Source organism: Aerococcus urinaeequi, from assembly GCF_001543205.1.
Taxonomy (GTDB): domain Bacteria; phylum Bacillota; class Bacilli; order Lactobacillales; family Aerococcaceae; genus Aerococcus; species Aerococcus urinaeequi.
On the sequence record NZ_CP014162.1, the window covers coordinates 749,728 to 807,398 of the forward strand.

Below are 57,671 nucleotides of genomic sequence, written 5' to 3' on the forward strand. Positions count from 1 at the left end.
CCATACAGCTGCGTCTAAAATAAATTCTTCATCCCAACCCTTACGACGAAAATCTCTTGAAGCAAATGTAAGGGCTAATAAAATAGCAGCCCCGATAAAAATCCCGTACCAACGGATTGGCCAGCCGAATATATCAAAAGCGACTGGATCTATTGCAGCTATATTCATCATTTTGTTCTTTCTCTCCTATGTGTTAATTCCTTTAGTTAAATCCTTATTTAATACCATCTATAATTTGTTGTTGTCGATAAGTGTCGTTAAACGGTCGTTAAACATTTGTGCAGCGTCAAAGCCCATTGATTTGGCTCTAAAGTTGATAGCTGCTACCTCGATAATACTTGAAATGTTCCGCCCAGTTTGGACAGGAATGGTAATTTTGGGAATCGCGACCTCTAAAATTTGTTCACGCTCTTCCGCAGTACCCAGGCGGTCAAAATTGCCCCCCCTTTTCAAGTCTTTCAAGTCAATAATCAAGTTTAGCTGTTGTTCTTTACGAACTGCACCTGCCCCGTAAAGAGTCATCACGTCAATAATCCCAAGACCACGAATTTCCATGACATTACGTAGAATTTCAGGCGCTTCACCCATAATTGTCGTGTCATCACGTTGATAAAAATCTACGCGGTCATCAGCCACTAAACGGTGTCCACCTTTTACAAGTTCTAAAGCGGTTTCTGATTTACCTACACCAGAATGGCCAGTAATCATAATACCCAGCCCGTATACATCCACAAATACCCCATGTTTTGAGATTTGCTCTGCTAAGTGAGCATGCAACATTTCCGCTAAGTTACTAGACAGACGGGTCGTCGTTGTTGTTGAACTTAATACAGGAATATGATTTTCTTCAGCAGCTTGAATCACTTCATATTCCGGTTGTAATCCTCTAGAGAAAATAAAGAATGGTGTATCTTCTTTTGAGAGACGGCGCATAATTAATAAACGCTCATCCGAAGTCATTCTAGACAAATATGTATGCTCTGCACGTCCAAACAATTGGACACGCTCAGATGGATAATAGTTAAAATAGCCGGTAATTTCCAAACCAGGTCTCGAAATATCACTGGTAATGATCTCGCGGTCTAAATAATCTGCACCACAAATAACCTCAAAATCAAATTTTTCGACTAAATCTTTCACGGTTACCTTTGTCATATACGGTTTCCTTTCTTAACAAGTCACTTTGCCCCTATTTTACCATACTAGACCCATATGGACAGTTGGATAAGCTGTAATTTGTGAAAAAGAAAAATCCGCCCGTCAATCTGGCATTCAGATCAACAAGCGGATTAGGATTTAAAATAAATTCGACTAGGTCGGCTCTCGCACCCTAGTCGGGTTCGAGCCTCCAGACAGGGCTGCGTTTCAGCTTAAGCTGTAGCTGACTTCGCCAACTACTGCCTTAAACTTCCAACGTTCCTGTCTGAGCGTCGGCTCTCGCACCCTTCTTAGTCGAGCTCAAAATGTCAGGATCGTGCCGCTTCAGACATGAAGTGTGTGATGTACCATCACACTTATGTCTTCCACCGTTACGAGTCTAAGCGACATTTCTCACATCCTTCATTATTTCCCGGCTTCGATAAATTTCTCAAAGAACCAATGGTACATCGAGAACAAGAAGGCTGCGGCGATTGCGTAAAAGAAGTTTGCGAATACAAAGGATGTTGGGAAGAACAAGCCTACGATAATAAACATAAAGCCATTGACGACTAATCTAAACAAACCGAATGTTAGGATATTTAATGGTAATGCCAACAAGTTTACGATAGGACGAATAATTGAGTTCACAATACTCAATACGATAGCTACTAAGATTGCTGACCAAAAATCTGCCACATATACATTAGGGGCAAGAATCCACGAAATAGCCATCAAGCCTAATGCATCAATAAGTGTTGCTAATAAAAACCGTCTCATAATTAAAAATCACGCCAACTTTCTTCCTCATCAGGATTGTCTTTTGAATCTTTACTATAGCTAGATTCATTATAGTCGTCCTGATCTTCAGCATCAAATGATTTAGTCTGACGGTATTCGTCACGGTCATGTCTATCTACACGTGTACGACCTTCATCCCTTGGTAAAATCAATGCTAACAATAGATAAATCAGTATCCCAGCTCCGCCAGAAAGTGTGACGAAGACAAAAATTACACGGACAATCGTTGGGTCAATTTCAAAGTACTCAGCAATCCCGGCACATACACCATCTAATTTTACGTCATTACGTGATTTTGTTAATTTCTTAGCCATTCTATTCACTCCTACCTTCTTAGTGGCTTCTGTTGGGCATTACAAAAATTAAAATAATGTAGATTAGCCAAACTGGAAACTGTGTCAAACTTAATAATACTGCGATGATACGGACTAAATTACCAGAAATACCAAAGTATTCACCAATACCACCACATACCCCAAATAAGTAACTATCTTTTCTTGACTTCATTAATCTCCCTGACATATTAAATCTCTCCTCTACGCATATCAGCATCATCTTTCACGCGAATATTACCACGCATTGTCTTCAAGTTCACTCGATAAGCCTTTTCTTCAGCTACATCATGGTAAAATGCTTTTTGTTTGTTAAATTGATCGTTGACTTGTGATTGACTCTTAATTAAGTCTGAACGGAACATGATTTCACCTTGGTTGGTGTGGGCTAACCCATCAACCGCTGTACCTGCTGGCATATTCAATTTAATATCGCCATTTTTTGTTTCTACTTGGGCACGAACTAAAGGTTTTGCGTCCATTGTAATCACGATGTCCCCATTTAAGGTTTCCATCAATACATTTTCTACGTGACCTTTCAATCGTTGGCTACCATTCAATGATTTCACCACTAAATCTAAGGCTTCCACATCGTTTAAGGTTAATTGACCATTTTTCGTATCCACTTCAATCATTGAAGCTGTAAAGTTTTCGATATTAATCGCGCCATCAACTGTTTGAATATAGATATCATTCGTATCCATATCTTCAACCGTTACAGGGCCAGAAATTGTTCTCGCTTTAATAAAGTCTAAGCGGTCTTTTGGCACTTGTACCACAATATCTGTCTTGATAAAACGAGAAATCATGTTCAAGTTTAAGGCCCCGTCAACAAATTCTAAGTTTGCTCTTTTTTCAAAGGTAGTTTGCGCATCTTCTTCATCGAAATCGCCGTATAACTTACCAACGACTGTTAATTTCGTAGTTGGTTGGTCCCAAGATGTTAACTCAATTTGACCAGCCGCTATTTGAATATCCACCATCGATAATGGTTCAGTGTATTCATAGGTCGCTTCAAAATCATGGGTAATCAATTTAGGAATTGGAATTGATCCGCTACCTTTTTCAAATTTCACTGTTTTTGATACCTTATCTTGCACTTGGTCTAAAACTGACCGTGTTTTAGTGAAGAAGTCGCCAACGATATTTTTGTAGTCGTAAGCATTTTCTTCAGTTTCTTCTTCAATCGGTTGGCTTTCGTCAACTTTTGAATCTGCTTGTGCCGTCTCTTTTGATGGTCTTGGATTTTCCGCATCGATTTGAATAATATCTTCTTTCAATTGGTGGATTTGTTCCGTCAATTGGTTGATTTCTTCAGTCAAACGATCAATTTCAATATGAGTTACTTCAGATTTCCCTTCTTGGTTAACCAAATTTTGACGCTCAGTTAACTTGGTTGCGAGTGACGCTTCCAAGTCTTTTTGAATAGCCACTTTTTGCGTACGGCCAGTAATATCATCTTGATTTACCGCCTGGTCATTTTCCCAATCAGCATAAAAGTCATCTAAGATATCTTTTTCTTCCTCAACTTGCGTTTGTGTTGTAGGGTTTGATTCAGCTTGCTTCGCTCTGTTTTCTAATAAGATAATCGCTTCTTCGTTTGTTAAAATGCCTTCTTTAACTAAGTTTAAAATACGTTCTTTATGATTCGTCATTGTGACAACCTCCTAGTTGTTTAGCTTTCCTTTGTTATCTATATTTTGCCAACTTTGGAGGTAAATGTCATAGGTCTATGGACCTAATTTCACAATTGTTTGATTTTAGCCCTATTGAACCCCTGTAAAAAAGGCTTTGGACCCGTCGTTGCTGGCAGACACTTGTAAGTGGACTGGAATTTGTTGTTTCAATTCAGCCACGTGAGAAATAATCCCAACAATACGGCCGCTCGCTTGTTGCAAATCAGTCAAGGTTTCAATCGCTTGTTGCAAGGATTCCTGGTCTAAGGTACCAAAACCTTCGTCAATAAAGAGCGTGCCAATTTCAATACCACCGGCATCATTTTGAATCACGTCAGACAGACCAAGGGCCAAGGCTAAGGAAGCTTTAAAGCCTTCTCCACCAGATAGGGATTGGACCGACCGCTTCCCACCAGCTTGGTAGTCAAAGACAGCTAGGTCAAGTCCTTTAGCCCCTGCACCAGACTGTCCTTCGACAATCCGTCTAAATTCATACCGCATTTGAGTCATGGCCATCAATCGTTCATTAGCATATTGGAGAATTTCATCAAAATACAAACCTAAAATATAGCGTTCAAAGGAAATATAGCCATAAGCCTTCTCTTTCCCATTGGCTACCTTGTTTAGGAGCGATAGTTCCCCGAAATGACGCCCTTTTTCTTGGTAGGATGCGAAACTATCCTTAAATAGGTAAATAGCATGGTCTAATTGGGCTTTTATTGAAATCACCTGATCTTTTCTAGCTTTAAATTCAGCTAATTTAATCCGTTCTTGGGCAATTTCCGCTTGGTAAGTCTCGGCATTTTTATCTAAGTCAGCTGTTTCAATTTCTTTTTGATTTGTTGCTTTGTTTTCATTAAAGGCATAAACCTCATTATCAAAACGTTGAATTTCACTTTCAATAGCTGCCCAATTCTTTTGACTTTGATGGATTTGACAGATGTCTTCCTGACTTTCTTGACGGTCGGCCATCGCGTTATCCAAAGCAGTTTGATCAGCTTGTAATTCCACTAGCCCTTGCTTGATTTGACCTTTATATCCTGCAATCTGTGTGGTTAGCTGAGCAACTTCTTGCTGGTGCTTATCTAATTGAGTCTTCAACTCTTGGTCTTTAGTTGTAATTTCCGCTAAGGTCTTGTTTTTTGCCTCGTATTCAGCTGTGACAACAGCTTTTGAATTGCCAACTAATTGACCTTTTAATTGGTCGATTTCTTTCCGCAATTCTTCAACAGCGCTTTGGTTAGACGCTGTTTGCCCTTTAAGAGTTGACGCCTCGATTTGCATATTATTCAAAGTCGCCTTCGCTTCATCCACTTGCTTAGTCGAGTCATTTAATTGTTTGTCCAAATCTTGCTTGGTCTGGCATAACTTATCTAAATGAGACTTGCTTTGTTGAATATCTTCAGCTTCCTTATCTAGATGAGCCCGCCATACTTCAAGTTTTTCATGATTACTTGTCGCATCCGTCGCTATGCCTTCAATACCTTGGTTAGCAATTATTCGGTCAAACGTCCCCTGAATGGCAGATAGACGCTCTATTTTACTTGAATAAGATTGGAAAGCTGTTTGCGCAGCCTCCACCCCTGCCTCAACCATTTCTTTTGTCACTGCATCCTCTTGCACAGCAGCTGGGGCTGGATGATGAATAGATCCACAAACTAAACAAGGTTGACCTTCAACCAATTGACTGGCTAATTCTCCTGCCAGATTTTGGCTATAAGCCAATTCCAAACGATTTCGCCTGTCTACTTTTGCTTGATAGACTCTCTGGTCAACTTCTACTTGAACAGTAAGGTCTGCAATCTGTTGGTTGGTTTTCACCATGTCCTCATAATTTTTTACCAACAAATTATATTGATAGATTTTTTGATCAACTAGGACTTGTTGTTGGTTGAGATCCCCTACTTGTTCTAACTCTGCTTGCAGTTTTTTCAGAGATGCTTGCCCAGCTTCGACCGCTTTTTCCTGGTCTTGAATCTGACTGGTTAATTTTGTCGCTTGTTCAGCCAAACTTTGGCCGTAAGCCACTTGCTTGTTGAGACTACCTTCTTGTATTAAATAGTTATCCCATTTATTTTCTTGTATGGCCAAGTCTTGCAATTCTGCTCGCAAGCTATCTACTTGTTGAATCTGGTCTTGCCATTCAGCTTGCTCTGCTTTGACAGTTTGTAAACGACCCTTCGCTTCCTGTAATAAGCCCGTTTTCTCCTTCACCAGTTTTTGTAATTGCCCCTGTTTATGCGCTTGTTTTTGAATTTGTTGGATCAACTGGTAAGCATTTTGTGTTTCACGGTACTGTTGCAAAGACTTTCGTTCACTAGTAATGGTCGCTTCACGTTCTTTGATGGAAGCTTCTTGGTGATGTAATTTATCCTGTCTGGCTAAAAGCTTAATAAAGCCTTCTAGCTGTTGAATAGTAGTCTCAAAACCAGTGATTTGTTGACTTAAATCAGCATTCTTTTTGTCCAAGTCAGCTACTTTAGTTCCAGCCCATTCAGAAAGATTTTGATAGTCCTCTTGATCTACCCAATTTTGAACCCGGTCTTTTTCTGTCAAGCTCTTGTCAGCCGTATCGACCTCTTCATCAACATTTTCCGCGATTGCTATCGCTTCATTATCTACAAACGTCACAAATGATTGGCTATGTTGGTCTACCTGTTTCTTCAAGGCGCCCACTTCCTGGTTAGCTTGCTTAAACCGTTCAGCAATGGCTTGTTGGAACCGGTCTAAATAATCAGTATGGAATATGGTCCGTAAAATGGCTTCCTTTTCGCCCGAGCTAGCTTCCAAGAGTTTTTTAAACTCTCCTTGTGGCAACATGACAATTTGTCTAAATTGATCTGCTGACAAACCAAGAACTTCAACTAACTTACTATCCACTTCTTGCGTTTTACTTAGTGAAAAATCTTCCCCTTCTAAGGTTACTTCCGCATTCTGCTCTCGAATTAAGCCCCTTTTAGTCGGCCGTTTTTGCTTGGGAATCCGTTCCACCGTATAGGTTTTCCCGTGAATCATAAAGGTTAACCGTACATATGCAACACTTTCATCTTCAGCTAACTGCGACTTCAATTCATTAATATCACGAGATGAACCAGAAGTCTTTCCGTATAAGGCGTAAACAATGGCATCAAAAATGGTCGTTTTACCAGCACCAGTGGATCCTGAAATCAAGAATAAGTTCTGATCGCCTAAGTCTGTAAAGTCTAGGCTCGTTTTTTCTTTATAAGGTCCAAAAGCCTGCAATTCAAGTTTAATAGGTCTCACTATGCCTTATCCTCCTTTAAGGTTGATTGGAAAATATCACGGACAATTTCCGCTTGGAATGCTGATAATTCTTGGTCCGTATTATTTTGATAAAACTGAGCAAACTGGTCCCATACAGGTGTTGCTTGCACTTCATGACGTTTGGTTTTCAAGTCTTGTCGCTGTCTATTTTCTAAAGCTACATATTCTAAGCTCATAGCATTTGGGTACCGTTTCTTCAAGCGATTCATAGCTTCATGCTGAGCATAGGCATCCGTTAGTTCAAAGAAGATATAGTCATCTGATTGCCCTTGTAACAAATCTTCAAATTGACCGCGCATAACCCGCATATCCTTATCAGGCTTTAATTCGTGCTTCACAACTTCAATAGTGTCTGCCTTTTTATCCAAGTCAATCTCTAAAAAGACCTTATGATGATGAACTTCTGACTTAGAAAACTTCAAGGGTGAACCTGAATAGCGAATTCGCGGACTACCTACTTGTTGCGGCCCGTGTAAATGACCAAGCGCCACATAATCAAAACCATCAAAGACAGTATGGGGTACATATTCACTGGTACCAATGGACAAGGGACGTTCTGAATCGGATTTTTCTAAGTCTTCCCCTGCCCCTTCAATGGCCCCAGCAGTTACATAACCATGGTAAAGGATGATATTGACCCGACTAGGATCCCATTTGTCTTTAATTCGCGCTACCTGTACCTTAGTGGCATCCTCAATACTATGGATAGTTTCTTCAGGATATAGACGTTTAATTGTTAGATGATCGCTAAACGGTAATAGATACACATCTGCGTCACCAACTTCAACCTTTCGAATCTCGGTGCTAGGGACACCAGCCATGTGTAAGCCTTGTCCTGACAGTAAACCTGCAGCATAACCTACTCGTTCACCTGAATCATGGTTTCCAGCGATAATACAAATGGGACAAGCTAGTTCTTGTGACATTTTCGTTAGCATTTCATTGACTAACTGAACCGTTTCACCACTAGGTAAAGTCCGGTCATATAAATCGCCTACCATAATCACCAAATCAGGCTTTAAAGCGACAGTTTGTGCTAGCCAGTCATTTAATATGGCACGTTGGTCTTCTATTAGAGAGTGGTTATTGACCACTTTTCCAATATGCCAATCCGCTGTATGTACAATTTTCACTACTATCCCACTTCCTTCTCATAATCTTTCATTTTAAAGAAAAAACACTATGTTTCAAGATGAATGTAATATTTATCGTCAACATAGTGTTTTTCTATTTTATTCTATTTTTTCAACAATGGTTTTAAGTATTTACCTGTGTATGAGCCTTTCACTTTAGCAACCTCTTCAGGTGTACCAGAAGCAACGATTTTACCACCTTGAGCACCACCTTCCGGGCCAATATCCACGATATAGTCTGCAGTTTTAATCACATCTAAATTGTGCTCAATCACGACAATGGTGTTACCAGCATCTACTAAACGTTGTAAAACACCAATTAATCGCTTGATATCTTCTGTATGTAGACCAGTAGTTGGTTCATCTAAAACATATAAGGTGTTCCCAGTTGCTACACGTTGTAACTCAGAGGCCAATTTCATCCGTTGCGCTTCCCCTCCTGATAGGGTTGGCGCTGGTTGACCTAATGTCACATAACCGAGACCTACATCGACGATCGCTTGTAATTTACGGCGAATTTTTGGCACTGCCGTAAAGAATTCTAAAGCTTCTTCAACGCGCATGTCTAAAACTTCTGCAATATTTTTACCTTTATATTTTACCTGTAAGGTTTCTGAATTATAACGGGTTCCATGACACACTTCACAAGGTACATATACATCAGGTAGGAAATGCATTTCAACTTTTAAAATACCATCACCTTTACATGCTTCACAACGGCCACCTTTAACATTAAATGAGAAACGCCCTTTTCCATAACCACGTAGTTTAGCCTCATTGGTTTGTGCAAAAAGATCACGAATATCATCAAACACAGATGTGTATGTTGCCGGGTTAGAGCGTGGCGTACGCCCGATTGGACTTTGGTCAATATCAATAACCTTATCTAATGATTCATAGCCAGAAATTTCATCTACTTTACCATGAGGCATCTTTGCTCTATTTAGTTCACGTATCAGATACTTTTTCATGACCTCATTAACTAATGAGGATTTACCTGATCCAGAAACACCTGAAATCACATTTAGACGGCCAATTGGAATATCCACATCAACATTTTTCAAATTGTTTTCACTAGCGCCCTTAATATGAATAGTCCCTCTATCCTCTTTACGTCTTTTTTCTGGCAAATCAATTTTACGGGCACCTTTTAGGTATTGCCCTGTGATAGAGTCTTTATTATTTGCCACTTCATCTGGTGTACCTGCAGCCACAATTTCGCCACCATATTCACCAGCACCAGGTCCCATGTCAATTAGATAATCTGCTTCACGCATGGTTTCTTCATCATGTTCAACGACAATCAAGGTGTTACCTAAATCACGCATACGTTTCAATGATTTAATCAGACGGTCATTGTCTCTTTGGTGTAATCCAATTGAAGGTTCATCCAAGACATACATGATTCCAGAAAGGTTTGATCCAATTTGAGTAGCTAGACGAATACGTTGCGCTTCCCCACCTGATAAGGTACCTGCAGATCGGTCTAAAGTTAGGTAGTTTAAGCCAACTTCTTCTAGGAAGTTTAACCGTGAGGCAATTTCACGCATGATTGGTTGAGCAATCGTCGTATTTTGTTCAGATAAATCTAACCCCTCAAAAAATTCAATGGTATCCACAATCGCTTTATGGGTTACTTCAGCAATATCTTGACCACCAATTTTTACTGACAAGGCTTGACGGTTTAAACGTTTACCATGACATACAGGACATTCTAATTCGGTCATATATTGACCCATAGCTTCTCGCATAGCCTTAGATTGACTAGATTGGTAACGACGACGGACATTTGGAATAACCCCTTCAAATACCCGCATTTTATCTTGAACAGATCCGAATTCATTTTGATAATAGAAATGGAATTCTTCTTCGCCAGACCCATATAAAATCAGGTCTTGTTGTTCTTGTGTAAGTTCTTTAAAAGGTACATCCATTGGCACCTCAAAGGCAGTAGCTGCTTGTTCCAACATGGTTGGGTAGAAAGCAGAACCTTTTGAATCCCAAGGTACGATAGCCCCTTCTTTTAATGTTTTATTTTTATCTGGCACAATTAAATTAGGATCAGCTTCAATTTTTGAACCTAAACCAGTACACTCCTCACATGCTCCATAAGGCGCATTAAATGAGAATAGACGGGGTTCTAATTCACCTACTGTAAATCCACAGTGGGGGCATGAATAATGCTCTGAAAAGAGAATTTCGTCACCATCAATCAAATCACAGACTGCATAGCCATCAGCTAATCTAAGAGCCGCTTCTAAAGAGTCAGCTAAACGCCCTCTAATATCTTCTTTAATCACTAAACGGTCTATCACAATATCAATTTGATGTTTTTTATTCTTATCTAATTCAGGTACATCATCGATGTCATAGATTTCGCCATCAATACGCACACGGACATATCCCTGTTTACGGATACCGTCGATGATCTTTTTATGTTGACCTTTTTTACCATAAACAACTGGAGATAGAATTTGCACTTTAGTCCGTTCAGGCAAACTTAAAATCCGGTCTAACATTTGGTCTAAAGATTCACTCGTAATTTCGGTACCATCATTTGGGCAGATTGGTTGGCCAACCCGAGCATATAATAAACGAAGATAATCGTTCACCTCAGTAATCGTTCCTACTGTTGAACGTGGGTTTCTTGAGGTAGTCTTCTGGTCGATTGAGATAGCTGGACTTAACCCTTCAATAGAATCTACATCTGGTTTCTCTGTATTACCCAAGAATTGACGTGCAAAGGCCGATAAACTTTCTACATAACGTCTTTGTCCTTCTGCATATAAGGTATCGAAGGCTAAAGTACTTTTCCCAGATCCTGATAAACCAGTTACAACGACCATTTGATCGCGGGGAATATCAATATCAATATTTTTTAGATTATGGGAACGAGCGCCCCTTACTTTAATTAAATCTCTCAATCATGCCACTCCTTATTGTTATACCTCATTACTAAACCTCGTTTAAAGTTCAGCAATCAATGATTATACCTTATCACTTATATCTATTTATCTATTATGACATAGTTCGCATTTGTTGCGAATAATTTGTCTCAAATACTCTTCTATTTTAACACAAACGTATGTTCGTTGCATAATATTCAACTTAGTATATCAGCAAAAATATTCAGTTTGTAGCTAACCAAGCCTCACCGAAAAGCCCCTACCCTCCACTAGCTACCTGATTTGCGCATAAAGAAAAACCACCGACAAATGCCAGTGGCTTGAAAAGGTTATTGGTTTGGAATATGGATTAACCAAAACGTCCAGCAACATAATCTGCTGTTTGTGTATTGGTTGGGTTGTTAAAGATTTGGTCTGTTTCACCAAATTCAATAATGTGAGATTTACCTGGACCAGTTTCTGGGTCTGCATAGAAGAATCCAGTGTAGTCAGACACACGCGCAGCTTGTTGCATATTGTGGGTAACAATTGCGATTGTATAGTCGTCACGTAATTGCTGTACTAACTCTTCAACTTTTAGCGTTGAAATTGGGTCTAAAGCTGAAGTTGGCTCATCCATTAACAATACGTCAGGTTTAACTGCTAAGGCACGCGCGATACAAACACGTTGTTGTTGTCCCCCAGAAATAGCCATACCGTTTTTGTTTAAGTCATCTTTTACTTCATCCCAGATTGCAGCACCGCGTAATGAAGTTTCAACAATTTCATCTAATTCATTCTTATCACGGATACCGTGAGTACGTGGTCCATAAGCAACGTTGTCATAGATTGACATTGGGAATGGGTTTGGTTGTTGGAAAACCATACCAACATTTTTACGTAACATATTTAAGTTCATGTCACGGTCAAAGATACTTTTACCATCTAATGTAATTTTACCTTCAATACGACAACCTTCAACAAGGTCATTCATACGGTTTAATGTTTTTAAGAAAGTAGATTTACCTGATCCAGAAGGACCGATTAATGCTGTTACTTGTTTTTCGTAAATCGGCATGTTGATACCTTCTAAGGCTTTAAAGTTACCATAGTAAAGGTCCATGTTTTCTGCCTGCATTTTAATTTTAAGATTGTTGTTTTCAACCATGATTAATTTTGTCCTCCTTTTGTAAATCGTTGTGATAACCATGTAGATAGGCCGTTGATCACTAATACAACTAATAATAGTATTACACCAGTAGCATTCGCTTGGTCACGGTGTAAACCTTCACTTGATAGTACATACATATGTAGTGACAATGTACGACCAGAAGAGAAGATTGAGTTAGGTAGTGATGTTGATGTACCTAGTGTATACATCAAGGCTGCTGTTTCACCAACGATACGTCCGACAGCAAGGATAATCCCTGATAGGATACCAGGCATTGCAATTGGTAAAACAATTCTAAAAATTGTACGTAATTTACCAGCACCTAAACCAAAACTTGCTTGACGTAAATTGTCTTTAACTGACATTAATGCTTCTTCAGTATTACGGATGATTAATGGTAATACCATAATTGCTGAAGTAAGAATACCTGAAATTAATGAATATTGGAATCCTGCTGCGGATACAAAGGCTAGCATACCGAATAAACCAAATACAATAGATGGCACACCAGTTAATGTATCAGTTGCAATACGGATACCCTCAACCCATTTGTTATTTTTACCAGCATATTCAACTAGATAGAAACCAGCGAATACACCTAATGGAATTGCTAATAATAGCGATCCACCGATAACATAAAGGGTTGTAATAATAGACGGCATCATTGAAACGTTATCTGTAGTGTACTTCCATGAGAAAAGATCGGTACTTAAATGTGGTACACCAGACACTAATACGTAACCAACAATCCAAATTAGAGAAGCGAAAGTAACTGCTGCAAAGAAATATGTGAGTCCACGTAATACTTTAGACATTAGCTATTTACCCCCGTTCTCTTAACATATGCGAAGATACCATTGATAATCAAGATAATAACAAATAATACTGCACCTGTTGCAATTAAGGCGTTTTGGTGAGTACCAGTTGCATAAGCCATCTCTAAGATGATATTAGCAGTCATTGTACGTGCACCTTGGAATAAGCCACGTGGGAAAATTGCTTGGTTCCCCGCAACCATGATAACAGCCATTGTTTCACCAACAGCACGACCAATACCTAAAATGATAGAAGAGAAAATCCCCGATCTAGCAGCCGGCATCATGATCACATAAGATGTTCTATCATGGTCAGCTCCTAAACCAACTGATGCATTATAGTAAGTTTTTGGTACTGCACGCAACGAAGACTCAGACATGGTAATAATAGTAGGTAAAATCATAATTGCTAAAACAATACCCGCTGTCATGATACTCATACCATTTGATGCAATTCCTAAAGATCTTGAAAAAGTTCGAATACCTGGAACCAATACTTGTAAACCGAAATAACCAAATACAATAGAAGGAATACCAGACATCAAGTTCATTGCTGGTTTCAAAACTTTATGTAATTTGGGAGGGCAATAAAAAGCCATAAACATTGCAGTAAATACACCTGTTGGTACTCCTAGTACAAATGCTATCAAGGTCACATATAGTGAACCTACTAACATTGGTGCTAACCCAAAAATTTCTTGAGATGGTTGCCATTTGTCTCCAAACAAGAATTGACCAAAGCCATAATCAGCCATAAAAGGAATCCCTCTTGCAAAGATAAAGTAACAAATTGCTAACAAGGCAAGAATTGAAGTGAAAGCAGCTAACATGAAGACATACTTCATTACTGTTTCCAACATATTATTTTGTTTCATATGTTCTCCTTATTAAATTCAAATTCACGATTAAAAATGTGTTCAAGGGAAATTATAACTTATCTGGACGGTTTTAAAAACCCCATAAATTCACAATTGGTTATTCGACCTCTGAATAATCCAAAATACCCTTAAAACATAAAAGGAGTTGCTACTATATAGGAGTAGCAACTCTAACAAGATAAACCATTAGTTGTTACTTAACTAGTCGGAATTATTGAGCAGTATCTTCCCAGTCAGTAGTTTCGCCAGTAAAGATACCAGCAATTGTATCTAAGCTTAAGTCAGAAACGCCATTCTCAGGGTTAACGATTACCGCAACACCATCAGTAGCAATTGCTTCTGCTGTTACATCCGTTTCATCGTCAGCTAATGCACGAGAAGCCATACCTAAGTCTGCAGTTCCATCAGTAGCAGCTTTAACACCTGCAGATGAACCGTTAGAAGTAACATTTACTTGAACACCAGAGTTTAATTCTTGGTAAGCTTCAGCTAATTTTTCCATTACTGGAGAAACTGAAGTAGAACCAACAACGGTGATAGAACCTGATTGAGAGCCATCGCCTGCATAAGCTTCCGCATCAGCTTTAGCTTGTACATAACCTTCCTCTAGAACAATTGCTTGACCTTCTTCAGAGAAGATGAAATCGTGGAAGTCAGCTACTACACCTTCTAATTCGCCTTGATATACAATGTTAAATGGACGAGAAATTGCGTAGTCACCTGATGCAACGTTTTCTTCTGTAGCTTCAACACCATCAACAGAAACAGCAGTTACTGTATCGTTTAATGAACCTAAAGAAATATAACCAATTGCATTTGGATCATCAGCAACAGCGGTCATTACTTGGTCAGTACCATTCATGATTGTAGCTGCAGCAGTAGTATTATCAACATCATCAGCCATAACGCCTGTAGCCTCTACGAAGGCATCACGAGTACCAGAACCTTCTTCACGAGAGATTACTGAAATAGGGCCAGTAATTGCTGCCGCTTCTGTTGTTGAATCAGAACTAGTATCCGTTGAGTCATTACTAGAGTCACTGTTTCCACATGCAGCTAAAGCAGCTGAAGCACCTAACGCTAAAACCAATTTTGAAAGCTTACTAAAAGTCATTTATACTTTCCACCTTTTCTTTTTCTTAATCCATATAACCATATTCCAAACGATTACAAGATTATTATATAAGATGATTGTAAATATCTAAGTGGATAAAATGTAAATTACCGCCAGTTATGTAAATATATTGTAAAGTTTGTGTAAATTTCATTGGTAAATTCTCATTTATCTTCCCTCATCGGCTAAATTTACTATTCGTTTATTCTTCTTCAATTTCATCTTCTTCATCTAATTCTAGCGGTTCTAGCTTAGGAATATAGACCGTAAAACTTGTTCCCCTTCCAAATACACTATCTACTTCAATCCTACCACCCATATGTTCTAGTATATTACGAACGATGGATAAACCTAGCCCTGTACCACCAGATGCAGTTGACCGGTCTTTACTTACCCGGTAGAATCGTTCAAATATTCGTGGAAGGTCCTCTTGTGGTATGCCGATACCATTATCTGAAATTTTAAATTGAATCATATTTTCCTCTTCAGAAATGAATACCTTAACAAACCCATAAGGATTATTATAAATAATGGCATTATGAATTAGGTTGGTAAGTACCTGTAAAATCCTACCCCGATCTCCTCTAAAAGAAACATCTGGTTGGGAGTTATCATCTTTAACTAAATCAATATGCTTATCTTGTGCCCGCCCACTTAGGTGTTGAAATACGTCTTCTAAAAGCTCGTCCGCCTCTAACAATTCACTAGTTTGTTGTACTTGATCCTGTTCAATTTTAGCCAGATCTAAAATATCCTTAATTAAAGAACCGAGGCGATTACTCTCTTTTTGCATAATTTTAATAAATTCTACTGCTGTATCATGCTCTTCAATGGCCCCATCTAATAATGTCTCAGTAAATCCCTGCAAGGCAGTGACTGGTGTTTTAAGCTCATGAGACGCGTTAGAAATAAAATCGCTACGAACTTTTTCCAAATGGCGAATACTAGTAATATCATAAATTAAAAGGATAATTTGCTCTGAATCATTTGAATTCGTTAATTCTTCATTAGATTCAGCATCGAAATAAGCATCCATCTCGTCATAGCTTAAATGAATAATATTTACATCTAAGATCACTTCTCTTGGATAATATAAATAGATTTCTTCATTAATCTTCTCTTTAGTTTTAGAAGCTTGGTTTAGCATTTGAATCAAACGATAACTTTGTAATACTTCTTCGAAACGACGACCTTCTATCTGTTCCTCTAGCCCTAAAATTTCATAGATAGCTGGGTTAGCTAAACGTACAATATGGTCTTTATCTACCATCACAACGCCTAACATCATGGCATCTACCAATTTGTTCATTCGTTGTGTTTGATTTGTAATTTGAAATTCTTGAAGTGCCAGCTCATTGGATAGATCATTAATATTTTCACCAATTTCATCAAATTCTTCAATGTCTATGGGTGTATATTTCGTCGCATAATCATTATTTGCTATATGATTTAATTGGCGATTGATTGCCAAAATAGGCAAGTGTATTCTGCGGTTAAAGTGTACAAAAAAGCCCACCAGTAAAATAACCGCACCAAGAGCCATTACCACGGCAATAAAGATAATATTTTCTTCAACTGGACGATTAAGAGGAAAATTTCTCAATACTTGAATATACCCAAGTACATCTCCTTTTGAGTTCGAAATTCGTTCAGAGTAAGAGTAAATAATCGTATTCTTTTCTGTTTCTTCCTGTCTAAATCTATTATCCATATTATCTTCATAGTCTCTAAATGCTAAATCATTTGATAATTGCTCATTTCCAACTGTGTAAACACGGTTTCCGTTTGCATCATAAATTAAGATTCGATCATTTAAATTAATCATGGGTTGGATAGTCCGTTTAACAGATCGGAATTCAAGCGTATTGTCTGTTATATCAGTCACTTCTAAAGATCTGAAACTTGGTCGAATAGTTGAAACTACATTTACCAACGTATTTTGCACTTCTTCGTTAACAGTATCAGAAACAAAGCGGTTTACCGTGAAAGCAAATATCACACTATATAAAATAAACAACAGCGCAAACACTGTTGTTATACTTCGAATCAATTTTTGCATTAGTGAGGCACCTCAAATTTATATCCAAAGCCACGTATTGTAATAATATACTCAGGATTTTTGGTATCTAATTCGATTTTTTCACGTAAGTGGCTCACATGAACATCAACTATACGCGTTTCTCCGGCATAATCAAACCGCCATAACTTTTGTAATAATTGTTCACGTGATAATGTACGATTCACACGACGAGCCATATAAGTTAATAACTCGAACTCTTTAGGCGTCATTTCAATCGATTCCCCGCGCACGTATACAACATAATCATTTACATGGATTTCAATATCACCTGCTTTAATGATTTCGACATCTTCATCTTTAAAATTACCCACCGAATCTTTCGTTAAGGTAATTTTGTGTTTAGCTTCAATGCCATTTTCTTCATCAACCGTAACTATAGGTGCTGCATACGACGCACGACGTAAGATTGCCTTCATTCGTGCTAATACTTCACGTGGGCTAAATGGTTTTGTCATATAATCATCCGCACCCAACTCTAACCCGATAATTTTTTCTAATTCATCATCTTTTGCAGTTAACATTAGAATAGGTGTGTTTATCTTATTTTGGCGTAAGTTTTTACAAACGTCCATCCCATCCATTTTGGGTAGCATTAAGTCAAGAATAATAAAGTCTAATTGATGATTCATCGCCAATTCTAATCCTGCTTGGCCATCTTCTGCTTGGATAACTTCATAGCCTTCTTTTTCTAAACTATATTTTAATAATGTTAATATCGATTGCTCATCATCCACTATCAATACTTTTTTCATATATTTCCTCCACACACAACTTTGGGAACGTGATTACACCCAACATCAACCAAGTACCCTAGGTCTCAGATACAAGCTATATTTCATTTATTATTATATACCGTTTAATTTGTCATTTAAATCCGCCGAGACACAATCGATTACTACTATGCCTCTTCATCACTCAATTGCGCTTTTAAATATGCGTCAATAAACCCATCTAAATCGCCATCCATCACCGCTTGCACATTAGCAGTTTCATGGTCAGTTCGGTGGTCCTTTACCATATTATATGGATGGAATACGTAAGAACGGATTTGTGAACCCCAGGCAATTTCTGATTTTTCACCACGAATTTCATCTAATTCTTTGGCATTTTTTTCAGCTAGTAAATGCGCTAATTTAGCTTGTAACATCTTCATAGCCGTATCCCTATTTTGGAATTGAGACCTTTGACCTTGTGAGGCCACGACAATACCAGTTGGCACGTGGGTTAACCGAACTGCTGAAGATGTTTTATTGATATGTTGCCCTCCAGCACCTGATGCGCGGAATACGTCCATTTCAATATCTGATTCATCAATTTCAATTTCCGTATTTTGGTCTAATACTGGCATAATCTCCACTGAAGCAAAGGATGTATGCCGACGCTTATTAGAGTCAAATGGTGATATACGCACCAAACGGTGAATACCATCTTCTGATTTTAAAAATCCATAAGCATTTAACCCTTTGATTTCTAGTGTAACAGACTTAATCCCCGCTTCATCCCCATTTTGGAAGTCTAGTGTGGTTACTTGATAGTCGTGTTGGTCTGCCCACCGTTGGTACATGCGAAGGAGCATAGAAGCCCAGTCTTGGGACTCAGTACCACCCGCACCTGGATGAATCTCTAATAAGGCATCGTTATGGTCATACTCGCCACTTAGTAAAATATTGCGCTCATAGGCGCTAATTTTAGCTTGAAAAGCTTGTATTCGATTAACTAATTCCTTAGATAAATCGGGATCTGGTTCTTCTTTAACCATTTCGTTTAAAAGTGTCAATTCTTCATATTCATCTGCTAGATTATTGAATTCATCATAGACCTTTTTCAAGGCGTTATTCGCATCAATTACTGATTGTGCTTTTTCTGAATCATCCCAGAAACCTGGTTGAACCATATCAGCTTCATACTCAGCTAAATCTGCTTCTATTTTCTCTAAGTCAAAGAGACCCCCTGAAGCTGTCAATTTGGGTTTTATTTTGCTCTAGTAAGTTATTAATTTCATATTGTTCCATCTTATATCGCTCCTAATAAAAACACGGGACCAACATGCATGATGATGTTACTCGGTCAATGCCTTGTTCGTCCCGATGTTCATAATATGCTCTTATTTAGCTTGTTTACGTTCTAAGTTTTGACGAATTTCTGATTGCATGAACATGCGTGTTGCATCATATTCAATACCGGCAATCATTTCGTTGAAACGGTCAAATCCTTCAGATTGGTATTCTACCAATGGGTTATTTTGCGCGTAAGCACGTAGTCCAACCCCTTGACGTAATTGGTCCATAGCGTCAATATGGTTAGTCCAACGAGAGTCAACTGCACGCAGGATAACCACTTTTTCAAATTCTAGGGCCATATCTTTGTTATTGATTGAATCAATTTTTTGGTTGAAACGGTCAGCTGCTTTATCTGTAATAAAGGCAATAATTTCTTTTTGGCTTTTACCCTCTAAATTATCGATATCCACCTGTGTATTACGGTATAAAGCTGTTTCCGCGAAGTCAGCTAAGGCTTCTAAATTCCAATCAGCACGGTCACCAGCAGTGTATAATTCCACTTGGCGTTTAATGGTCCGCTCAATCATTGGCCACATCACGTCATCCAATGACTCTTCAGCTGAAATCACTTCGAAACGTTGTGCGTAGATGACATCACGTTGTTGACGCATCACTTCATCGTATTCCAGGACGTTTTTACGGGTATCGTAGTTATTCCCTTCAACACGAATTTGTGCACCTTCAACCTGTTTAGTAATCATACGAGACTCAATCACCATATCTGGATCATCTTGATCAAGATTTAAGCTTTCCCATAGTTGTTGGATACGCTCTGACCCAAAACGACGCATTACATCATCTTCAAGAGACAAGTAGAAACGTGAATATCCAGGATCCCCTTGGCGTCCAGCACGTCCACGTAACTGGTTATCAATACGACGTGATTCGTGACGTTCAGTACCAATTACAGCTAAGCCACCAAGTTCTTTTACTTCGGGGCTCAATTTAATATCTGTACCACGCCCCGCCATGTTCGTCGCAATCGTCACGGCGCCCTTTTGACCTGCATCAGCAACAATTTGTGCTTCACGTTCATGGTTTTTAGCGTTCAACACATTATGGCGAATACCTAATTGCGTTAAGGCATCTGATAACATTTCAGAAGTTTCAACTGCTACCGTACCTACTAAAACTGGTTGTCCAGCTTGGTGGCGAGTAGCGATATCCTTTACAACCGCGTTAAATTTAGATTTTAAATTAGGGTATAAGATATCTGATTTATCTTCACGAATAACTGGTTTATTGGTTGGAATTTGAATAACGTTCATATTATAAATTTCACGGAATTCTTCTTCTTCAGTTTTAGCTGTACCTGTCATACCAGATAATTTTTCATACATTCTAAAGTAATTTTGGAAGGTAATTGTCGCCATTGTTTTTGATTCATTTTGAATTTCAACATTTTCTTTGGCTTCAATACCTTGGTGTAACCCGTCAGAGAAACGACGCCCTTCCATGATACGACCTGTGAAACCATCAACAATTTTAACTTGACCATCAACTACAACGTAGTCAATATTTAAAATCATGATGTAGTTAGCACGCAAAGCTGTATCAATATGGTGGATTAAACGGCCATTTTCCATGTCGTATAAGTTTTTTACATGGAAGACATCTTCGGCTTTTTCAATACCTGCTTCAGTAAGGGCTATTGTTTTAGAGGAAACATCAATAACATAGTCTTCCTCTTCTTTTAAACTTTTAGCAAAATAATCTGCGCGTTGATAAAGTGCTGTTGATTGCTCTGCTTGGTTGGAAATAATCAACGGCGTACGCGCCTCATCGATTAAGATTGAATCCACTTCATCGACAACCGCAAAGTATAAAGGACGTTGCACCATTTGGCGTTTGTACACAACCATGTTGTCACGCAAGTAGTCAAATCCAAGCTCGTTATTTGTTGAATAAGTAATATCCGCTGCATATGCTTCACGCTTTTCGTCGTTGTTCATACCAGCTTTATTCAAGCCCACTGTTAAGCCTAAGAAAGTATATAACTCACCCATTTGCGCTGAGTCACGGCTTGCCAAGTAGTCATTGACTGTCACGACGTGAACGCCTTTACCAGCTAAGGCATTCAGGTACACTGGCATTGTTGCTGTTAAAGTTTTACCTTCACCAGTTTTCATCTCTGCTATGTTTCCGTAGTGTAAAGCCAAACCACCCATAATTTGTACGTGGTAAGGGAATAATCCAAGGACACGGCGTGCACCTTCTCTTACTGTAGCAAAAGCTTCCACTAAAATATCTTCCAAGTCTTCACCTAATTGTAGCCGTTCTTGGAATGACTTAGTCATATCTTTTAATTGGTCATCTGTGTAATTTGCAAAACGATCCTCTAATGCTTCAACTTGTTTTGCAGTTTTATCAAATTTTTTCAAATCTTTTCTTTGGTTATCAAAAACCTTTTTTAAAACATTTGCCATTATTTTCTCCTTTGGTTCAGAAACTTGTATAAATCTTGGGCTAATGTGTCCAGCGGTATCGCGCTACCCACTATCCCCAATATATTTATCGTCCATTATATGATAGCATTAAAAATTTGTCATTAAAACAAGAAACGGATAGCCTTAGCAGAAATTACAAGATTTTTATAATCTTTTTCCTGGAAAATGACTAAACACATGAAAAAAGCCCCGGCAACTACCGGAGCTTGTCATTTTATCAGTATGTTTTCTTGATTATGCTTCTTCTAAGTCATCTTCAATGGCAATTAAACCATAAGATCCTTTACGACGAGCATACACCAATGCGCCTTTACCAGTTTCAGCATCTTCAAAGATGAAGAAGTTGTGACCTAGCATTTCCATTTGCAATACCGCTTCTTCTGCAGTCATCGGCTTCACAGATAAGGTTTTACGACGCACAATCTTAATTGGGTCATGCCCTTCTTCAGCCTCTTGCTCAACGCGGTCAGCTTGCACTTGTGTTTCCACAGCGCCTGGTAAACCAGCACTTACACGAGGTTTACGATTCATTTTTGTTTTGTATTTACGTACTTGACGTTCTAATTTATCTACCACAAGGTCAATAGAACCGTACAAATCTTGAGATGTTTCTTCAGCACGTAAAGTCAAACCACCTGATAAGGGAATTGTAACCTCTGCCTTAGCATCCTTATTCGGATAAACTTTCGCATTTACATATGCAGTTGCATCAGGTGAATCAGTGAAATACCGTTCAATCTTAGAGATTTTCTTTTCAGCATACTCTCTGATTGCTGGAGTGATTTCAATATTCTCACCGCGGACGTTGTATGTAAACATAATCTTTCATCCTTTCTACCAGTAATAAATTACTGGTGAAGCTCCTATAGCTTCTTTATTAGTACCTTAATTATAATAGAAAACGCTTACCGATACAAATAATCCACACTGAAAAAATACATTATCTTGCAAGGGTCAGTCCGCTAACTTGACTAAAGCCCGCTAATTCAAGTGCCTTGTAGGCTGAAAACATAGTGGTACCAGTAGTATAGACGTCATCGAATAGGATAATCGGACGGTTTTTATCTATATTTTCTAGGTCATTTTTCACCTTAATTTTACTTCTATCTTGCAAACGGTCTTGGCGGTTTTTATAGGCTTGCTTCCCCTGACTCCCCTCATTCATCAATAGGTCTTGAAAGGGAATGTCCGCTGCCTCAAGTATTAAACGCGTCTGGTTAAAGCCTCGATTCGCTACCTTCTCACTGGAAGAAGGCATAGGCACCCAAATAGCCTCCATATGCTTTCGGTAGACAGCTTTTAATTCCTTGGCAAAAAGATGACGCCCACGAATATCGCCCTGCCCTTTTAAGACTACCAGCCAATCTTTAAAGACACGATTATATTGATAGAAAGCCTGGTTGGTAAACTGCCAATCATGGTAAGTATGCCAACTTTGACAGTCCCCACAAAAACCTTCTTCATCCACTTGACCAGCCGATTCAATAGTCATATCTCGTCCGCATTGTTTACAGGCCGTTTTTAGATCAATGGCGATTAGGCTATTCAAACATTCTTGGCAAAAAAGTAGTGGTTTTATTGGGCTCAGAGACAAGATATCTGCCAAAGTTAGTGGGTTATCCAAAGTGTTTTGACAAATCACACAAGTAGGTGGGCTAACCGCCTCAGCTAGTCCCCCTTCCATCACGCCCTTAAATAAACTAATCATCAATTAAACCTCGTTTCCTTGCTTGATCATTCATGGATTGAATTTGCCGAATAGCTGCAATAGAGGCTTTAGTTTTACCGTAATGGAGAAAATAAACTGACCCTGATGGCCATTTGGGTTTTCGGCCCACTCGGCCTGAAATCTGGACTAGAGCTGCTGTAGTAAAGGTCTGGTCCTCACTACCCAATACGATGACATCAATATTAGCAAAGGTAACGCCACGCTCTAAGATAGTCGTTGAAAATAAAAAATCATAATGACCATCTCGCATATTTTGTACCTTGATAATACGGTCTGGGTCTTTTGAAGACACGGATTCAAAACGGTAATCAGCAAATACTTGTCGGCATAATCTTACGAAAGTTAGCATTAAATCAATGTTGGGCATAAAGACCAAAACTCGTCTCCCTTTGACCAGTAGCCGTCCTAATAGTCGTTTAAAAACACTTGGTACTTTACCTGCTTGAATAATACTATGCCAGTCGCCTACCCATTGGTGTACGGGGACTGGTAGGTGGTGGCGGTGGTAGCGGGCTGGCAGAATGGACACGGGTAGCTTGCCATCTTTGATTAATTTCTCATGACTTGGGTTTGGGGTTGCCGTCAGCAAAATCTGGGCCCCTGTCTTTTTAATGGCACGCTCTGAAGCGAAATAGAGCATAAGGTCACCGTCATAAGGGAAAGCGTCAATTTCATCAATAATCAGCAAATCAAAAGCTGCTTTAAACCGAATTAACTGGTGGGTAGACCCAATTGTAAAAGCCGCACCACTATATGATTCTTCAGATTGGCCGTGAAGTAATTGAATAGTTACTTCAGGAAAAGCTGCTTTAAACCTAGGTGCCAATTCATTAGCAACATCAATCCGTGGTGTTACTAGTGCAACTTTTCCTCCAGCCATCAGCGCTTGATTAACCGCTTCAAAGACCATTTCGGTTTTGCCCGCGCCAGTAACTGCCCAAACTAAACGTTGACCACCAGTTTGGTAGCTTTGACAAATCTCTTCAGAAGCTTGAGCCTGTTGTTCAGATAAGGTCCCATTCCACGCCAGATAAGATTGGTTTCTTTTCCAGTAATGTGCTGTTGCTGTTTCTTCTAGGTGATAGAGCTTGTCGCAGGTCCGTAATTTACCAAAGTTAAGACACTGCAAACAGTAAAGACATTCTATTAAGTCACATTGACAGATATTTTGATGAAAGTTTGTATGGTTACCGCAACGAAGACAAGTTAACCGTGAACCGCTTTTCTCTATGGCAGGGAAAATCTGTAGTCCGGGAATTTCTAGTGAGGCCATGGACTCATCGGTCTGGTTAATTTCCTTGGCTGTAACGAGTCGACCGGTTAATAAATTGATTATTTCGTCCATGATTCTCACCCCTCATCCAGTTTATACGGCAAATTTTAGGGATTACGCCAAAAAAGACCAGGAAATTTCCTGATCTCAATTAAATATAAAAAAATAAGTGCAATTTCAATAAATATAAAAACTTCGTCTTACCCTAGTCAATATCAGTGTTTTGCCACCAAACTAAAGCATAGGCAGCTGGACCAAGATGTGTCCCAATAACCGGACCTACTGGCGTTCGTTGCATATCTAAATCTGGGTGGTTTTCAGTCATATAAGCCACCAAACTTTGAACTTGCGGGGTATCGTCTTCCCCTACAATAGCGATTCTTAGTCGCGGATTTGCTTGATAAGCCTGTTCAAATAAATCAAGCATACGTTTCACTGTCTTTTTATGGGTACGAACTTTTTCAAAAACCTCAATTTTCCCCTGTTCAAAATGCAAGATTGGTTTTACTTGTAATAGGTTGCCAATTCCAGCTGCACTAGCAGAGATACGGCCACCTTTAGCTAAGTGTCCTAAATCTTCCACTGAGAAATATGCGTCAGCAGTTAGCTTCAAGGCGTCTAGTTTAGGTAGAATGTCCATCAATCCTAGACCTTGTTCCCGCAACTTAACGGCTTCTTGAACGAATAACCCTTGACCAATCAAAGAAATATCGGAATTATAAACCTCAATTCGAACATTTTTTTCTTCAGCAACTTCGCTTGCAATCATACTAAAGGTTTGGAAGGTACCAGAAATACCTTTTGATAGGGTCACAACCAAAATTTCATCATGTGTCTCAGCAAGTCCATCAAAGGCTTCTGTGACAAGACCTGGCGCTGGTTGCGAACTTGTTGGGATCTCATCTAAGGCCGCCATTTTGGCATAAAATTCATCAATCGTGGTGTCGATATTGTCACGGTAAGATCCGTCTGAAAATGTGATTGTTAATGGTAGAACTGTAATATCGTGACGACTAACAAATTCGTCTGAAAGATAGGCAGTACTATCCGTTACAATGGCAAGTGACATATAATTTTCTCCTCTAATCCCTGTACTTTACAGATTGCCACTTGAAAAATGATCAACTGACAATAACATCAGTGCCATTTTATCAAACATCTGGATAAAATTCGACAAGTTTATCTAGTAAAGCGCTTCAACTTTGTGAAATATACACAAAAGACAGGCAAATAGCTAAAAATAATAAAATATGCTACTCTCAAAGGAAAGAAATGATTAACAAGGAGGTAAGTCAAATGATTGAATACCGGACTGTAGTTGAAGGCGGCGGTAGCCACGAAATTGAAGTGAAAGGGTCACGGTTTATTTGCCATGCAAAACGGGTCTTCAATGAAGATGAAGCCAATGCATTTATCCAAAAAATTCGTAAAGAACACTACAAAGCAACTCACAATTGTGTAGTCTTCCAGATTGGTGACAAGAACGAGATTCAACGCGCACTAGATGATGGCGAACCATCCGGAACCGCAGGCGTTCCTATGCTTGAGGTCCTAAAACAGCGAGAATTACAAAATATTATCGTTATTGTCACTCGTTATTTTGGTGGTACTAAACTAGGTGCTGGTGGCCTCGTTCGTGCATACTCATCCGCAGTATCTGAAGGATTAGATGCCATTGGTCAAGTAGAACGTAAGCTACAAACCCAATTAGACATCAAAGTTGCTTATCCATTAACTGGTCAATTAGAACATTGGATTGCTGAATCACCCTACAGCTTATTAGATACAACTTACCTAGCTGACGTGACTTATCATTTAGGTGTCCCGTCAGATTTAGTAGACCAAGTCCAAGCTGACTTAGTTAATTTAACAAGTGACCAAGCTGAGTTTGCTATCGGTCAAGAAATCTACGTAGACCAACCGATTACTTACTAAACTATTCATAATTTTACTCAAATTCGCTTCAATAAATCACCTTGCATTTTCAAGATGATTGGAGGACAATATATTTGTAAACCCTTACAAAACGGAGGTTCTAATATGGAAGTTGAAAAACAAATTGCAGACAAGTATTTGAAGACATACACGGTGGAAAAAGAGCCCGGATCTGCCTCCTTAATCGCCTTCCCTACTTCAACTGAAGAAGTGGTCGCATTTATTAAAGATGCCAACGCGAGAAAGCAACCAACAATTACTATTGGGAGCCAAACTGGTTTAACAAGCGCAACCTACCCAATCAACCATGCTTGGTTATTGAGTATGGAGAAAATGAATAAAATTCTTTCACTAGATGAACAAACCCTGACTTTAAATGTTCAAGCAGGTGTAACCTTATTCCAAATCCGTGATTATCTAGCAAATACACCTTATTTCTATGCCCCTGACCCTGGTAATAAGAATGCTTCAGTAGGGGGGAATGCCTCTACAAATGCTGGTGGTATGCGCGCTATCAAATATGGTGTAACCCGTGATAATATCCGTGGTTATGACGTAGTATTGGCTAACGGTGATTTGATTCACGTTGGATCCTTAAATAAAAAAGATGCAACAGCTTACGATTTGAAAGACCTATTTATCGGTGCTGAAGGTACACTCGGGGTGATCACAGAGTTACAATTGAAATTAACACCACGTCCAGCTTTCGAGAAATCATTAATCCTTGGCTTTAATTCATTAGACGGTGTGTCAGACGCAATTTTTGAAGTCGTAAAATCACCTGTTCAACCTATCGCCTTAGAACTTTTGGAAGAATCTGGTATCCACTATTCTGAACAATTTATTAATAAGAAAATGCCTGAGGTTCATGGTGAAGCCTTCTTATTGGCAACCGTAGCAGACAATGCAGCAGACGGGTTAGCCTTCCAGCTTGAAGCCATTCAAGCCCTTGGGAAAAAGGCTGGTGCAATTGAAGCGCGCGAACTTTCTGACGATGAAGCCAGCGAAATGTGGGCCATCCGTGATAATATCTTGAACGGTATCGTTTCTAAAGGTGACTGGAAAATGTATGACCCGGTTGTACCTAACCACTTGTTTACAGACTTAGTGAAGGAAGGTAAACGTTTAGGCGATAAATATAATGTCCAAACTGGATTCTTCGGCCATGCTGGAGATGGCAACATTCATATTTGTATCTTACGTGACGACCAAGATGATGAAACGTGGGAACAAATTAAACATGACTATGAAAATGATTTATTCCCATATGTTGCTGAACAAGGTGGCTTATTATCTGCAGAACACGGTGTAGGTTTAGAGAAAAAAGCCTATCTACCTTACTTCAAAGACGAAGCATATATGGCAGTATTGAAGTCCATCAAACAAGCCATGGATCCAAATAACATCTTGAACCCAGGAAAAATGTTTGATTAAACAGGATGTGAGACAGGGCGTCCAGATAGGAGACAATGGAAGAATAGTGCCGTGGCACACAAAGTGTGACGCAAACTATTCTGAAGTGGATACCTATCTGCCCTGACGAGCTCAACTTCAAAGCAAACGTAATGTTTAGGAGGTAGCCTTCGGCTTCCACATACCTATCACTGCCTTAAAAGCAGTGGGACCGCCCTTAGAAAATTTTTCTAAGGGCTTTTCTGACGACTCATTCTGTAAGGGGTACCCCCTAACAGAATGATGTGGGTCAGAAATCCTTGTTCCACTGCTAAGGCGTGCTAGGTAATTCCAGCCCCTGGCTTGTATATTTTAGAATATAATTGCTATTCAATTCTAATCAATAGACTATTTAGTTTTAAGTTTATTTGTATTTCAAATAGAAAACGCCCTACAATTTTGTGTAAGGCGTTTTTTCTTGAATATAATGATTTAACTCAGTTGGCTAAAGACGTTTTCAATAGTGTCTTCAAATACTAAGGCATCGTGATATGGAATTTGAAGTGGTGATTTGTTTACTACAGTTAGATATTGTCCTCGGAAGTAGTTTAAGAAGCCGGCTGCTGGATAAACGACTAGACTTGTTCCCAAGATAACTAACAAATCAGCTTGGCGGATTTTATCCACTGCTCCATTCACTACATCTTGATCTAATTGTTCTTGGTATAAGACAATATTTGGTCTAACAATGCCTTGATCAATTGGGCAGCGCGGAATACCATCTTGGTCTAGTTGAAGTTCTTCTAACTTATAATGACGGCCACATGAGACACAATAATTATCTAACGTACTGCCGTGTAATTCATAAACAGCTGATGAACCAGCTTTTTGGTGCAGACCGTCTATATTTTGCGTAACCACAGAAACATCTTTACCAGACCCTTCTAAGTTAGCGATGAATTCATGCCCTGCATTGGGTTTAGCTTCTGTATAAACTAATTTATCAAAGTGATAAGCAAAGTATTCTTTTGGATGTTGCGTAAAGAAATGATGTGAGACCACTTCTTCTGGACTATAAGTCCCTCCTAGATCTTCCATAAAAAGACCATTCGCTGACCGGAAATCAGGGATACCAGATGCTGTAGACATTCCCGCTCCTGTGAAAAAGACAATACGTTGACTATCTTGAATTTGTTGTTTGAATTGTTGGATTTTTTCGCTCATGCTAGTCCTCCTTTATATAATTCTTTACTTATTCTAACATGACCAAATTTTTCATGCGAAATATCGTACATTAAAGCCTTGAGCAATCTGATTGCTTATAAGTTTGGATTTAACTAATATATAGACTGACATAATAAAAAAGGAGAACACTATGCAAATTGAATTTTTCCACGATGTGATTTGCTCATTTTGTTTCCCCATGTCTAATCGCATGCGGAAAATCGTTAGTAAATATAATAACATCGACGTGGTCCACCGATCTTTCGCTTTAGGTTGGGAACCAGATCACTTTATCCAAATGTTTGGGTCACGTGAAGCCGTTAAACCTGAAGTGTTAACTCACTGGGAACAAGCTAATCAAAATGATGATGACCACCGCTTTAACATAGAGGGAATGCGTGAAACCGACTTTAACTTCCCAACTTCAAAAAATGGTTTAAGAGCAGCAAAAGCCGCTGGTATTTTAGGCGGGCAAGATGCTTACTGGGATGCTTTTGATGCTATCCAAAATGCTCTATTCGTTGAAAATAAAAATATCGAAGAATTCGAAACTTTAAAAGCTGCTATAGCGACTACTAATACCGACCTTGACCAATGGGTAGAACAATACGAGAAAGCTGAAACAGAAGAAGCTGTTTTACAAGATCTAGCGACCGTTCAAGCTTACGGTATTCAAGGTGCGCCAGCTTTAGTGATCAACCAAAAATATTTGATTTCAGGTGCACAACCTACTGAAGTAATCGAGAACCAGCTAAAACAAATTGCTGAAGAAGAAGGTCAACCATTAACACCAAAACTACAAACCCTTGGTGGTCCTGGAATGGCTTGTAATTTCGTAGATGGTCAATGGATCTGTGACTAAACTTTCTTTCAATGAGATGCAGTATGAGATTAGCAGAATATGCTTAGGGAAAGTTTTAGCAAAAAAATATGAGTCCTAGATAGGTATTTTTAAACATTTCACCATAACAGCGGTAATTCTTAGAAAAGTATAAAATGAATCTAACAATTTCACCCGTGAAACATAATAGAAAAATAGCCTTTGTGAACAGTAAAATCACAGAGGCTATTTTGTATATATAAGTTAATGTCTTTTAGTCTTTTGACTCGGCTCTCGCATCCTATAAAGTTGAGCTCGTACTTCGCATCCTATTTAGTCGGGTTCATTCGACCAGCTCAAGTCCGCTTCAGACTATATTGCATCACACTCGTGTGATACGGCTATAGTCTTCCATCGTTATTGAGCTTAACGGTCTCACTCACACCCTATTTCTTCCACCATTCATCATAAACGGTGATTGGTAATTCACGTTTGTGTTGGGTTTTTAGGTACCAGTTTTCGATTTTTTCGGCTGCGTCTGTTGAGACGTCTTTGCCTTCTAAGTAAGCATCGATGTCTTGGTAGGTTACACCTAGGGCTACTTCGTCGGCTAAGCCTGGGCGGTCTTCTTCTAAGTCAGCTGTTGGTACCTTAACGTATAAATGTTCTGGGGCATCTAAATATTCAAGGATAGCACGTCCTTGACGTTTATTTAACCGCCAGATAGGCAGGATATCTGCTGCGCCATCACCGAACTTGGTGTAGAAGCCTGTCACCGATTCAGCAGCATGGTCTGTCCCTACCACGACACCTGCATTTTCACCTGCGATTGCATATTGTACCAACATCCGTTGGCGCGCTTTGATATTTCCTTTATTGAAGTCAGAAATGGTAAGTCCACCCTTTTCCAATTGTTCAACGGTAGCATCAACAGCTGGCTTGATGTTGACGCGTACAGTTTGGTCCGCAGCCATGAAATCTATAGCGTCCATAGCATCAGCTTCATCGGCTTGGTTGCCGTAAGGAAGACGGACTGCGATGAATTGGTATTTATCATCACCAGTTTCTTCGCGTATTTCAGTCATAGCCATTTGGCATAATTTACCAGCTAGGGTTGAATCTTGCCCACCAGAAATTCCCAATACTAAGGTTTTTAGAAATGGATACTTGTGAAAGTATGCCTTGATGAAATCAATGGTACGTCTGATTTCTGCTTCTGGATTAATACTAGGTGCTACTTTTAAGGCATTTATAATTTCTTCTTGTAATGGACGCATGGTATCCTCCCCTTTTATTGCTTTATTCATCAACTTAGTCTTCGTTGTCACCGTTTAAATCGAATTCTTTAAATTCTTCATTGATGCGTTCACGAATTTCAGCGATTGAATTCATTTTTAAATCATATAATTCTTGTGATAAATCAACTGGGTATGGCTCTGGATTCAACATACGACGGTATTCTGACCATAAGGCATCCAAGTGCTCACGTGAGAAATTACGAACTGTTTCTAGTGTTGGGATATCGTAAACTAACTCACCCTTATCAATGATGGTACTTAATAATGGACGCGCGTTGAAACGGCGAACTGTCTTGTTAATGTAAGTATAAGTTGGATGGAACATGAAGATAGACTCAGCGTCATTAGGATCTTCATTCATGGTTGTAATATAGTCCCCTTCAGATTTACCATCTTTCTTGCGGGTAATACGCCAAATTTGTTTCTCACCTGGTGTCGTAATTTTCTCTGGTGATGATGAAATTTTCATTGTAGGAACCATATCACCATTTTCATCTTCGATAGCACATAATTTGTAAACAGCGCCCAACGCTGGCTGGTCAAAGGCAGTAATCAGCTGAGTACCAACGCCCCAAGCGTCAATTTTAGCGCCTTGCATCTTCAAGTTTAGAATGGTTTTCTCATCTAAATCGTTTGAGGCAGAAATGATCGCATCAGGATAGCCCGCTTCATCCAACATCTTGCGGATACTTGATGATAAGTAGGAAATATCGCCAGAGTCGATACGAACGCCCACAAAACGAGATTTATCTTCCATCTCATTGGCTACTTTGATCGCATTTGGTACTCCTGAACGAAGGGTATCATAAGTATCTACTAAGAATGTACATTTTTCATGGGCATTTGCATACGCTTTAAAAGCTTCATAATCACTTTGATAAGCTTGTACCATAGCATGCGCATGGGTTCCTGAAATTGGAATACTGAATAATTTACCTGCGCGTACATTTGAGGTAGAGTCGAATCCACCAATATAAGCCGCGCGAGCTCCCCAAATAGCCGCATCCATTTCTTGGGCACGCCTTGAACCGAATTCAGCTAATGCGTCATCACCAGCAACATTCCGGATACGTGATGCTTTTGTCGCAATTAAAGTTTGATAGTTGATAATATTTAATACTGCTGTTTCGATTAAAGTACAATCAGCTAATGACCCTTTAATTTGCATCAACGGTTCATTTGAAAAGGCAATTTCCCCTTCTTCCATTGAACGAATTGTGGCATCGAAATGGTAGTTTTTCAAGTAGTCTAAAAAATCTTCCGGATAATTTTGTGTTTCCCGTAAGTATGCGATATCATCATCGGTAAATTGTAAATTTTGTACATATTGAATGACACGTTCTAGGCCTGCGAAAATGGCATAGCCACTTTCAAACGGATTTTTACGGAAGTATACTTCAAAAACCGCTTGTTGGTCAGCTTTCCCAGCATCCCAATAAGTCTTCATCATGTTGATTTCATATAAATCTGTATGAAGTGCCAGGCTATCGTTGGTCGTTGTCTTCATTTTCTTATTCCCTCCAAGAATTGCAATTTGACTTCCTTATTATACCACTATTACTCAGCTAGTTGTCACCTCTAGACGCTTATATCCTTGTTTAAGTAAGCAAAAAAGCGTTAGCTACCAGTACATGTGACTGTCGCTAACGCTTAATTGACTTTTCGTTTATAAAAATTGAATCAAGAGTTGACCAATATAGAAATCAGAGGTTTCACTCTTTAGTTGAGCTCGCCAGGGCAGACAGGTATCCGCTTCAGATTATGAGCGAGTTGTTGAGCTTAACGGTCTCACTCTCATCCTATTACATCAATATTCATTTCTTCTGCTTCTTCTCTTGTTACTGTTGGTTTTTCGTCTTCGTCAATTCCTGATGAGGATACTTTGTCGAAGAGGATTTTAATGGTTTGTAATAAAATCTTGAAGTCTAAGAACATTGAATACTGTTTGATATAAATTAGGTCAAAGTTCAATTTAGAGTTAAAGTCTGTGGCATATTTACCGTAGACTTGTGCGTAACCCGTGATACCTGCTTGTACGTTATGACGTAAGTAGTAATGTGGGTTTTCTTCTTGGAATTGGTTAACGAAGAATGGTCGCTCTGGACGTGGTCCAATCATGGACATATCTCCGCGTAACACATTCAACAACTGTGGCAATTCATCGATACGCAAGGCACGAATATATTTACCAACTGTTGTGACACGTGCGTCATTTTTCGTTGCAATCATTGGACCAGATTTTACTTCGGCATCCGTTGTCATAGAACGGAATTTCAAGATATCAAACTCTTCGCCACCTTTAGTAATACGCACTTGGCGGTAGAATACTGGACCTTTAGAAGTTAATTTAATAATAATTGCTGTAATTAACATAATTGGTGATGCTAAGATTAAACCAATTAATGCCATCATAATATCTAATCCCCGTTTGATCAACGCTTGGTCCGCTGGAATTGCGAAGTCTGAGGTTTCAATAATAGATTCATCTTCAAAATTCATAATATTTGGATTTACCATTACTAGGTTTTCAAATTTAGAATTTAAGAATAGTTTTTTATTGGCACGCATCAATAAGTCATAGATTTTTAGTTTTTCACTTTCATCAATTTGCGATGCAAGATATACAATATCATACTCATCTAAACGACTCTTCACATTGCGGTAGTAATCTTCTAACACCACGTGTGTCACGATATGACGAGTACTTTTTGAGTTTTTGAAATTATATATTGCTGGAAAAACAGCTTCTTCAGATCCAACAATCATTACACGTTTTGTAGATGCATAGCGTCGATAAATATCGAAAACTAAGGCTCTAAAAACATAAAGCATGATTACACTAATCGCAAAATCAATCAAGACGACTGAACGCGGAAAGGCTAGCCATCTACCAGCAAAACTTAAAACCATAGCAACAACTGCTAATATTCCTTGACTGATGATGGTAATGAAGAAGAGGTCGCCTTTGGTTTTATCATAAAGGATATAAACCCCAAATAAAATATTGATAAATACAAAGATAATTAATATCCAACCAATTGCCCCTTGGAAAGCTTCATAGTTTTTCAAAGGTACATATCGACCATACCGCAAAAAGAATGAAACAAGATAAGAAAGGAACAAGATTAACGCTTCTGTCGCCGCGATAACCACGCGGTACCAGTTCGTCCATTCTCCGTTTTTTTGCATTTTTTCACCCATTTCATTATATATATACTATAAGTAAGCACCTATAATCCCTAATATTCTACCATAACCCAACTGCAATTTAATCCTATTCTAGTTAAAAATCCTTTAAATTATAGTAGAAAATAAAAAAAGCAGCTAGCTTTTACCCTAACTGCTTGAAACCATTTTGATTACTCTGGTGATCCGTATGGAATTGGACTAGATTCAGTAGCTGAATCACTTGCAACAGATGACCGAGGTCGTTCTGTTGTATCTGATTCAACCGCTGATTGCTCTTGTGAGCTAGATGATGTCGCACTATCCTCTATAACTGAACCATTGCTTGAGGAAGATGATGATTCATCCATCTGACTTGAGTCACTTGCAGTACCATCTTCAATATCTGAGTCATCACGTGATGATTCAGATGCACTCGATGATGAAGAATCGCTTGATGTGGAAGTTGATGCACTATCACTTGAACTACTAGTTGATGCGCTACTTGAATCACTTGAGCTTGCAACACTAGAACTTGAACTAGATGCACTTGCTACATCACTCGATGATGAACTTGCTGAAGAAGAGATTTCTTCACTCGAACTGTCATCAGTTGACGAATCACTAGAAGGAGTTGATTCAGCATCGCTTGATGAGATCGATGAGCTAGTATCTGAACTTGATGCAACAACCCTCGATGAGCTAGATACACTACCACGACTTGATGAATTGCCCCGGCTTGATGACTGTGAAGTACTTTGTTCAGATTGTTTGGATGCTAATACACCAGAAGTTACATTAGTATTCACACCAAATGATGGCTGGTCTGCAGTTTGACGCAGTGTTATGGTAGCTGATGCGCCATTTGAGGCCAAAATTTCTTCTCGTTTAGCTTCTAAATCAGCAATGCGACTTTTTGAGTCTTTAATGGCAGCTTGCCCTTCCTTACGAATTTGAGCTAATGCTTCATCTGATTTGTTGGTTGCTTCAGCTTCTTCTATCAAGCGGTTAAAGATATTTTGTGTCGCTTCCTCATCACTTGTAGCAATCATCTCTAATAATTTATCTTGTAGATAAGGATTTTCAATTTCATTGACCCGTTCAGTGATCTTTGTAAGTTTGTCCACCAAACTAATGTAAGTAAGCGCACTATCTTCTTCAATCGCTAGTAAATCACTTTTATATTCTTCAATTATATCAACTTGATATTCGGCTTCGTCAATCAACGTTACGGCTGTGCTATAGAACCCATCATCTTCAAGGTTTAGTTGACTAGCATAGTTATCACGAAGTAAATCCAGTTTATCAACGGTTACCTCATCATCTACAAGAACGTATTCTATAATCGTCGCCCCATTGATGACTAATTCGTTATTACCAAGTTTATCTTTATCAAATAAATCATTTAACTGACTTTGTAAATCAAACCGTTGTTGTACAGAATTAATTCGGTCAACGATGATATCTTTATCAGCACTGTCTCTTAAACTATCTACTTCTTTAGTTAATTCAGTAATCTCGTCTTGTTGAATGTCTGCTTTTAGAAAGGTATAGGAGTTATCAAAATAAAGTGCATTTACTGCTGATGCCACTGCTTCTGTTTTTTCTTCTGCAGACGTGCGATTCGTATTTATAAACGCACGAATGATGAAAAAGGCTGTCAGGCATATCACTACACCTGATAGAACATAGGCAATTTGTCGATTATCTTTAAAAAAACGCTTGCGCACTTTTTCTCCCTCCCTTTTCTCTATTTCTCAGTTTCTTAGCCTTAAGATTATCATGCAATTGCACAAAAAAAGCCAACTGTTGCACTTTATCATATAATTTTTATATTAGTCATACATGTGTAATCAATTTGTAACAGCGTAAACATAGGGTGTGAGCTTTGGCGCTCAGGCAGGTGGCTTCTAACGCATTTAAGCGAGTTAGTGCTAAAGCACCGACTCGCTCATAAACTGGAGGGAATATGCCGTAGCAATTTTACTTGCTGCAAATATTCCTGAAGTGGAGACCGGACTGCCAAAGCGAACCCGACTAAACAGGGTGTGAGAATCGAACCCGACTAAACAGGGTGTGAGAGTCTACGTAAATAAGTATATTAAGTTCAACAATTTCTCTACATTTTACCGTATATTATCTTTTGCCGATTAGAAGCTTTATATGTAACTTAATGATAACTGAGATTGCTATAAAGCTGAAATAATACCAATCAGAATTAAAAAAGCGTCGCAACTAATTGTTGCGACGCCAGTTCGTATAATTATTGCGCATATTTCTCATTCATCTTGCGTTCATACACATTTAACAATTTCGTTAGTGTAAAGGTTAGGATGAAGTAGATAGCCATTGAGATGATTAATGGGATGATACCGTTGAAGGTAATCGTTGATACATTACGTGTCTGGAAAGTCAATTCCGCTACCCCGATTGTAGATACGATTGATGATTCCTTGATTAAGGATACAAATTCATTCCCAAGTGATGGCCAGATAGATCTTAATGATTGTGGAAAAATAACTTTCCGCATCGTCGTCCAGTATCCTAAACCAAGTGAACGCGCGGCTTCAGCCTGCCCTTTATCTACAGAACTGATACCTCCACGGATAATTTCTGCAATGTAAGCACCTGAGTTTAGAGATACTGCAACCAAACCTGATGTCATGGTTGACCACCCAAACATACCTGCAAAACCGAGGTAAACAAATAATACTTGAATCATTAGTGGTGTCCCACGAACTACTTCGATGTAAGCTTGAGCAATTAAATCAACTAATTTATTTTCCGATAAACGCATTAACGCTAGCGCTGCACCAATAATTAAACCAAAGAAAATAGCTGTCGCTGAAATGACTAAAGTAGTTTTCAAACCATTCACGAAATAAGGCGCATAAGCTGCCCAAGTTGATTGACGATTGTCTTCAATAATTTGGTAAGATTCCTCCAACCATTGGTCAATTAAACCTTGTTCCTGAGCATCTGAAATGGATTCGTTAACTGCTGCTTGTAAGGTAGGTTGGTCTTTTGGCATTGCTGCTGCCTTACCAGGATCTTGGATTGGTAAATTCGCTTCAATAACTGTTAAATTAGGATTTTCCGCCGCATACGCTCCGGCTACGTCCTCATCTAATAATACCCCGTCAACTAACCCCGAATCTAAAGCTGAAATGGAATCAGTTGTCGTACGCATTACTTGTACTTCTGAATTAGGGTAATATTCTCCAACTAATAACTGTTGTGTGGTCCCTTCTCCAATAGAGATTTTTCCACCATTTGAAAAGTAGCTATCATCTGTAATTTCACTCACTTTACTTTCTTGAATTACAAATGATTGACCAGAAACTTGGTAGATCTCAGAGAAATCTACTGATTTAGCCCGTTCTTCGGTAGAAGTCATTCCCGCTAATACAATATCGATTTGTCCTGTATCCAGTGATGTTAATAGGTTTGAGAACTCCATATCTACAACTTGAAGGTCTACACCTAAGTCATCTGCGATTTTTTGTGCTAAGAAGATATCTAGTCCAACAACTTGATTTTTGCCATCTTTTAAAATAGAGAATTCAAACGGTGCATACGTTGAGTTAGTCCCAACCCGTAACACACCACGTTCTTGAATATCCTGGTATAAAGTATCTTCCCCTGGTGCTGTTGCTTCACTGGCATCGATGGTAGATGCCGCTGATTGACCCTCTTCAGTTGCCAAAACGGGACTTTGACTCAACCCAACAATGGCTAGGACAAGTGTCATACAAACCAAGATAATTTGTTTCATATATTTCATCATTTTCCTCCTCTAAGATATTTTTCTTAATATATTTCCATACAACTTTACTATTTTTGGCAATAAAAAAATCCCCACCTCTATAACAGAGGCGGAGATCCACGGTACCACTCTAATTTTAGGGGTAGCTTTCACTGCCCCTTACTTGAAATGGTAACGTCATTAGCGAAATGACCTACTATCTATCGTTCAGTCACTTTTCTCAACAATGCGGTTCAATTATCTATTCTGTAAGGCCTCACACCAACACCTCTCGCTACACCAGTCGATAATTTACTCTTTGTTTCATTGAATTTTTATTAAAATAGTATGTGGTTATACCACGTCCACTACATTATATTGACATGACCATGTATTTGTCAATCACTCTTAGAAGAAAATATCATCATAAAGTAACATAAAAAAGAATCTGACATATATGCCAGATCCCCTTTCATTTATCTATTTAAATAAATTAGCCAACGAATTTAGCGGCGTATTCTGCAAATTGCGCACCAGCGTTTGCTAAGAATTGTTTAGAGTCTTCGTTAGTTACTTCACCAGTCTCCATGTCAGAAGTTTCAGATGTGTTGATGTAAAGTTCTGGTTGAGCCATAGTGTGTAAGTCTAAGAATACTAATGACTGACGTAATGAGTGATGAGCTAAAGTACCAGCAATACCAGAGATAGATTGAGAAGCTACTAAAGCAGGTTTACCAGCCCATACGTTTTGACCCCAAGGTCGAGAAGCTACGTCTAAAGCATTTTTCAATGCAGCTGGGATGTTACGGTTGTGTTCTGGTGTTACAAAGATGATTGCATCTTGAGCAGCAACTTGTGCACGGAATTCTTCATATTCTGCTGGAGAATTTGCGTCTAAGTCTTGGTTATATAAAGGTAAGTTTGCGATTTCTAGGAAGTTAACTTCTGAACCTTCAGGTAAACCTGCAACGATTGCTTTCGCTACACCTTCAGATAAAGAGTTTTGACGAATAGAACCTACTACTACACCATATTTTGTCATATTAAAAATCTCCTTTTCAAATGTTCTTAATTTTTTTATCTTACAAGATATATCATAACACCTCGAATTCGAAATATCAAAAGTTAGTGCTTCGTATAACAACTTTTTTTATTGTAAAATGAAGGATTGTCAACCTTTTACTACGAAGATGCCCACTATATCAAGGTTAACACTTACAAAATGTAAGTTATGAAAAAACAGACTAATCCCTCAATAAGTACATCCTTTGTATTTTATAACCTTTATCTTAATTAATTATTCACTCATTTTGCGCAAAAATACACTAGATTGATCCTCAAAAAATGGTCAGATTGTGATCACGAATCCCACAGCAAAACCCTGTTCAATCTACCCTTTCTCAGAATTCTAATTTTTTATCTACATAAAGGAAAAAGAACTGCACCAAAAGTGCAGCCCCTTAACTCGGAAGAATATATAAATTTTAAGCTGCGAATTTTGTCGCACTTAGTTGATATCTGGCTCGCCAAGTCAGACTTGGCCGACATTTCACAAAATGCTCCAATTACTTCCAGTAATTGTTCGGCTTTTGATCCAACGCGGTGCAAGTCTTAACGGCTTGTCTCGCACTTAGTTATCTTAACCACTCATTATTTCTTGCAACATCCGAAAAGGCACCTGGTTCGGTTGTTTCACCTTTGGCCCAGATTTGTTCAGCCATTTTACGTGCTGATTGTGGTAGACCAAATAGTTTGATGAAGCCTTCTGCATCGTTTTGGTTGTAGATGTCATCTTCACCAAAGGTTGCTAATTCATCTGAATATAATGAGTAAGGACTTGTCATACCAGCGTCGATAATGTTCCCTTTATATAGAACCATTGTCACTGAACCGGTCACAGTTTTTTGTGTTTCATCTACAAAGACTTGTAACGCTTTACGTAATGGACTGAACCATAAACCGTTGTAAACTAGGTCTGCGTACTTCAAAGCCACGCTTTGTTTGTAGTGTTGTGTGTCACGGTCTAAAGCGATTTGCTCTAATTTTTCATGAGCGTGGTAAAGAATAGTGCCACCTGGTGTTTCATATACCCCACGTGATTTCATCCCTACTAGACGGTTTTCAACGACATCTAAGATTCCGATACCATTGGCGCCACCAATTTCATTTAATTTTTCTAGTAGAGCGATTGGCGCTAATTTTTCACCGTTTACAGCAATCGGTATGCCTGATTCAAAGGTCACCGTAACTTCAACTTCTTGGTCAGGTGCTGATTGTGGTGATACCCCTAATTCCAAGATTTCTTCGTAGTTTGGTTTGTTGGTTGGGTCTTCTAAGTCTAACCCTTCATGTGACAAGTGGAATAAGTTTTCGTCTTTAGAGTAGTTGGTTTCCCGTGTAATTGGTAGTGGCACGTTATGCGCTTCAGCATAGTCAAAGGCTTGTTCACGAGAAACAATATCCCATTCACGCCAAGGCGCAATAATTGTCATTGTTGGGTCGAACTCACGAATACCTAATTCGAAACGCACTTGGTCATTTCCTTTCCCAGTACAACCGTGAACAATAGCGTCACAGCCTTCTAAATGTGCAATTTCAACCATACGTTTAGCGATTAATGGACGCGCGTAGGCCGTCCCTAATAAATAAGTCGACTCGTATTTAGCGCCTGCTTGGATCGCTGGGAAAATGTAATCCGTAATGAATTCCTCACGCAAGTCTTCAACATATAATTTTGTCGCCCCGCAGGCTACCGCTTTTTCTTTTAAGAATTCAAAGTCCTCTTCTTGTCCAACGTTCCCTGTCATCCCAATAACTTCACAGTCATTATAGTTTTCTTTTAACCAAGGAATGATCACTGAAGTATCTAAACCACCTGAGTATGCTAATAAAACCTTTTTAATTTCTTTATTTGTTTTTGCCATGAATAATTCCTCCTAATTTTTAAAAATTTTATGCGTATTTTTGATTCATTTTTCTTTCATATACATTCAAGACTTGTGATAAAGCATAAGTCATGATGAAGTAAATGATCATAGAGATAAATAATGGTACAACTGCTTGGTAGGTAATACTTGTTACCGCCCGTGTTTGGAAGGTTAATTCTGCTACCCCAATCGTGGATACAATAGATGATTCCTTAATCAAGGTAATGAATTCATTCCCCAGTGATGGCCAGATAGATCTTAAAGATTGCGGGAAAATAACTTTCCGCATCGTTTGCCAGTAACCAAGTCCAAGCGAACGTGCGGCTTCAGCTTGCCCCTTATCTACGGATTGAATACCACCACGGATAATCTCCGCAATGTAAGCACCTGAGTTCATAGACACAGACACTAAACCTGCAGTCATTGTCGACCAGCCAAATATTGACCCTACACCAAGGAACATGAACAAGACTTGGATCATTAATGGTGTACCACGCACAAACTCGATATAGGCTGCCGCCAAGAATTTTAAGATTGGGTTATCCGTCAAGCGCATAAGGGCTAAGAATATCCCTAAAATCATCCCGAAGAAAATGGATACAGCTGCGATAATTAAAGTTGTTTTAATCCCATTCCAGAAGTAAGGCCAGTAGATTGTCCAACCTGTCCCCGCATTTTCACCAGCAATAATATCAAATGAAGCTTCTGTCCAAGTTTCAATTAATCCTTGTTCATTCACATCCTCTAAAATACCGTTGATCGCACTCTGGAAGGATGGTTGGTTTTCTGGAATCCCGATTGATTTTCCTTGATCTTCAACTAAGCCATCTAGTTTTGAATCAATAACAACTAAACCTTCATTCTCTGCTGCATTGGCACCGGCAACCGCGTCATCTAACAATACACCGTCAGCCTGACCTGAAATTAAAGCTGCAATAGCATCTGCAGATTTACGCATGATCAATAAATCGGGGTTTTCAAAGTGGTCTCTTACATAACCTTCTTGTAATGTTGCTTCTGAAACTGAAATGGTATGCTCCCCATTTTCAAATGAGGTATAATCTACAATTTCATCTTCTTCGCCTTCACGAATAACGATTGATTGACCAGATAATTCATAGGCATTTGAGAAGTCAATGGATTGGTCACGCTCTTCAGTTGCCCCCATACCAGCAATAATCATATCGATACCGCCTGTTTCCAGTGAAGCGATTAGGGAACCAAACTCCATATCCACGACTTCAAGTTCAACACCTAATTGGTCTGCAATATGTTGGCCTAAGAAAACGTCAATCCCTACTACAACATTTTTCCCGTCTTGTAAAACTGTAAACTCGTATGGTGAATATCCAGACGCCGTCCCCATTCTAAGAACGCCACGTTCTTGAATCTCTGTTAATAAGGTATCTTCACCTTCAACCTCAGCTGCTGTCTCCGGGCCTGTCCAGGAAGATGCCGAAACACTTTTGGCTGGTACAACTAGACTGACCAAGATGGCCAAGATAACCATCAAATTAAAACCCTTCAACTGCCATCCCATTTGATTTTTCTTCTTCACCTGACTAAACATTTTCTTCATCCTCCTAGATTTTTCCTATAAAAAAAGCCCACCTCTCCTAAAAAGAAGAGGCGGACGAACATCCACGGTACCACTCTACTGTCGCGATTTTTGTCGGTGAGTTTCCCCTTGTCAAAACTAGACTTTCATCCAATCTTTAAAAACAAGCTTCCATTTGTCGGCCCGGAAAATAAAAAAATCCGCCCCTTCAAATGAAGAGGCGGTTAATATCCACGGTACCACTCTACTGTTGACAAAAATACATCAACGCTTGATGACTTAACGCGCCTAACGAATTGAGCTACTTTTATTATCTAATTAGCTTACTTCACTCAATTATCTCAGCAATGCGGTTCACAATTCTCCTGACATAGACCTTCCACCAATCGTCTACTCGCTTTAGACAGTACCCTTGTTACTCTTTGCCTCTATGATTTAATATTCAATTCTCATAAAAAAATGACATCTATCATTGTTTTTTAAGTTTTTATCATTTTCTTTTAATCATTCTAATCTGTAAACTCTAGAAAGTCAACCGGAAAAGTAAAATTCTTTTTACAAAATTTTTAAACTAGGAAATATTGGCTCGAACCCTTGCGATTGCTGCAGTCACAGCTTCCGGCGCTGGCCCCCCAGCAACATTCCGGCGGTAAACACAATTCTTCAAATCGATGGCGTCGTAAATATCGGCATCAAATAAATCAGAGAATTCTTGGTATTCAGCTAAGGTCAATTCTTCCAAGCTCTTGTGGTTTTCCGTGCAGTAACCCACTAAATCTCCGGATACTTGGTAGGCGTCTCTAAAGGCCATTCCCTTATTCGTTAAGTAGTCCGCACAATCCGTAGCATTTAAAAATCCAGTACCACATGCTGCGTACATCACATCTTTATTGACAATTGTTGCTTCTAGCATACCTGGTAACAGCGTTAACATTGCTTTTACATGGTCAATCCCGTCGAAAAGCTGTTCCTTAATTTCTTGCAAGTCTTTATTGTAAGCAAGCGGCAGGCCTTTCATAATGGTCAAAACACTCATCAGATTTCCGTAAACCCGGCCCGTTTTCCCACGCATTAATTCATGGATATCCGCATTCTTCTTCTGTGGCATGATCGATGAACCAGTTGAGAAGGAATCTTTCAGGCTGATGAAACGGAATTCTTGGCTAGACCACATAATCGTTTCTTCTGCATAACGAGACATATGCATGGACATCATAGCCAAGTCAGATAAGAATTCAATTGCATAATCGTTGTTGGATACTGCATCGATTGAGTTAACGTATGGCGCTGTGAAACCTTCTACCTGGTCAGTTGTATAGAAAGGGTCAATTGGGTAAGTGGACGTTGCTAAGGCCCCCGCTCCCAGTGGCATATCGTCCGCTACCCGGTTAGAAAGGTCTGCAAACCGCGATAAATCCCGGCTAAACATTTGTGCGTAAGCTAGTAAATAATGCGCATAAGTAATCGGTTGCGCCCGTTGTAAGTGAGTGTAGCCTGGCATAATCGTGTCCAAGTGCCCCTCTGCTTTTGTCAAAATAGCCTCAATCGCTAGTTGGGTTTTCTCGATAAAATCTTGCAATTCATCCAACACATAAATCCGCATAGCCGTCGCTACCTGGTCATTACGAGACCGGCCAGTATGGACCTTCTTCCCAATTGTGCCAAGACGGTTAGTCAACTCAGCCTCGATGAAAGAATGAACATCTTCCGCTGTAAAATCAACGGCTAAAGTGCCTGCTGCATAATCTTGACGCATTTGCTCTAGCTCTTTCACTAAGCTATCTGATTCTTCTAAGCCAAGAATACCTTGGTGACCTAGCATTGCGGCATGGGCTTTCGACCCACGGAGGTCAGCGTCCAATAAGCGGTAATCTACTTGGATAGATTGATTGAATTGATAAGCGTCTTGTGACATTTCCTCATGAAATTTATTAGACCAGATGGCCATAGCAATACACTCCTTTGATATATCGACAAATTTTTGTCTTTTCTAGTATTCGTTAATGAGAATGTTAACAAATAATGAGAAAATAACAAGTGTTTTTTATTTTAAAAAATAAAAGTAGCCAAGCTAACAAAAATAAAAAGAGCTAGATAAATAGTAACTAGCTCTACGTGAATAGCATTTAAATGGCTGATAGGTTTTTACAAATTGACAATAGCTGTATCTAATAATTGTTGGTCTTCAAATTGTTTGGCTAATTGTAATAGTAAATAATCATTTCCTTTTTGCGCAACAAATTGTACCCCCACCGGTAAATGATCTTTATTTTTATATACGGGTAAGGAAATAGCTGGTTGACCTAGCATATTTATCAAAGAGGTATATGGCATATGCGCAATACTTTTCTCAAAATGTTCCCAGATAATGCCTTGTTGGTCGGTCATTTCATAATCATCAAAGTGTTGCTCCTTTTCGATTATTTCACTTAGTTTATCTGGGTCAAACTGGCCATGGATAGGTGCTGGACCGTTAGTTGTTGGCGTTAATAACAGGTCAACCTCTTCTTCAAACATTGCTTCAGACTGAGCCGTCCACTTGTCCCATTCAGTTAGTAACTGGCTATAGCGATAAGAAGGTACTTTTAAGCCCGCCCGGTAAATGGCCCAGGTTAACGGTTCAACATCCGGAAAGGTTACTGGGTGACCGCTTGCTTGTTCAATGTCCTTCATCATAGCTGCTGTTTCAACACTATTCATCACAAAGTAATTACGCATGGTTTCAGCTCTATCAAAAGGTTCTGTTACTTGGAAAACTTCATGTCCTAGCTTTCTTAGTGCTTGTATCGTCTGATTTAAGGCTTCTTTGGCATCCGTATTTAATGGCCAATCTTGGTTTAATTGGTCCATGTAGCCAATCTTTAAAGGTCTATTTAAGGGTTTTAAGTTAGTTTCTTTAATTGTTGGCATAATGAATGGTGCTTCTAACTGCTCTACTTGAAGATTACGTAATAAAGTCCAGGTATCATCTACACTTTTTGTTAAAGCAAAATTGGTAGACGCCCCTTGCCAACCGCGATATGATCCAGGTCCAACAGCTACTCGCCCTCTAGATGGTTTTAACCCGATTAAACCTGAAAAAGAAGCAGGTATACGAATAGAGCCACCACCATCTGATCCAAAGGCTAATGGCACAATACCCGCTTTTAAAGCAGCAGCCGCGCCACCACTAGAGCCACCCGGATTGCGGTTTAAATCAATTGGATTATTTACTTGACCGAAAGCTTTGGAATCACTGATTCCCTTAAAACCAAATTCCGGTACATTGGTCCGACCAATAATGACAAAACCAGCTTTAATGATATTTTCAACAAAATACTCGGTTACTTGCATAGTCGTATCTTTCGTTAAATTGGATCCACTTGCTATAAGATGCCCTGCTTGATATTGCCCCAAATCTTTCAGCAGAGTTGGGACACCAAAGAAATCAGGCAAGCGGTCCACTTCCGCCTCCGTTAATTGATCTAAATAAGCATCGTATTCTTTCGCTTGGGCTCGTGCAGTGCTTGCTTGCACATATACAACTGCATTCAATCTAGGATTCAACGCTTCAATATTCGCTAGGGTTTGGTTCACTAAATCCAACACTTTAACCTTTCGCGTCTTCACTTGCTGTGCATAGTAACCGGCATCTTCTGTAAATAACATGGTAAATCTCCCTTCAATCAGCTTCAAATTCTCTTACTTTTTCTACTAATAGTCCCATTATAGTGAAAACACTTTTATGATAGAAAGTGATTATCCTTATTTAAAAATTTATAAAAAAATAGGAGATGTGAACTTGATATCACACCTCCTATAAAAGAATATCATCAAGGGATTGGCCAATAACTGACCTTTATCCCCTAGTGATTTTTTTGGTTGTCTTCTTTATAAAAGACCTACTTAACTTTTTTTATTAATACATACCTGCACTTGGATCCATTGCTGGCATTTGTGGTTCAGGTTGCGGTTGGCTTGCAACAGCTGCTTCAGTAGATAAGATTAATCCAGCTACTGAACCTGCGTTTTGCAATGCTGAGCGAGATACTTTAGTTGGGTCAACGATACCTTCTTCAATCATGTTTACCCATTCAGAAGTTGCTGCATTAAATCCGACACCTTCTGCTTGTTCTTTCAATTTCTCAACAATTACAGAACCTTCTAAACCAGCGTTCTCAGCGATTTGACGGACTGGAGCTTCTAAAGCACGTAAGACGATTTGTGCACCAGTTTGTTCATCACCAGCTAATGTTTCAGCTAATTCAGCAACTGCTTTTTTAGCATTGATAAAGGCAGTACCACCACCCGCTACAATACCTTGGTCAACAGCCGCACGTGTTGCGTTTAAAGCATCTTCGATACGTAATTTACGTTCTTTTAATTCTGATTCAGTAGCTGCACCAACTTTAACAACAGCAACACCACCAGCTAATTTAGCTAAGCGTTCTAATAATTTCTCACGGTCATATTCAGAAGTTGTTTCTTCAATTTGACTACGGATTTGGGCAACTCGTTGTGCTAATTGCTCTTTATCGCCCGCACCCTCAACAATAGTTGTTTCATCTTTTGTGATTACAACGCGGTTAGCAGAACCTAATTGATCAATTGTCGTATCTTTTAATTCAAGTCCTAAATCTTCAGTAATTACTTGACCACCTGTTAGGATAGATAAATCTTCTAACATTGCTTTACGACGATCACCAAAGGCTGGCGCTTTTACCCCAACGACGTTGAAAGTACCACGGATTTTATTCAAGACTAATGTAGGTAATGCTTCACCATCAATATCATCAGCTACTAATAATAATGCACGACCTTCTTGAACAACTTGTTCTAGAACTGGCAAGATGTCTTGGATATTAGAAATCTTTTTGTCTGTTAATAAAATATAAGGATTTTCTAAAACGGCTTCCATCTTGTCATTGTCAGTTACCATATATTGAGATAGGTAACCACGGTCAAATTGCATACCCTCAACAACATCTAGAGAGGTATCAATTGATTGAGATTCTTCAATGGTGATGACGCCATCTTGGCCAACTTTTTCCATTGCTTCTGCAATTAAGTCACCAACTTCGCTGTCACCTGATGAAATTGATGCAACGTTAGCGATTGCGCCTTTAGAATCTACAGGAACTGAAATTTCAGATAAACGATCTGAAGCTACGCGAATTGCTTTGTCAATCCCGCGACGAACACCTACTGGGTTAGCACCAGCAGTAACGTTTTTCATACCTTCAGTTACAATTGCTTGAGTTAGAACAGTGGCAGTTGTTGTACCGTCACCGGCAATATCATTTGTTTTTGAAGCTACTTCAGCAACTAGTTTTGCACCCATATCTTCAAATTTATCTTCTAATTCAATTTCTTTAGCGATAGTTACACCATCGTTAGTGATTAGCGGTGAACCATAACTTTGGTCTAAAACAACATTACGACCTTTTGGTCCTAAAGTTACTTTCACCGTATCAGCTAATATATCAATCCCACGAACCATTGATTGACGTGCATCTTCTGAAAATTTAATATCTTTTGCCATTTATTCATTCACCTCATAAAATTTCATATTGTTATTAATCTGTAAATATTGATAAATTGACTAATCTACAATTGCGATAATATCGCTTTCTTTAATAATTAATAATTCTTGACCTTCATATTCAAATGTTGAACCTGCATATTTTTCAAATAGAACGCGGTCGCCTTCTTTCAATTGTGATGTGAAATCTTCCGTATTCTCAGCAACTGCTTCAACAACACCTACTTGTTGTTTCTCTTTAGCAGCTGACGGTAATACGATACCTGAAACTGTTTGCTCTTTAGCCTCTTCAACTCTCACAACTGCGCGTCCGTTTAATGGTTTAATCATTTACATGTCCCTCCATTTATATAAAATATCTGTCAAACCCAAGCTAAATTACTTGGTTATTTTAGAGATTAGCACTCTCTATGTTTGACTGCTAACCTCTACATTTCTTATCTTAAAACAATCAAATATGAATTGCAAGAGAAAGATTGACTTTTTTTGACCTATTTTTCCTTATAAGTCGAAAACCTTGATTTTATGCGGAATTTAAGTTATTTTTAGTAGTTGAAGAATGTGTTAAATTTTGATAAAAGTTAAAATATGTTATATATGTTATATAAGAGAGGAATGTCAGTTTTTTTATGTTAAAAGGACCAGTAATATTTTTATTACTATTCAAATTAGTATTTATTTTTCTAGCCGTAACCTTCGCTATTGGCAGTGTGGAAGGCTCTGGATGGAACTGGACAGTATATTTAGCCCTAGCAGTTGCCGCATATGAAATTGTTGACTTACTAAAGACGCTCAATGTGCTACGTCAATTTAAATCTAAACAATAAGTTTGAATTTGATAGATTTTGATAAAAATTGCAAATAATTTTATATCATTTTAGACCCTATATGTGAAACTTAACAAACTTCCACAGCAATTATAGATATAAAAAATAGGCCGAGACTAACCATCTCGGCCTATTCGCTTGCTTATATAAATGTAGCCATTATATTATGAATTTGTTGAGATGAAGTAGATCAAGGTTTGTAGTTCATTCGTGAAGTCTACATCTTGCACCCGAATGCTATCCGGTACATCTAACCTCACTGGCGTAAAATTCAAAATACCTTTGATACCCGCTTGTTCTAACGATGGTATCATATCTTGAGCAACTGCCTCAGGTACTGAGAGAATAACCACTTCAATATCCATTAATTTTAATTGTTCAGTTAAATCCTTCATATCATAAACAGGTACACCATTGTGGACCGTACCAATGATATCCTGATTGATATCGAAGGCAGCACCAATTCGAATATTGTTTGATTTTTTGAAGTTGTAATTTAATAAAGCATTACCAAGATTACCAACACCAACTAGTGCTACTGTTGTTAAACGGTCTTGGCTTAATGTCTTACCAAAGAAATCTAATAAAGCATCAATATCATAGCCGTATCCACGTTTACCTAAAGCACCAAAGTATGAAAAGTCACGTCTAATCGTTGCACTTTCAACTTTTACTGCTTCACTTAATTCTGTTGAAGAAACACGTGTTTTCCCCATATTTTTGAATACACGCAGGTAGCGATGGTATAGTGGTAATCTTCTGGCTGTTGCTTTGGGTATTTTACGCATGTTCAGTCCTCTTTCCTATTTTAGAAAATAATTTCTTAAACAGTATAACAAGTTTGTGAAATTAACACAAGGGTTATTACTTTGTTAATTTTGAACTATGTTAAAAAATGCAATATTTACTAAAACGTTTCCAGTAAATGCCCAAATTTTTTTGTGGTAAAATGATAAAGACTATCAAATGAAAGGATCATGCCTACTATGATCATATTACAAGGTTCAAATCTAGCTCGACGCTATGGCGTTGAAGTTATATTTGAAAACGTACAAATAACTATCCAACACAACAGCCGCATTGCACTAGTTGGCCGTAATGGTGCCGGTAAGTCGACACTATTAAAAATGTTAGCCAATATTGAAGCACCTGATAACGGTCAAGTTTCCTTAACTAAAGGAACAACCATCGCCTATATGGACCAACACACAGCCGTCTCTGGTGATCGAACAATTTATGAAGAAATGGTTTCCGTATTTGAACCTGTAATCAAATTAATAAAGGAATCAGAAATCGCTGCGCTTGCCTTAGCAGATGAAGAACTTATGCAAGATACAGAGGCATATGAAGTTGCGCTCAATCGCTATGACAAACTTCAAGAAGACTTGATTCGCTTTAATGCGTACGGATACGAATCTGAAATCCGCATGGTATTACACGGTTTCCAATTTTTTGACGAAGACTATAGCCGTAAGATTTCAACACTTTCTGGAGGTCAACGAACGCGTCTTGCTTTAGCGAAAATCCTACTCGAGAAAAAAGATTTACTCATTCTAGATGAGCCAACCAACCACCTAGATATCGAGACTTTGACTTGGCTTGAAAACTATCTACCAAAGTATCCTGGTGCCTTATTAATCGTATCCCATGACCGGTATTTTTTAGATGCCGTTACCAATGAGACTTATGAAATGGCGCACCAAGGTATCCATTATTATAAAGGGAATTATTCATTCTACCTGAAAGAACGGGCACAGCGTCTCACCATGCAAATGAAAGCTTACGAAAAGCAGCAAGAAGAGATCGCCAAATTAGAAGACTATGTAGCACGTAATATTGTGCGCGCCTCAACGACAAAAATGGCACAGTCACGTCGTAAGCAATTAGAGAAAATGACCAAAATTGAAAAGCCATTAAACGATGAAAAATCCGCACGCATTCAGTTCTCCGTTGCTGAAAGTTCTGGGAATGATGTTTTACAAACCAATAACTTAGCCGTCGGGTATAGTCCAGATAAAGTTTTGGCTGAACCTATCTCATTCCAGCTACGCAAGCAGGAAGCAATTGCAATTGTTGGACCAAATGGTGTAGGTAAATCAACCTTACTCAAAACAATTATTAAACAAATTCCAGCTATACGCGGCACTATCGAATATGGCGCTCACTTACAAATTGGTTACTATGACCAAGAATTAGGTAATTTAAATTCAAAAAAAGATGTACTTCACGAGTTATGGGACGAACATCCATCCATGATGGAACGAGATGTTCGCACTATTCTTGGCTCCTTCTTATTTACTGGAAATGATGTGACCAAGTCTGTAGCAACACTTTCTGGTGGGGAAAAAGCCCGACTTGAATTGGCGAAACTCGCTTTGGAACATGATAATTTCCTGATTCTCGATGAACCAACCAACCATTTGGATATTGATTCTAAAGAAGTATTAGAGAATGCCTTGATCGAATATGATGGTACCCTATTATTTGTCAGCCATGATAGGTACTTCATCAACCGGATTGCTACCTCTGTTTTAGAAATTAATCCTGATGGTTCCACGCTTTATCTTGGTGACTATGATTATTATGTGGCTAAAAAAGCGTCAGAAGAAGAACGTCTTGCTTTACTAGCAGCTGAAAACAACGACGAAAAGGTAGAAAAAACAACTACTCAACCCACTTCCGAGACGAAACAGGCTTTTCAACTATCTAAAGAGAAACAAAGAGAACAACGAAAATTACAGCGTGAAATTACCCAACATGAAGAGGCAATGGCTGATTTAGAAGGCAAAATTGAAGAAATCCAATTGGATATGACAAAACCTGAATTTCTTGATGATTTTGAGAAATTAAACGAATTAAATCAATCCCTTCAAGAAGCAGAAAAAGCCTTAGACCAAGTGATGACCGCTTGGGAAGAAGCTGCAACGAAATTAGAAAACTTATAAAAGCAAAAACAAGGTAAGCCCTTTAATGAAAATATGGCTTACCTTGTTTTTTTATCAACTATACCAAATAGCTGTTATTTTAAAAATACCGCATCATCTACTTGGTATTCATCTCCTTCTACCCCTTTTCGAACGTCATCAATTCTCGTTTTGGTTGCTTGACGAAAGAAGGCCAAGTCGTTCAATACCGTGACGAATTGGAATCCTTGTTCAATTCGGTTGATTGCATCTTGTGCATTAGCTGTAAAGATGCCTGGAATTTTACCTGCTTCTTTACATGCTTTAAGGACTTTTTGGATATTGGCTTCAAGTTCTGGACTTGTTGATGGGTCTTCAACACCCATGGCATGCGCTAGGTCAAGACGACCGATGTACACACAGTCAATTCCTTCAACACTCACGATTTCTTCAACGTTTTCAACCGCTTCTGGGGTCTCACATTGCACAATGACCATGGATTTTTCGTCTACTTCACCCTTGTTATAGTTTTCATAGGCACCCCAAAGTGGCCCACGCCCAATCCCTTTACCGCGGATACCGATAGGTGGCATTTTAGTATTTTGAATCACGAATTCCGCTTGTGCTTTGGTGTTGACCATTGGAATCATCAATCCATGCAAACCGATATCCAACATTCGACCCATCATTGGACCGTCTTCAGGATTGTAAACACGGGCATATGGGGCAGTACCGTATAATTCGGCTGCACGCACCATGTCTAAGGCTGTTTCTAAGCTTGTTTGAGCATGTTCGAAGTCAATCATAGCAAAGTCGAAGCCATTGACCCCTAAAATTTCCGTATTTAACGAAGAGCTTGATGCCACAAAAGCACCGATAGCATAGCCTTTTTCAGCAATTTTTTCTTTTACAAGGTTGCGCATTTCCATTTATATCATCCTTTTCCCGTCTTTAGTCCTATTCAAATCAGTCCTAATGTCTCTATTTCTAATTAGTCAATTATGTTAAAGCCTTGGTAGCCTTGTTCTTTCAAGAATTGGCTGTAAGCTTCGTTGTAGTCTTCACGCGCTGGGGCGAAGATATCCACGTTCACCACTGTTTCTGGCGAATCGTACACATGAATGTAATGTTCAACACCCTTCGGCACAACTACCCATGAGCCTGCTGTCATGCGGAATGGCTCACCGTCAACGTAATAGTCACATTCACCTTGTAAGATCCAAGCGATTTGTTGGTGATCATCATGCGTATGTGGGCGTAAGTCGTTGCCATTATCTACTCGGTTAACTGTTACATTGACGCCATCACCTGACATGGCGAACACGGCTTGATCGATTCCAGGGCGTAATGGACGGTAGGGAATTTCATTGATGTTTCCAAAATCTACATTTTCTAGTGCCATGATGCATTCCTCCAATATTGATACTTTGTTTTTATTAAAACTTTATGAGTTTTTCGATTGGTGTCACCTTACCATCTCATTTTATTAAAAGCAACAAGAGAAAGTATTTGCCAACGAATCCTTTTGATATTGTCCTAAGGATCTCTGAAAAAATGGGTGACCAACTTTTTCTAGCCTTCTTATGAAGGAATTGACATCTTTTGGTCAAATTTAGGGGCATATTTTGTCAAAATAAGCATCTTTCAAAATGTACAATTTTTGTTTTCAACTCGTTTTCAGCTGACAAAGTGGTTCAGCTCACCCTCATAAATCTCATCATTGTCTCATTTACAAAAATATTACAATTGACCGAATCCCTTGATACATATAAGATTAACCAATTTTTATGTTTCAAAAATGACATTAAATTAAAAATAAATGTGGGAAAGACTTGTTAAAATGAAAATATGATGATAAGATAGCACTAACTTAAACCAAAGGAGTGAGACCAATATGGCAATGCATACAGATTTTACAAATATGACCAACACCTCTTGGTCAATGACCTCTACTGATCACCAGACACATACATCTTTATTATTATTATTAGCTAACTAGGATTGTTCCAACATATGGAAGAGTCCTATTTCTCGTGAATGCGGGCTCTTAGCTAGTAAGACTGCGGGCCGCATAAAAGGTTCGCAGTCTTTTTTGTTTCTGATGATCGGCTTTTAAGTGAATTTGATTAATATGACTCACAATATCTGGTTCCAAAAGTCAGAATTATCCGACGCTTCCCAAAATACTCTAATTACCTACAGTAATAGTTCTACTCTTGGTCTAGCGCGTATATTCTAAGCGACTTTTGTCTCACCTCAACTTAACCCTCGAAAGGAGTTTTTCAAATGCAAGATGTCGTAATCGTAGCTGCACAAAGAACCCCCATCGGATCATTCGGTGGCGTATTTAAAAATATTTCCGCTGTTGACTTAGGTAAGGTAGCCGTTCAAGGTGCCATGGCTAAGGCCAACATTGATCCAACCCTAGTAGATGAGGTCATCTTCGGTAACGTCTTAAGCGCAGGTTTAGGTCAAAACGTGGCCCGTCAGGTTGCAGTTGCCGCCGGAATACCTGTAGAAAAACCAGCTTTCGCTGTCAATAAGGTTTGCGGTTCAGGTTTGAAAGCTGTCGCCCTTGCCGCTCAAAGTATTATGGTGGGCGAATCGGACGTCGTGGTTGCTGGCGGGACCGAAAATATGAGCCAAGCGCCTTACATTGTTGAAGATGCACGTTGGGGTATGCGAATGGGCGACCAGAAAGTGGTCGACACCATGATTAAAGACGGTTTAACCGACGCCTTCAATAACTACCATATGGGCATTACCGCAGAAAACATTGTTGAAAAATATGGATTCACTAGAGAAGATCAAGATGCCCTAGCCGCTTCCAGCCAACAAAAAGCGGAAGCCGCCATCAATGACAATAAATTCAAAGATGAAATTACACCCGTTGCTGTGCCTCAAAGACGCGGCGACGATATCCAAATCGAAGCGGATGAATATCCAAGAGCTGGTGTTACCCAAGAATCATTAGCCAAATTAAGACCAGCATTCAAACGTGACGGTGGAACGGTTACAGCAGCTAACTCTTCAGGTATTAACGACGGTGCAGCAGCTATCGTTTTGATGTCAAAAGAAAAAGCTGAAGCTATCGGTGCTAAACCACTGGCAACGATTAAAGCTTTCGCAAGTGCCGGTGTTGATCCATCAATCATGGGAACTGGTCCAATTCCAGCAACCAAAAAGGCCCTAGCTAAAGCCCAATTAACAATAAAAGACATAGACTTAATCGAAGCCAATGAAGCCTTTGCAGCTCAAGCCTTATGTGTATTACAAGACCTAGATGCAGACATGGAGAAAGTCAATGTGAATGGTGGGGCTATCGCCTTAGGTCACCCAATCGGTGCATCCGGCGCTCGCATCTTAGTCACCCTGGTTCATGAAATGATTAAACGACAATCTCAATATGGTCTAGCTACCTTGTGTATCGGGGGTGGCCAAGGAATATCGATGATTATCGAAGGTAACTATTAATTGGCTGTGACACCAGCTAAGGGCTAAACCCCTTTTGACAATTGAAAAATGAGTCGTATTTAAAAACTGATAACCAGCTAATAGCTAAAGCACATATATAAAGGAGATTTTTATAATGATTGATACATATACTTTCCACGAAATGAAACTATCTTGGTTGAACGGCGCAATGATTGGTACAGATGGCGGCACGATTTTCGGCCCAGTACCAAGAACACTTTGGGGTCGCTACTATCCTTATAATGACAAAAACCAAGTAGCTGAGGTTTGTGACCCGATTGTCATCCAATACCAAGGGAAAAACTACATCATTGATGCTTCCTTTAACTTGGATAAATTCAATGAAAAAGGGAAACGAAATGTTGGGCTACAACAAGAAGGTAGCATCCAAGAAGACTTTGAAACACTGGGGATTACACCTGAAGATATTGACGTCGTGATGATGACTCATATGCATAACGACCACGCTAGCGGTTTGACTTACTTTGAAGATGATCAATGGCAATCAACCTTCCCTAATGCCACGATTTATATCTCTGATATCGAGTGGGATGCGGTAAAACATCCGAATGCACGGACTAAAAATACTTATCCGAAAGAAAACTGGGAAGCAATCCAAGGGCAAGTAGAAACCTTTACGGATAGCATTACGATTGCTGAAGGGATTACCATGGAAGTTACAGGTGGTCACAGCCCAGGTCATACGATTATTCGTCTTGAACAAGCTGGCGAAACCATGCTACATATGGCGGATATCCTACTTACTTTCGTCCACACAAACCCACTTTGGGTCGGCGGTCTAGACGATTACCCAATGGATTCGATTTCAGCCAAACAAGACTTGATGCCAGAAGCCCTAGCCAACAACTACCGCTTTATCTTCTACCATGACCCATACTACCGCGTGGTTGAATATACTGAAGACGGGAAAAACATCCAATACGCTATGAAGTCGTCGCGCGATGTCTTTATCCCATTCACTGACCAACAAGACCGTGTCCCAAAACAAGTTGAAGCAGCCGTTGCGAAGTAAGCAATAAGTCTCTTCGTTAATTGAATATGAAATACCGACAAGTTTCCTTCTATATAAGGTGTCAATCAAATGACCTATTATATAGAAGAAACTTGTTATTTTTTTGAAAAGACCACAAAAAAACCAGCTAGTAAAGGTTTCAGGAACCCCACTAGCTGGTTATCTTTTGCTTTATTCGACTACTTCAAAGGTAATGTCATCCATGGTATCGAATTTCACTTCGACCTTATCGCCAATTTCAATCTTGTTGGCCTTGGTCATTCCACCGGTCATAATTGGCACGCCGGCCTCTAATTTCACACCCCGCTTATACAAGGCATTGGCTAGGAAGACCACCGCATTGGCTGGATGGTTGGCTACATCCTTCCCGACCCCTTCATCAATCTTCTCACCATTGATATAAACGACAGCCTTCTCATTCAAGATATCCACTTGGTCTAAGCTGAAGTGGGTATTTGAGTAAACAGCCCCCTGGCAAGAAGTGTTGTCAGCAACCACATCTTCCAAGGAGAAGCGGAAACCGTGATAGCGAGAGTCTACTATTTCAACAGAAGAATAGACATAGTCAATCTTATCCATGACCTCTTCAAAAGTCACATTCTCTTGGTAGATATCCTCCTTCAAGACAATGGTCACTTCCGGCTCAATACGCGGGTGAATAAACCGTTCCATCGACAAAGGCTCGCCGTCATAAGAAATCATATACTCAAAGATGTGGGCATAAACCGGCTGATCAATATTCAACTGTTTAATCTTAGCCGGTGACGTCAAACCAATCTTATAAGCTGCCGTCTTCCCGTCCGTTTCTTTCTTCAAAGCCACGACCAAATCCTGAATATCGTAGGCCTCCTGCTCATCGAAGGAAACATTAAACACCTCCGTCACATTATCAATCGCCGTCTTATTCTTCTCCGCATCATACAAATACTGCGCAATCTCCTGCATCTTCGACTCTTCCATACCTGTCAGCTCCTTTTAATTCATTAAGAAATAATGATAAATATTAACCCCATTGTATCAAAACTGACAGATA

44 protein-coding genes and 2 other annotated features (1 of these 46 running past the window's edge) are annotated in these 57,671 nt (G+C 39.1%); of the genes, 6 read left to right on the forward strand and 38 right to left on the reverse strand.

From position 1 onward, the window contains the following. The 21 genes from lgt to AWM74_RS03490 form a co-directional block, all read right to left on the reverse strand. Positions 1-171 carry the 5' portion of a prolipoprotein diacylglyceryl transferase gene (lgt, locus tag AWM74_RS03390; protein ID WP_026465255.1) on the reverse strand. 672 nt of this gene lie to the left of the window's left edge, so only the first 171 of its 843 coding nucleotides appear in the window; the start codon lies at positions 169-171; the stop codon falls past the left edge of the window. A gap of 57 nt (positions 172-228) precedes the next feature. Next, positions 229-1,155 carry an HPr(Ser) kinase/phosphatase gene (gene hprK, locus AWM74_RS03395; protein WP_060774341.1) on the reverse strand — a complete coding sequence of 309 codons (927 nt, stop codon included), beginning with the start codon at positions 1,153-1,155 and terminating at the stop codon, positions 229-231. Positions 1,156-1,563: 408 nt separating this feature from the next. After that, a complete protein-coding gene (locus AWM74_RS03400; protein WP_026465253.1) occupies positions 1,564-1,917 on the reverse strand; it encodes a phage holin family protein in 354 nt (117 codons plus the stop codon). Positions 1,918-1,919: 2 nt separating this feature from the next. Next, a complete protein-coding gene (locus AWM74_RS03405; protein ID WP_026465252.1) occupies positions 1,920-2,252 on the reverse strand; it encodes a PspC domain-containing protein in 333 nt (110 codons plus the stop codon). A gap of 19 nt (positions 2,253-2,271) precedes the next feature. After that, entirely contained in the window at positions 2,272-2,460 is a 189-nt protein-coding gene (locus tag AWM74_RS03410; RefSeq protein ID WP_016897957.1) for a PspC domain-containing protein, read from the reverse strand. 1 nt (position 2,461) lies between these two features. Then, complete coding sequence (locus AWM74_RS03415; RefSeq protein ID WP_026465251.1) at positions 2,462-3,925, reverse strand: DUF4097 family beta strand repeat-containing protein; 1,464 nt, start codon at positions 3,923-3,925, stop codon at positions 2,462-2,464. Positions 3,926-4,036: 111 nt separating this feature from the next. Next, complete coding sequence (locus tag AWM74_RS03420) at positions 4,037-7,210, reverse strand: AAA family ATPase (protein WP_026465250.1); 3,174 nt, start codon at positions 7,208-7,210, stop codon at positions 4,037-4,039. After that, on the reverse strand, positions 7,210-8,364 hold the full coding sequence (locus AWM74_RS03425) for an exonuclease SbcCD subunit D (RefSeq protein WP_026465249.1): 1,155 nt from the start codon (positions 8,362-8,364) through the stop codon (positions 7,210-7,212). The genes AWM74_RS03420 and AWM74_RS03425 overlap by 1 nt, the downstream gene beginning before the upstream one ends. Positions 8,365-8,468: 104 nt before the next feature. After that, positions 8,469-11,288: an excinuclease ABC subunit UvrA gene (gene uvrA / locus AWM74_RS03430; protein ID WP_026465248.1), complete on the reverse strand. Its 2,820-nt coding sequence runs from the start codon at positions 11,286-11,288 to the stop codon at positions 8,469-8,471. A 331-nt stretch (positions 11,289-11,619) separates the two neighbouring features. Then, positions 11,620-12,387: a phosphate ABC transporter ATP-binding protein PstB gene (gene pstB / locus AWM74_RS03435; RefSeq protein WP_034257926.1), complete on the reverse strand. Its 768-nt coding sequence runs from the start codon at positions 12,385-12,387 to the stop codon at positions 11,620-11,622. A 32-nt stretch (positions 12,388-12,419) separates the two neighbouring features. Beyond that, the gene (pstA, locus tag AWM74_RS03440) at positions 12,420-13,235 is read right to left on the reverse strand and encodes a phosphate ABC transporter permease PstA (RefSeq protein WP_026465246.1); all 816 of its coding nucleotides are present in this window, start codon (positions 13,233-13,235) and stop codon (positions 12,420-12,422) included. Further along, complete coding sequence (gene pstC / locus AWM74_RS03445; RefSeq protein ID WP_026465245.1) at positions 13,235-14,110, reverse strand: phosphate ABC transporter permease subunit PstC; 876 nt, start codon at positions 14,108-14,110, stop codon at positions 13,235-13,237. The genes pstA and pstC overlap by 1 nt, the downstream gene beginning before the upstream one ends. Positions 14,111-14,324: 214 nt before the next feature. Continuing rightward, the gene (locus tag AWM74_RS03450; protein WP_026465244.1) at positions 14,325-15,227 is read right to left on the reverse strand and encodes a substrate-binding domain-containing protein; all 903 of its coding nucleotides are present in this window, start codon (positions 15,225-15,227) and stop codon (positions 14,325-14,327) included. Between the two features lie 202 nt (positions 15,228-15,429). Beyond that, positions 15,430-17,286 carry a sensor histidine kinase gene (locus AWM74_RS03455; RefSeq protein ID WP_026465243.1) on the reverse strand — a complete coding sequence of 619 codons (1,857 nt, stop codon included), beginning with the start codon at positions 17,284-17,286 and terminating at the stop codon, positions 15,430-15,432. After that, complete coding sequence (locus tag AWM74_RS03460; RefSeq protein ID WP_026465242.1) at positions 17,286-18,059, reverse strand: response regulator transcription factor; 774 nt, start codon at positions 18,057-18,059, stop codon at positions 17,286-17,288. Before AWM74_RS03460 ends, AWM74_RS03455 begins: the two co-directional genes overlap by 1 nt. 146 nt (positions 18,060-18,205) lie before the next feature. Then, positions 18,206-19,319, reverse strand: a protein-coding gene (gene prfB, locus AWM74_RS03465; RefSeq protein ID WP_201784323.1) for a peptide chain release factor 2 whose coding sequence is annotated in 2 segments (ribosomal slippage) — positions 18,206-19,246 and positions 19,248-19,319 — 1,113 coding nt in all. Because the reading frame shifts where the segments join, the coding sequence is not laid out codon by codon here. Positions 19,320-19,411: 92 nt separating this feature from the next. After that, a complete protein-coding gene (gene secA, locus AWM74_RS03470) occupies positions 19,412-21,793 on the reverse strand; it encodes a preprotein translocase subunit SecA (RefSeq protein ID WP_026465240.1) in 2,382 nt (793 codons plus the stop codon). 255 nt (positions 21,794-22,048) lie between these two features. Further along, entirely contained in the window at positions 22,049-22,633 is a 585-nt protein-coding gene (gene hpf / locus AWM74_RS03475) for a ribosome hibernation-promoting factor, HPF/YfiA family (RefSeq protein ID WP_016897971.1), read from the reverse strand. Positions 22,634-22,754: 121 nt separating this feature from the next. Then, complete coding sequence (locus tag AWM74_RS03480) at positions 22,755-23,522, reverse strand: ComF family protein (protein ID WP_026465239.1); 768 nt, start codon at positions 23,520-23,522, stop codon at positions 22,755-22,757. Continuing rightward, positions 23,515-24,888, reverse strand: a complete 1,374-nt coding sequence (locus AWM74_RS03485; protein WP_026465238.1) for an ATP-dependent helicase ComFA — start codon at positions 24,886-24,888, stop codon at positions 23,515-23,517. The genes AWM74_RS03480 and AWM74_RS03485 overlap by 8 nt, the downstream gene beginning before the upstream one ends. Before the next feature lie 133 nt (positions 24,889-25,021). Continuing rightward, positions 25,022-25,885: a DegV family protein gene (locus AWM74_RS03490; protein WP_026465237.1), complete on the reverse strand. Its 864-nt coding sequence runs from the start codon at positions 25,883-25,885 to the stop codon at positions 25,022-25,024. Between the two features lie 227 nt (positions 25,886-26,112). On the opposite strand from AWM74_RS03490, the gene AWM74_RS03495 reads away from it, so the two are divergent. Together AWM74_RS03495 and AWM74_RS03500 are read left to right on the forward strand one after the other, a co-directional pair. Further along, the gene (locus AWM74_RS03495) at positions 26,113-26,751 is read left to right on the forward strand and encodes a YigZ family protein (protein ID WP_026465236.1); all 639 of its coding nucleotides are present in this window, start codon (positions 26,113-26,115) and stop codon (positions 26,749-26,751) included. Positions 26,752-26,856: 105 nt separating this feature from the next. Beyond that, positions 26,857-28,185, forward strand: a complete 1,329-nt coding sequence (locus AWM74_RS03500) for an FAD-binding oxidoreductase (RefSeq protein ID WP_026465235.1) — start codon at positions 26,857-26,859, stop codon at positions 28,183-28,185. 450 nt (positions 28,186-28,635) lie between these two features. Here AWM74_RS03500 and AWM74_RS03505 read toward each other — a convergent pair whose 3' ends face one another. Continuing rightward, complete coding sequence (locus tag AWM74_RS03505) at positions 28,636-29,367, reverse strand: NAD-dependent protein deacylase (RefSeq protein ID WP_026465234.1); 732 nt, start codon at positions 29,365-29,367, stop codon at positions 28,636-28,638. 151 nt (positions 29,368-29,518) lie between these two features. Here AWM74_RS03505 and AWM74_RS03510 point away from each other — a divergent pair, with 151 nt between their 5' ends. Then, on the forward strand, positions 29,519-30,229 hold the full coding sequence (locus AWM74_RS03510) for a DsbA family oxidoreductase (protein WP_026465233.1): 711 nt from the start codon (positions 29,519-29,521) through the stop codon (positions 30,227-30,229). A 404-nt stretch (positions 30,230-30,633) separates the two neighbouring features. Here AWM74_RS03510 and nadE read toward each other — a convergent pair whose 3' ends face one another. The 13 genes from nadE to AWM74_RS03580 form a co-directional block, all read right to left on the reverse strand. Further along, on the reverse strand, positions 30,634-31,464 hold the full coding sequence (gene nadE, locus AWM74_RS03515) for an ammonia-dependent NAD(+) synthetase (protein ID WP_026465232.1): 831 nt from the start codon (positions 31,462-31,464) through the stop codon (positions 30,634-30,636). Between the two features lie 34 nt (positions 31,465-31,498). Next, the gene (locus AWM74_RS03520; protein WP_026465231.1) at positions 31,499-32,992 is read right to left on the reverse strand and encodes a nicotinate phosphoribosyltransferase; all 1,494 of its coding nucleotides are present in this window, start codon (positions 32,990-32,992) and stop codon (positions 31,499-31,501) included. A gap of 287 nt (positions 32,993-33,279) precedes the next feature. Continuing rightward, positions 33,280-34,674, reverse strand: coding sequence for a sugar transferase (locus AWM74_RS03525; protein ID WP_197558388.1), 1,395 nt, complete (start codon positions 34,672-34,674; stop codon positions 33,280-33,282). A 170-nt stretch (positions 34,675-34,844) separates the two neighbouring features. Beyond that, positions 34,845-36,380, reverse strand: a complete 1,536-nt coding sequence (locus AWM74_RS03530) for a cell division site-positioning protein MapZ family protein (RefSeq protein WP_026465230.1) — start codon at positions 36,378-36,380, stop codon at positions 34,845-34,847. 533 nt (positions 36,381-36,913) lie between these two features. Further along, positions 36,914-38,437: an ABC transporter substrate-binding protein/permease gene (locus AWM74_RS03535; RefSeq protein ID WP_236702847.1), complete on the reverse strand. Its 1,524-nt coding sequence runs from the start codon at positions 38,435-38,437 to the stop codon at positions 36,914-36,916. Positions 38,438-38,518: 81 nt separating this feature from the next. Beyond that, positions 38,519-38,732: a binding site (T-box leader), on the reverse strand. A 156-nt stretch (positions 38,733-38,888) separates the two neighbouring features. Continuing rightward, positions 38,889-39,437, reverse strand: a complete 549-nt coding sequence (locus tag AWM74_RS03540) for an NADPH-dependent FMN reductase (protein ID WP_026465228.1) — start codon at positions 39,435-39,437, stop codon at positions 38,889-38,891. 592 nt (positions 39,438-40,029) lie between these two features. Further along, the gene (locus tag AWM74_RS03545; RefSeq protein WP_026465227.1) at positions 40,030-41,319 is read right to left on the reverse strand and encodes an argininosuccinate synthase; all 1,290 of its coding nucleotides are present in this window, start codon (positions 41,317-41,319) and stop codon (positions 40,030-40,032) included. A 28-nt stretch (positions 41,320-41,347) separates the two neighbouring features. Further along, a complete protein-coding gene (locus tag AWM74_RS03550; protein ID WP_236702848.1) occupies positions 41,348-42,901 on the reverse strand; it encodes an ABC transporter substrate-binding protein/permease in 1,554 nt (517 codons plus the stop codon). Positions 42,902-43,093: 192 nt separating this feature from the next. Continuing rightward, positions 43,094-43,320 (reverse strand) — a binding site (T-box leader). A gap of 131 nt (positions 43,321-43,451) precedes the next feature. Further along, on the reverse strand, positions 43,452-44,828 hold the full coding sequence (gene argH, locus AWM74_RS03555; RefSeq protein ID WP_026465225.1) for an argininosuccinate lyase: 1,377 nt from the start codon (positions 44,826-44,828) through the stop codon (positions 43,452-43,454). A 197-nt stretch (positions 44,829-45,025) separates the two neighbouring features. Beyond that, a complete protein-coding gene (locus AWM74_RS03560; RefSeq protein WP_026465224.1) occupies positions 45,026-46,528 on the reverse strand; it encodes an amidase in 1,503 nt (500 codons plus the stop codon). A 250-nt stretch (positions 46,529-46,778) separates the two neighbouring features. After that, positions 46,779-48,401: a chaperonin GroEL gene (gene groL, locus AWM74_RS03565; RefSeq protein WP_026465223.1), complete on the reverse strand. Its 1,623-nt coding sequence runs from the start codon at positions 48,399-48,401 to the stop codon at positions 46,779-46,781. A 60-nt stretch (positions 48,402-48,461) separates the two neighbouring features. Further along, positions 48,462-48,731, reverse strand: coding sequence for a co-chaperone GroES (locus tag AWM74_RS03570; protein WP_026465222.1), 270 nt, complete (start codon positions 48,729-48,731; stop codon positions 48,462-48,464). A gap of 661 nt (positions 48,732-49,392) precedes the next feature. After that, entirely contained in the window at positions 49,393-50,016 is a 624-nt protein-coding gene (locus tag AWM74_RS03580; protein WP_026465220.1) for a redox-sensing transcriptional repressor Rex, read from the reverse strand. A gap of 198 nt (positions 50,017-50,214) precedes the next feature. On the opposite strand from AWM74_RS03580, the gene AWM74_RS03585 reads away from it, so the two are divergent. Further along, positions 50,215-52,173 (forward strand): ABC-F family ATP-binding cassette domain-containing protein, encoded by a 1,959-nt coding sequence (locus tag AWM74_RS03585; protein WP_026465219.1) that lies wholly within the window; start codon positions 50,215-50,217, stop codon positions 52,171-52,173. A 74-nt stretch (positions 52,174-52,247) separates the two neighbouring features. Here the strand turns inward: AWM74_RS03585 and AWM74_RS03590 are convergent, their stop codons facing one another. Further along, positions 52,248-53,060, reverse strand: a complete 813-nt coding sequence (locus tag AWM74_RS03590) for an HpcH/HpaI aldolase family protein (RefSeq protein WP_026465218.1) — start codon at positions 53,058-53,060, stop codon at positions 52,248-52,250. A 62-nt stretch (positions 53,061-53,122) separates the two neighbouring features. After that, positions 53,123-53,533, reverse strand: a complete 411-nt coding sequence (locus AWM74_RS03595) for a cupin domain-containing protein (protein ID WP_026465217.1) — start codon at positions 53,531-53,533, stop codon at positions 53,123-53,125. 884 nt (positions 53,534-54,417) lie between these two features. On the opposite strand from AWM74_RS03595, the gene AWM74_RS03600 reads away from it, so the two are divergent. Together AWM74_RS03600 and AWM74_RS03605 are read left to right on the forward strand one after the other, a co-directional pair. Next, positions 54,418-55,605: an acetyl-CoA C-acetyltransferase gene (locus AWM74_RS03600; protein WP_026465216.1), complete on the forward strand. Its 1,188-nt coding sequence runs from the start codon at positions 54,418-54,420 to the stop codon at positions 55,603-55,605. Positions 55,606-55,720: 115 nt separating this feature from the next. After that, the gene (locus tag AWM74_RS03605) at positions 55,721-56,638 is read left to right on the forward strand and encodes an MBL fold metallo-hydrolase (RefSeq protein WP_026465215.1); all 918 of its coding nucleotides are present in this window, start codon (positions 55,721-55,723) and stop codon (positions 56,636-56,638) included. Positions 56,639-56,809: 171 nt separating this feature from the next. On the opposite strand, the gene AWM74_RS03610 is transcribed toward AWM74_RS03605, so the two are convergent. Further along, positions 56,810-57,598 carry a 2-keto-4-pentenoate hydratase gene (locus AWM74_RS03610; RefSeq protein WP_026465214.1) on the reverse strand — a complete coding sequence of 263 codons (789 nt, stop codon included), beginning with the start codon at positions 57,596-57,598 and terminating at the stop codon, positions 56,810-56,812. Positions 57,599-57,671 lie beyond the last annotated feature (73 nt).

What these genes read in the sequence shown, in the direction of transcription:
- AWM74_RS03410 (WP_016897957.1), bottom strand. Translation starts at nt 2,460, where the DNA reads ATGTCAGGGAGATTAATGAAGTCAAGAAAAGATAGTTACTTATTTGGG.
- hprK (WP_060774341.1), bottom strand. Translation starts at nt 1,155, where the DNA reads ATGACAAAGGTAACCGTGAAAGATTTAGTCGAAAAATTTGATTTTGAG.
- AWM74_RS03405 (WP_026465252.1), bottom strand. Translation starts at nt 2,252, where the DNA reads ATGGCTAAGAAATTAACAAAATCACGTAATGACGTAAAATTAGATGGT.
- AWM74_RS03590 (WP_026465218.1), bottom strand. Translation starts at nt 53,060, where the DNA reads ATGGAAATGCGCAACCTTGTAAAAGAAAAAATTGCTGAAAAAGGCTAT.
- AWM74_RS03600 (WP_026465216.1), top strand. Translation starts at nt 54,418, where the DNA reads ATGCAAGATGTCGTAATCGTAGCTGCACAAAGAACCCCCATCGGATCA.
- secA (WP_026465240.1), bottom strand. Translation starts at nt 21,793, where the DNA reads ATGGCAAATGTTTTAAAAAAGGTTTTTGATAACCAAAGAAAAGATTTG.
- AWM74_RS03400 (WP_026465253.1), bottom strand. Translation starts at nt 1,917, where the DNA reads ATGAGACGGTTTTTATTAGCAACACTTATTGATGCATTAGGCTTGATG.
- AWM74_RS03585 (WP_026465219.1), top strand. Translation starts at nt 50,215, where the DNA reads ATGATCATATTACAAGGTTCAAATCTAGCTCGACGCTATGGCGTTGAA.
- AWM74_RS03610 (WP_026465214.1), bottom strand. Translation starts at nt 57,598, where the DNA reads ATGGAAGAGTCGAAGATGCAGGAGATTGCGCAGTATTTGTATGATGCG.
- AWM74_RS03450 (WP_026465244.1), bottom strand. Translation starts at nt 15,227, where the DNA reads ATGACTTTTAGTAAGCTTTCAAAATTGGTTTTAGCGTTAGGTGCTTCA.
- hpf (WP_016897971.1), bottom strand. Translation starts at nt 22,633, where the DNA reads ATGTTTACATACAACGTCCGCGGTGAGAATATTGAAATCACTCCAGCA.
- AWM74_RS03545 (WP_026465227.1), bottom strand. Translation starts at nt 41,319, where the DNA reads ATGGCAAAAACAAATAAAGAAATTAAAAAGGTTTTATTAGCATACTCA.
- pstB (WP_034257926.1), bottom strand. Translation starts at nt 12,387, where the DNA reads ATGCAGGCAGAAAACATGGACCTTTACTATGGTAACTTTAAAGCCTTA.
- AWM74_RS03460 (WP_026465242.1), bottom strand. Translation starts at nt 18,059, where the DNA reads ATGAAAAAAGTATTGATAGTGGATGATGAGCAATCGATATTAACATTA.
- pstC (WP_026465245.1), bottom strand. Translation starts at nt 14,110, where the DNA reads ATGAAACAAAATAATATGTTGGAAACAGTAATGAAGTATGTCTTCATG.
- groL (WP_026465223.1), bottom strand. Translation starts at nt 48,401, where the DNA reads ATGGCAAAAGATATTAAATTTTCAGAAGATGCACGTCAATCAATGGTT.
- AWM74_RS03525 (WP_197558388.1), bottom strand. Translation starts at nt 34,674, where the DNA reads ATGCAAAAAAACGGAGAATGGACGAACTGGTACCGCGTGGTTATCGCG.
- AWM74_RS03550 (WP_236702848.1), bottom strand. Translation starts at nt 42,901, where the DNA reads ATGAAGAAAATGTTTAGTCAGGTGAAGAAGAAAAATCAAATGGGATGG.
- argH (WP_026465225.1), bottom strand. Translation starts at nt 44,828, where the DNA reads ATGGCCATCTGGTCTAATAAATTTCATGAGGAAATGTCACAAGACGCT.
- AWM74_RS03505 (WP_026465234.1), bottom strand. Translation starts at nt 29,367, where the DNA reads ATGAGCGAAAAAATCCAACAATTCAAACAACAAATTCAAGATAGTCAA.
- AWM74_RS03500 (WP_026465235.1), top strand. Translation starts at nt 26,857, where the DNA reads ATGGAAGTTGAAAAACAAATTGCAGACAAGTATTTGAAGACATACACG.
- AWM74_RS03485 (WP_026465238.1), bottom strand. Translation starts at nt 24,888, where the DNA reads ATGGACGAAATAATCAATTTATTAACCGGTCGACTCGTTACAGCCAAG.
- AWM74_RS03480 (WP_026465239.1), bottom strand. Translation starts at nt 23,522, where the DNA reads ATGATTAGTTTATTTAAGGGCGTGATGGAAGGGGGACTAGCTGAGGCG.
- AWM74_RS03490 (WP_026465237.1), bottom strand. Translation starts at nt 25,885, where the DNA reads ATGTCACTTGCCATTGTAACGGATAGTACTGCCTATCTTTCAGACGAA.
- pstA (WP_026465246.1), bottom strand. Translation starts at nt 13,235, where the DNA reads ATGTCTAAAGTATTACGTGGACTCACATATTTCTTTGCAGCAGTTACT.
- AWM74_RS03540 (WP_026465228.1), bottom strand. Translation starts at nt 39,437, where the DNA reads ATGACAAAATATGGTGTAGTAGTAGGTTCTATTCGTCAAAACTCTTTA.
- AWM74_RS03580 (WP_026465220.1), bottom strand. Translation starts at nt 50,016, where the DNA reads ATGCGTAAAATACCCAAAGCAACAGCCAGAAGATTACCACTATACCAT.
- AWM74_RS03535 (WP_236702847.1), bottom strand. Translation starts at nt 38,437, where the DNA reads ATGATGAAATATATGAAACAAATTATCTTGGTTTGTATGACACTTGTC.
- AWM74_RS03605 (WP_026465215.1), top strand. Translation starts at nt 55,721, where the DNA reads ATGATTGATACATATACTTTCCACGAAATGAAACTATCTTGGTTGAAC.
- AWM74_RS03570 (WP_026465222.1), bottom strand. Translation starts at nt 48,731, where the DNA reads ATGATTAAACCATTAAACGGACGCGCAGTTGTGAGAGTTGAAGAGGCT.
- AWM74_RS03510 (WP_026465233.1), top strand. Translation starts at nt 29,519, where the DNA reads ATGCAAATTGAATTTTTCCACGATGTGATTTGCTCATTTTGTTTCCCC.
- AWM74_RS03415 (WP_026465251.1), bottom strand. Translation starts at nt 3,925, where the DNA reads ATGACGAATCATAAAGAACGTATTTTAAACTTAGTTAAAGAAGGCATT.
- nadE (WP_026465232.1), bottom strand. Translation starts at nt 31,464, where the DNA reads ATGCGTCCATTACAAGAAGAAATTATAAATGCCTTAAAAGTAGCACCT.
- AWM74_RS03595 (WP_026465217.1), bottom strand. Translation starts at nt 53,533, where the DNA reads ATGGCACTAGAAAATGTAGATTTTGGAAACATCAATGAAATTCCCTAC.
- AWM74_RS03455 (WP_026465243.1), bottom strand. Translation starts at nt 17,286, where the DNA reads ATGCAAAAATTGATTCGAAGTATAACAACAGTGTTTGCGCTGTTGTTT.
- AWM74_RS03495 (WP_026465236.1), top strand. Translation starts at nt 26,113, where the DNA reads ATGATTGAATACCGGACTGTAGTTGAAGGCGGCGGTAGCCACGAAATT.
- AWM74_RS03520 (WP_026465231.1), bottom strand. Translation starts at nt 32,992, where the DNA reads ATGAAGACAACGACCAACGATAGCCTGGCACTTCATACAGATTTATAT.
- AWM74_RS03560 (WP_026465224.1), bottom strand. Translation starts at nt 46,528, where the DNA reads ATGTTATTTACAGAAGATGCCGGTTACTATGCACAGCAAGTGAAGACG.